This is a genomic window from Synechococcus sp. PCC 7336, from assembly GCF_000332275.1.
Taxonomy (GTDB): domain Bacteria; phylum Cyanobacteriota; class Cyanobacteriia; order Thermostichales; family PCC-7336; genus PCC-7336.
In genome coordinates this window covers 1-56878 of the sequence record NZ_CM001776.1, presented here as the reverse complement: position 1 = coordinate 56878, position 56878 = coordinate 1, and the positions used below count along the sequence as shown (strand labels likewise).

The 56878-nt window shown below is 54.0% G+C and carries 57 protein-coding genes and 1 pseudogene (1 of these 58 cut by a window edge); 28 read left to right on the top strand and 30 right to left on the bottom strand.

Annotation, left to right across the window (positions count from 1 at the left end; genetic code table 11):
• Together SYN7336_RS23765 and SYN7336_RS27560 are read left to right on the top strand one after the other, a co-directional pair.
• Positions 1 to 1805: the 3' portion of a bifunctional diguanylate cyclase/phosphodiesterase gene (locus tag SYN7336_RS23765; protein WP_051039690.1), read on the top strand. The gene continues 352 nt to the left of window position 1, outside the view; 1805 of the gene's 2157 nt are visible here — the last part of the coding sequence; the start codon falls outside the window, past its left edge; it ends in the stop codon at positions 1803 to 1805.
• Positions 1806 to 1941: 136 nt separating this feature from the next.
• Positions 1942 to 4233, top strand: coding sequence for an EAL domain-containing protein (locus SYN7336_RS27560; protein ID WP_017323907.1), 2292 nt, complete (start codon positions 1942 to 1944; stop codon positions 4231 to 4233).
• A 62-nt stretch (positions 4234 to 4295) separates the two neighbouring features.
• Here SYN7336_RS27560 and SYN7336_RS00290 read toward each other — a convergent pair whose 3' ends face one another.
• The 5 genes from SYN7336_RS00290 to SYN7336_RS00270 all read right to left on the bottom strand — a co-directional run bounded on the left by SYN7336_RS00290 (position 4296) and on the right by SYN7336_RS00270 (position 7950).
• Complete coding sequence (locus SYN7336_RS00290; protein ID WP_017323906.1) at positions 4296 to 5009, bottom strand: class I SAM-dependent methyltransferase; 714 nt, start codon at positions 5007 to 5009, stop codon at positions 4296 to 4298.
• Between the two features lie 108 nt (positions 5010 to 5117).
• Complete coding sequence (locus tag SYN7336_RS00285) at positions 5118 to 6242, bottom strand: class I SAM-dependent RNA methyltransferase (RefSeq protein ID WP_017323905.1); 1125 nt, start codon at positions 6240 to 6242, stop codon at positions 5118 to 5120.
• 48 nt (positions 6243 to 6290) lie between these two features.
• On the bottom strand, positions 6291 to 6416 hold the full coding sequence (locus SYN7336_RS32560) for a hypothetical protein (RefSeq protein ID WP_017323904.1): 126 nt from the start codon (positions 6414 to 6416) through the stop codon (positions 6291 to 6293).
• On the bottom strand, positions 6413 to 7147 hold the full coding sequence (locus SYN7336_RS00275) for a Uma2 family endonuclease (RefSeq protein ID WP_017323903.1): 735 nt from the start codon (positions 7145 to 7147) through the stop codon (positions 6413 to 6415). The genes SYN7336_RS32560 and SYN7336_RS00275 overlap by 4 nt, the downstream gene beginning before the upstream one ends.
• A 131-nt stretch (positions 7148 to 7278) precedes the next feature.
• Complete coding sequence (locus tag SYN7336_RS00270; protein ID WP_017323902.1) at positions 7279 to 7950, bottom strand: Uma2 family endonuclease; 672 nt, start codon at positions 7948 to 7950, stop codon at positions 7279 to 7281.
• Positions 7951 to 8043: 93 nt separating this feature from the next.
• On the opposite strand from SYN7336_RS00270, the gene bioB reads away from it, so the two are divergent.
• Positions 8044 to 9018, top strand: coding sequence for a biotin synthase BioB (bioB, locus tag SYN7336_RS00265; RefSeq protein ID WP_017323901.1), 975 nt, complete (start codon positions 8044 to 8046; stop codon positions 9016 to 9018).
• Positions 9019 to 9027: 9 nt separating this feature from the next.
• Here the strand turns inward: bioB and SYN7336_RS00260 are convergent, their stop codons facing one another.
• On the bottom strand, positions 9028 to 9855 hold the full coding sequence (locus SYN7336_RS00260; protein WP_017323900.1) for an alpha/beta fold hydrolase: 828 nt from the start codon (positions 9853 to 9855) through the stop codon (positions 9028 to 9030).
• 188 nt (positions 9856 to 10043) lie between these two features.
• Between SYN7336_RS00260 and SYN7336_RS23755 the strand changes: the two genes are divergently transcribed.
• Together SYN7336_RS23755 and SYN7336_RS00250 are read left to right on the top strand one after the other, a co-directional pair.
• The gene (locus tag SYN7336_RS23755; RefSeq protein ID WP_017323899.1) at positions 10044 to 10523 is read left to right on the top strand and encodes a pentapeptide repeat-containing protein; all 480 of its coding nucleotides are present in this window, start codon (positions 10044 to 10046) and stop codon (positions 10521 to 10523) included.
• Between the two features lie 97 nt (positions 10524 to 10620).
• On the top strand, positions 10621 to 12090 hold the full coding sequence (locus tag SYN7336_RS00250; protein ID WP_017323898.1) for a hypothetical protein: 1470 nt from the start codon (positions 10621 to 10623) through the stop codon (positions 12088 to 12090).
• Positions 12091 to 12115: 25 nt separating this feature from the next.
• Here the strand turns inward: SYN7336_RS00250 and SYN7336_RS23750 are convergent, their stop codons facing one another.
• From SYN7336_RS23750 to SYN7336_RS00230, 4 genes are all read right to left on the bottom strand, one after another.
• The gene (locus SYN7336_RS23750; RefSeq protein WP_017323897.1) at positions 12116 to 12874 is read right to left on the bottom strand and encodes an HAD-IA family hydrolase; all 759 of its coding nucleotides are present in this window, start codon (positions 12872 to 12874) and stop codon (positions 12116 to 12118) included.
• 51 nt (positions 12875 to 12925) lie between these two features.
• Positions 12926 to 13423 carry a GNAT family N-acetyltransferase gene (locus tag SYN7336_RS00240; RefSeq protein ID WP_083885618.1) on the bottom strand — a complete coding sequence of 166 codons (498 nt, stop codon included), beginning with the start codon at positions 13421 to 13423 and terminating at the stop codon, positions 12926 to 12928.
• Between the two features lie 6 nt (positions 13424 to 13429).
• Positions 13430 to 13645 (bottom strand): hypothetical protein, encoded by a 216-nt coding sequence (locus SYN7336_RS23745; protein ID WP_017323895.1) that lies wholly within the window; start codon positions 13643 to 13645, stop codon positions 13430 to 13432.
• Positions 13646 to 13728: 83 nt separating this feature from the next.
• Positions 13729 to 14895 carry a trypsin-like peptidase domain-containing protein gene (locus SYN7336_RS00230; RefSeq protein ID WP_227498571.1) on the bottom strand — a complete coding sequence of 389 codons (1167 nt, stop codon included), beginning with the start codon at positions 14893 to 14895 and terminating at the stop codon, positions 13729 to 13731.
• A gap of 200 nt (positions 14896 to 15095) precedes the next feature.
• Here SYN7336_RS00230 and SYN7336_RS00225 point away from each other — a divergent pair, with 200 nt between their 5' ends.
• The 3 genes from SYN7336_RS00225 to SYN7336_RS00215 all read left to right on the top strand — a co-directional run bounded on the left by SYN7336_RS00225 (position 15096) and on the right by SYN7336_RS00215 (position 16385).
• Positions 15096 to 15617: a photosystem I assembly protein Ycf3 gene (locus SYN7336_RS00225; RefSeq protein WP_017323893.1), complete on the top strand. Its 522-nt coding sequence runs from the start codon at positions 15096 to 15098 to the stop codon at positions 15615 to 15617.
• 45 nt (positions 15618 to 15662) lie between these two features.
• On the top strand, positions 15663 to 15959 hold the full coding sequence (gene gatC, locus SYN7336_RS00220) for an Asp-tRNA(Asn)/Glu-tRNA(Gln) amidotransferase subunit GatC (RefSeq protein ID WP_017323892.1): 297 nt from the start codon (positions 15663 to 15665) through the stop codon (positions 15957 to 15959).
• A 96-nt stretch (positions 15960 to 16055) separates the two neighbouring features.
• A complete protein-coding gene (locus SYN7336_RS00215; RefSeq protein ID WP_017323891.1) occupies positions 16056 to 16385 on the top strand; it encodes a YbjQ family protein in 330 nt (109 codons plus the stop codon).
• Here the strand turns inward: SYN7336_RS00215 and SYN7336_RS00210 are convergent.
• Positions 16382 to 16897: a hypothetical protein gene (locus tag SYN7336_RS00210; protein ID WP_017323890.1), complete on the bottom strand. Its 516-nt coding sequence runs from the start codon at positions 16895 to 16897 to the stop codon at positions 16382 to 16384. The two genes, SYN7336_RS00215 and SYN7336_RS00210, sit on opposite strands and share 4 nt — an antisense overlap.
• Positions 16898 to 17161: 264 nt before the next feature.
• On the bottom strand, positions 17162 to 18736 hold the full coding sequence (locus tag SYN7336_RS00205) for an NAD(P)H-quinone oxidoreductase subunit N (protein ID WP_026100566.1): 1575 nt from the start codon (positions 18734 to 18736) through the stop codon (positions 17162 to 17164).
• Positions 18737 to 19184: 448 nt separating this feature from the next.
• Here SYN7336_RS00205 and SYN7336_RS23740 point away from each other — a divergent pair, with 448 nt between their 5' ends.
• From SYN7336_RS23740 to SYN7336_RS00185, 4 genes are all read left to right on the top strand, one after another.
• Entirely contained in the window at positions 19185 to 20999 is a 1815-nt protein-coding gene (locus SYN7336_RS23740; protein WP_017323888.1) for a TolC family protein, read from the top strand.
• 205 nt (positions 21000 to 21204) lie between these two features.
• The gene (locus tag SYN7336_RS00195) at positions 21205 to 22203 is read left to right on the top strand and encodes a cytochrome c oxidase subunit II (protein WP_017323887.1); all 999 of its coding nucleotides are present in this window, start codon (positions 21205 to 21207) and stop codon (positions 22201 to 22203) included.
• 58 nt (positions 22204 to 22261) lie between these two features.
• Positions 22262 to 23941, top strand: a complete 1680-nt coding sequence (gene ctaD, locus SYN7336_RS00190) for a cytochrome c oxidase subunit I (protein ID WP_017323886.1) — start codon at positions 22262 to 22264, stop codon at positions 23939 to 23941.
• A gap of 80 nt (positions 23942 to 24021) precedes the next feature.
• Positions 24022 to 24654 carry a heme-copper oxidase subunit III gene (locus SYN7336_RS00185; protein WP_026100565.1) on the top strand — a complete coding sequence of 211 codons (633 nt, stop codon included), beginning with the start codon at positions 24022 to 24024 and terminating at the stop codon, positions 24652 to 24654.
• An 85-nt stretch (positions 24655 to 24739) separates the two neighbouring features.
• Here the strand turns inward: SYN7336_RS00185 and hemJ are convergent, their stop codons facing one another.
• The 3 genes from hemJ to hemF form a co-directional block, all read right to left on the bottom strand.
• Positions 24740 to 25303, bottom strand: coding sequence for a protoporphyrinogen oxidase HemJ (gene hemJ, locus SYN7336_RS00180; RefSeq protein ID WP_017323884.1), 564 nt, complete (start codon positions 25301 to 25303; stop codon positions 24740 to 24742).
• A gap of 152 nt (positions 25304 to 25455) precedes the next feature.
• Positions 25456 to 26208 (bottom strand): heme oxygenase (biliverdin-producing), encoded by a 753-nt coding sequence (locus SYN7336_RS00175; protein WP_017323883.1) that lies wholly within the window; start codon positions 26206 to 26208, stop codon positions 25456 to 25458.
• Between the two features lie 83 nt (positions 26209 to 26291).
• Complete coding sequence (gene hemF, locus SYN7336_RS00170; protein WP_017323882.1) at positions 26292 to 27365, bottom strand: oxygen-dependent coproporphyrinogen oxidase; 1074 nt, start codon at positions 27363 to 27365, stop codon at positions 26292 to 26294.
• 321 nt (positions 27366 to 27686) lie between these two features.
• Between hemF and acsF the strand changes: the two genes are divergently transcribed.
• Positions 27687 to 28760, top strand: coding sequence for a magnesium-protoporphyrin IX monomethyl ester (oxidative) cyclase (gene acsF, locus SYN7336_RS00165; protein WP_017323881.1), 1074 nt, complete (start codon positions 27687 to 27689; stop codon positions 28758 to 28760).
• A 5-nt stretch (positions 28761 to 28765) separates the two neighbouring features.
• Here the strand turns inward: acsF and hetL are convergent, their stop codons facing one another.
• Complete coding sequence (gene hetL / locus SYN7336_RS00160) at positions 28766 to 29479, bottom strand: heterocyst differentiation pentapeptide repeat protein HetL (protein WP_017323880.1); 714 nt, start codon at positions 29477 to 29479, stop codon at positions 28766 to 28768.
• Positions 29480 to 29711: 232 nt separating this feature from the next.
• Between hetL and SYN7336_RS30280 the strand changes: the two are divergent.
• Together SYN7336_RS30280 and SYN7336_RS32085 are read left to right on the top strand one after the other, a co-directional pair.
• Positions 29712 to 29831, top strand: a pseudogene (locus tag SYN7336_RS30280) (photosystem II q(b) protein); the annotation flags it as partial.
• Positions 29832 to 30121: 290 nt separating this feature from the next.
• Complete coding sequence (locus tag SYN7336_RS32085) at positions 30122 to 30466, top strand: FAD-dependent oxidoreductase (RefSeq protein WP_026100563.1); 345 nt, start codon at positions 30122 to 30124, stop codon at positions 30464 to 30466.
• A gap of 124 nt (positions 30467 to 30590) precedes the next feature.
• On the opposite strand, the gene SYN7336_RS00140 is transcribed toward SYN7336_RS32085, so the two are convergent.
• From SYN7336_RS00140 to SYN7336_RS30275, 4 genes are all read right to left on the bottom strand, one after another.
• Entirely contained in the window at positions 30591 to 30995 is a 405-nt protein-coding gene (locus tag SYN7336_RS00140) for a helix-turn-helix transcriptional regulator (RefSeq protein ID WP_227498570.1), read from the bottom strand.
• Between the two features lie 232 nt (positions 30996 to 31227).
• Positions 31228 to 31773: a GNAT family N-acetyltransferase gene (locus SYN7336_RS00135; RefSeq protein ID WP_026100562.1), complete on the bottom strand. Its 546-nt coding sequence runs from the start codon at positions 31771 to 31773 to the stop codon at positions 31228 to 31230.
• Between the two features lie 159 nt (positions 31774 to 31932).
• Positions 31933 to 32361, bottom strand: coding sequence for a hypothetical protein (locus tag SYN7336_RS00130; protein ID WP_156819945.1), 429 nt, complete (start codon positions 32359 to 32361; stop codon positions 31933 to 31935).
• A 75-nt stretch (positions 32362 to 32436) separates the two neighbouring features.
• Positions 32437 to 32589, bottom strand: a complete 153-nt coding sequence (locus tag SYN7336_RS30275) for a hypothetical protein (protein WP_017323875.1) — start codon at positions 32587 to 32589, stop codon at positions 32437 to 32439.
• A gap of 788 nt (positions 32590 to 33377) precedes the next feature.
• Here SYN7336_RS30275 and SYN7336_RS00120 point away from each other — a divergent pair.
• The 4 genes from SYN7336_RS00120 to lpdA all read left to right on the top strand — a co-directional run bounded on the left by SYN7336_RS00120 (position 33378) and on the right by lpdA (position 36800).
• Complete coding sequence (locus SYN7336_RS00120; protein ID WP_017323874.1) at positions 33378 to 33599, top strand: DUF2892 domain-containing protein; 222 nt, start codon at positions 33378 to 33380, stop codon at positions 33597 to 33599.
• A gap of 58 nt (positions 33600 to 33657) precedes the next feature.
• Positions 33658 to 34194, top strand: coding sequence for a cytochrome b6-f complex iron-sulfur subunit (gene petC / locus SYN7336_RS00115; protein ID WP_017323873.1), 537 nt, complete (start codon positions 33658 to 33660; stop codon positions 34192 to 34194).
• Positions 34195 to 34693: 499 nt separating this feature from the next.
• Positions 34694 to 35194 carry a hypothetical protein gene (locus SYN7336_RS23725; RefSeq protein ID WP_017323872.1) on the top strand — a complete coding sequence of 167 codons (501 nt, stop codon included), beginning with the start codon at positions 34694 to 34696 and terminating at the stop codon, positions 35192 to 35194.
• A gap of 226 nt (positions 35195 to 35420) precedes the next feature.
• The gene (gene lpdA, locus SYN7336_RS00105; protein ID WP_017323871.1) at positions 35421 to 36800 is read left to right on the top strand and encodes a dihydrolipoyl dehydrogenase; all 1380 of its coding nucleotides are present in this window, start codon (positions 35421 to 35423) and stop codon (positions 36798 to 36800) included.
• Here the strand turns inward: lpdA and argH are convergent.
• The 3 genes from argH to SYN7336_RS00090 all read right to left on the bottom strand — a co-directional run bounded on the left by argH (position 36776) and on the right by SYN7336_RS00090 (position 40408).
• Positions 36776 to 38224 carry an argininosuccinate lyase gene (gene argH, locus SYN7336_RS00100; protein WP_017323870.1) on the bottom strand — a complete coding sequence of 483 codons (1449 nt, stop codon included), beginning with the start codon at positions 38222 to 38224 and terminating at the stop codon, positions 36776 to 36778. The genes lpdA and argH overlap by 25 nt on opposite strands.
• Positions 38225 to 38368: 144 nt before the next feature.
• Complete coding sequence (locus SYN7336_RS00095) at positions 38369 to 38638, bottom strand: hypothetical protein (protein ID WP_202951220.1); 270 nt, start codon at positions 38636 to 38638, stop codon at positions 38369 to 38371.
• A 120-nt stretch (positions 38639 to 38758) separates the two neighbouring features.
• Complete coding sequence (locus tag SYN7336_RS00090) at positions 38759 to 40408, bottom strand: PP2C family protein-serine/threonine phosphatase (RefSeq protein WP_017323868.1); 1650 nt, start codon at positions 40406 to 40408, stop codon at positions 38759 to 38761.
• Between the two features lie 314 nt (positions 40409 to 40722).
• Between SYN7336_RS00090 and tilS the strand changes: the two genes are divergently transcribed.
• Together tilS and SYN7336_RS00080 are read left to right on the top strand one after the other, a co-directional pair.
• Positions 40723 to 41724 carry a tRNA lysidine(34) synthetase TilS gene (gene tilS / locus SYN7336_RS00085; RefSeq protein ID WP_017323867.1) on the top strand — a complete coding sequence of 334 codons (1002 nt, stop codon included), beginning with the start codon at positions 40723 to 40725 and terminating at the stop codon, positions 41722 to 41724.
• An 85-nt stretch (positions 41725 to 41809) separates the two neighbouring features.
• Positions 41810 to 42862, top strand: a complete 1053-nt coding sequence (locus SYN7336_RS00080; RefSeq protein ID WP_026100560.1) for a hypothetical protein — start codon at positions 41810 to 41812, stop codon at positions 42860 to 42862.
• Positions 42863 to 42925: 63 nt separating this feature from the next.
• Here the strand turns inward: SYN7336_RS00080 and SYN7336_RS00075 are convergent, their stop codons facing one another.
• Both SYN7336_RS00075 and cobD read right to left on the bottom strand, forming a co-directional pair.
• Positions 42926 to 43615: a response regulator gene (locus SYN7336_RS00075; RefSeq protein ID WP_051039680.1), complete on the bottom strand. Its 690-nt coding sequence runs from the start codon at positions 43613 to 43615 to the stop codon at positions 42926 to 42928.
• 131 nt (positions 43616 to 43746) lie between these two features.
• Entirely contained in the window at positions 43747 to 44958 is a 1212-nt protein-coding gene (gene cobD, locus SYN7336_RS00070; protein WP_017323863.1) for a threonine-phosphate decarboxylase CobD, read from the bottom strand.
• 105 nt (positions 44959 to 45063) lie between these two features.
• Between cobD and SYN7336_RS27545 the strand changes: the two genes are divergently transcribed.
• On the top strand, positions 45064 to 45621 hold the full coding sequence (locus SYN7336_RS27545; protein ID WP_017323862.1) for an SH3 domain-containing protein: 558 nt from the start codon (positions 45064 to 45066) through the stop codon (positions 45619 to 45621).
• 30 nt (positions 45622 to 45651) lie between these two features.
• On the opposite strand, the gene SYN7336_RS00060 is transcribed toward SYN7336_RS27545, so the two are convergent.
• Positions 45652 to 46947: a folylpolyglutamate synthase/dihydrofolate synthase family protein gene (locus SYN7336_RS00060; RefSeq protein WP_017323861.1), complete on the bottom strand. Its 1296-nt coding sequence runs from the start codon at positions 46945 to 46947 to the stop codon at positions 45652 to 45654.
• Between the two features lie 255 nt (positions 46948 to 47202).
• Between SYN7336_RS00060 and SYN7336_RS00055 the strand changes: the two genes are divergently transcribed.
• The 6 genes from SYN7336_RS00055 to SYN7336_RS00025 all read left to right on the top strand — a co-directional run bounded on the left by SYN7336_RS00055 (position 47203) and on the right by SYN7336_RS00025 (position 53037).
• The gene (locus tag SYN7336_RS00055) at positions 47203 to 47433 is read left to right on the top strand and encodes a hypothetical protein (protein ID WP_017323860.1); all 231 of its coding nucleotides are present in this window, start codon (positions 47203 to 47205) and stop codon (positions 47431 to 47433) included.
• A gap of 353 nt (positions 47434 to 47786) precedes the next feature.
• Positions 47787 to 49400 (top strand): CmpA/NrtA family ABC transporter substrate-binding protein, encoded by a 1614-nt coding sequence (locus SYN7336_RS00050; RefSeq protein WP_017323859.1) that lies wholly within the window; start codon positions 47787 to 47789, stop codon positions 49398 to 49400.
• 60 nt (positions 49401 to 49460) lie between these two features.
• Positions 49461 to 50330: a nitrate ABC transporter permease gene (gene ntrB / locus SYN7336_RS00045; protein WP_083885616.1), complete on the top strand. Its 870-nt coding sequence runs from the start codon at positions 49461 to 49463 to the stop codon at positions 50328 to 50330.
• Positions 50327 to 51214, top strand: a complete 888-nt coding sequence (locus tag SYN7336_RS00040) for an ABC transporter ATP-binding protein (RefSeq protein ID WP_017323857.1) — start codon at positions 50327 to 50329, stop codon at positions 51212 to 51214. The genes ntrB and SYN7336_RS00040 overlap by 4 nt, the downstream gene beginning before the upstream one ends.
• A 160-nt stretch (positions 51215 to 51374) precedes the next feature.
• On the top strand, positions 51375 to 51818 hold the full coding sequence (gene cynS / locus SYN7336_RS00035) for a cyanase (RefSeq protein ID WP_017323856.1): 444 nt from the start codon (positions 51375 to 51377) through the stop codon (positions 51816 to 51818).
• Between the two features lie 289 nt (positions 51819 to 52107).
• Entirely contained in the window at positions 52108 to 53037 is a 930-nt protein-coding gene (locus SYN7336_RS00025) for a pentapeptide repeat-containing protein (protein ID WP_017323854.1), read from the top strand.
• A gap of 50 nt (positions 53038 to 53087) precedes the next feature.
• On the opposite strand, the gene SYN7336_RS00020 is transcribed toward SYN7336_RS00025, so the two are convergent.
• The 4 genes from SYN7336_RS00020 to psbB all read right to left on the bottom strand — a co-directional run bounded on the left by SYN7336_RS00020 (position 53088) and on the right by psbB (position 56481).
• A complete protein-coding gene (locus SYN7336_RS00020) occupies positions 53088 to 53735 on the bottom strand; it encodes a Uma2 family endonuclease (RefSeq protein WP_017323853.1) in 648 nt (215 codons plus the stop codon).
• A 64-nt stretch (positions 53736 to 53799) separates the two neighbouring features.
• A complete protein-coding gene (locus SYN7336_RS23715) occupies positions 53800 to 54567 on the bottom strand; it encodes a phycocyanobilin:ferredoxin oxidoreductase (protein WP_017323852.1) in 768 nt (255 codons plus the stop codon).
• A 174-nt stretch (positions 54568 to 54741) separates the two neighbouring features.
• On the bottom strand, positions 54742 to 54858 hold the full coding sequence (locus tag SYN7336_RS28485; RefSeq protein ID WP_017323851.1) for a photosystem II reaction center protein T: 117 nt from the start codon (positions 54856 to 54858) through the stop codon (positions 54742 to 54744).
• Positions 54859 to 54948: 90 nt separating this feature from the next.
• Entirely contained in the window at positions 54949 to 56481 is a 1533-nt protein-coding gene (psbB, locus tag SYN7336_RS00005) for a photosystem II chlorophyll-binding protein CP47 (protein ID WP_026100556.1), read from the bottom strand.
• Positions 56482 to 56878 lie beyond the last annotated feature (397 nt).

The window sequence follows — 56878 nt, the reverse complement described above, 5'->3', positions numbered from 1 at the left end:
CAGTAGACGCTGTATGTACGCTGTATTACGATCGCCACCTCAACACACAAGAGCTCGCGGAAGCGGTTGTCATTGTTATCCAGCAGCTTGCCCGTAAGAATATTCAACCTCCCAGCAATCCAAATGCGGCTGTTTGCCCATCGCCCAGCTTCTTCGATGGCTTTCTGGGAATTTATCGGACTAGCTCGGGGGGAAAATTTATTTCGGCTAACGCCGTGCTGGCTCGTATGCTCGGCTACAACTCGCCCGAACAATTGCTCGATACCATTACCGAGATAGAGCAGTTGTTCGTTAGCCCCGATCGAAGATGCGAATTTATTCGCACGATTTCCCGAGATGATGTGGTGAGGAGATTCGAAGCCGAGCTGTATTGTCGAGATGGCTCCACGATCTGGGCCTGCGAGAATGCCCGCGCCATTCGCGATGGTAACGGTGCCTTGAAGGGATTTGAAGGGGCTATCGAAGATATCACTGCCCGCAAGCGCGATCGCGAAACGATCGAATATATGGCCTACTACGACGCCCTCACCGGACTGGCCAACCGCGTCCTATTTCAAGATCGCCTCACCCAAGCTATCTCCCGAGCTCATCAAACGCACAGTAAACTGGCTGTCCTATTTATCGATCTCGATCGCTTCAAAACCATTAACGACTCATTAGGGCACGGTACCGGAGACGAGCTCTTGAAAGAAGTCGGAGTCCGACTGACTGATTGTGTCGGTGAAGGCGATATCTTGGCTCGCTGGGGAGGAGATGAATTCACCCTGATGCTGTCCCAAAGTCAAGCCGCCGAGCCAGTGGTTGAAAAGGTACAGAGTATTCTGCGTGCGTTTGAAACCCAGCTCCCCTGCGAAGGGCACGATTTTCACATTACCTGCAGCATCGGTATTGCCCTGTATCCAGAAGACGGTACCTGCACCCAAACCCTGCTGCAGAATGCCGATGCCGCCCTCCATCGAGCCAAGGATCTCGGTCGCAATAATGCCCAGTTTTTTAGCACCACTATGAATGTAAAGGCGTCCAACCGCCTATACCTCGAAAACGATTTGCGGCGAGCAGTACAAAATCGAGAGTTGGAATTGTTTTACCAACCCCAAATTGAACTGCAGACCGGGCGTATCGTTAGCCTCGAAGCGCTATTGCGCTGGCACCACCCCTCAGTAGGACTGCTGTCACCCGGCCAATTTATCCCGATTGCTGAGGAAACCAGCCTGATTACCGAGATGACGGAATGGATTTTACAGACCGCTTGCACTCAATTGCGAGCGTGGCTGAAACAGGGTCTGGAGCTCGATCGTATCGCAGTGAATTTATCTGCTCGGGAATTTCAGCAGGCACAGTTAATTCCACTGGCATCGCAAGTTCTGCAGGAGACTGGCCTGCCCCCCAAATGCCTAGAGTTGGAAATCACAGAAAGTGTCGCGATGCAAGATGCCAGCCGCACCATTCGGACCCTAGCAGAGTTGAGGGCGATGGGGATACAGATCTCGATCGACGATTTTGGCACGGGCTACTCTTCGATCGGCTACCTGCGGCAGTTTCCCTGCGATTCCCTCAAGATCGATCGCTCTTTTATCTGCGATATCGGTACTTGTGAAAGTGCGGACCTCATCGGTCGTTCGGCGATCGATCTAGGTCGAGGACTCGGTTTAAAGGTTGTTGCGGAAGGGGTGGAGACTCAGCAGCAGCTCGATTTTTTAAAAGCTGCCCACTGCGACTTAGGGCAAGGGTTTTGGTTTAGCGAACCGCTGCCCAGTGTGGGGATCGAAGCATTCCTGACAGCTCGAGCTCAGCCTCAGACATAACGAGCTACCAATTTTTATACACCTCTGGTATATTATTCGCAACTCGTGTTGTATTATTTCAGTCCCTTGCGACAGCTTCTAGTTATAAACTCATCAACAGACTGACTGACATTCGCTCAGCTCTTACGGTGTTAAGATGCCCAAAAGTTCCCAAGCTTGGGATGATGACGCCCCGATTGTAGGCAACCCTCCGCAAGCGGAGACTGAGGATGCTCCGGCCTTCGAGGCGACGGAGCTAGTTCGGGCTGCAGGCCAATTTGCGAGGTTATTTCAATACAATCCAGATGGCATTGCTGTAACCACCATCACCGACCGCAAGATCTTGGCCGTCAATCCGGGGTTTTCAAAGCTGACCGGATATTCGCGAGAGGCTCTGGTGGGCCGTTCGATGTCCGCCCTCAATCTCTGGGTCGATGCCCGCAAGCACACCCGCAGCATCCGCAGTCTGAACGCTCGCGGAGCACACGTCTGTCGGGAGATGGAGTTTCTGACCGCTGAGGGGCAGCGTCGTACGGGACTAGTCTCTGTCGAAATTATTGAGGTCAAGGGCAATCCGATGCTGCTGACCATTGTGCGGGATGTCAGCCAATACAAAGAGCAATTCAACTTGCTACACCGCCAGCAGCAACAGCTCAAAGCCTTAAATTCGCTTGCATCTGCGGCTTTTCAGTCGTCCTCGTTTGAGGTTGCCCTCAAAGGTATGGTCAAAAGTCTGAGCGAGGTTGCGGGATTCCCGATGGTGGCGATCGAACAATATATACCCGACCGGCAGATGATGAAGTTCGTGGCTGCAGAGGGGGTGGAATATTCTGACGACACGGCTCTGGAGGTCTCAGCTCGAGATTATCTATCGGGTCGAGCAGCTCTGTCTGGAGAGGTCATGGTCGAAACCTTCTCGGGCGATCGCGCTGACTCGGCCCACGTTTCCCCTCTGTTGAGTCGTGCAGAGATTCAAACGGCAATCTGTTTGCCGATCGAGGTCGATCGCAAATTGTTTGGCACCCTGACGCTAGCTCACCCCGAAGTGATTCAACCCAAGCCTCAATCACTCGATTGGTTGGGTAAGCTCGGCAATGCGATCGCCACTTTTTCGAGGCGCAAGCAGGTGGCCGAACAACTGCGATACAGTGCCTTTCACGATATTTTGACGGGGCTGCCCAACCGCGCCCTGTTTCTCGATCGGCTAGAACATTCGGTACGGCGGGCCAAACGCAATCCGCACTATTTATTCGCCATCTTATTTTTAGATCTCGATGGCTTCAAATTGGTCAACGACAGTTTGGGCCACAATATGGGCGATCGCCTGCTGGTGGAAGCGGCTCGCCGATTTGCCACCTGCCTGCGTCCAGAGGATACGCTCTCGCGGTTTGGGGGAGATGAATTTACCCTACTACTGGAAGATATCCAGTACCCCAAAGATGCCATTCGAGTGGCCAATCGCATTCAGGCCAAGTTAGCAGCCCCCTTTGAGTTGGCGGGCCAAGAGGTTTTTACCAGCACCAGCATTGGGATTGTCCTCTGGTCCTCTATCTACGAGGCTCCCGACGAAATGCTGCGGGACGCCGATATTGCCATGTACCGGGCAAAAGATGCGGGCAAATCTCAGCACATTTTGTTCGATCCCCTCATGCACCAGCAGGCGATCGAACAATTGCAGCTAGAAACCGATTTGCGCAAGGCGATCGCCCAGAGACAATTGCGGGTGTTTTACCAGCCCACGATCTCGTTTCGCACGGGCAAGATTGAAGGTCTGGAAGCATTGGTTCGCTGGCAGCATCCCCAGCGCGGCTTGCTAACGCCGCGAGAGTTTTTGCCGATCGCGGAAGATTCCACATTGGTGACCGAGATCGATAACTGGATGCTGCGGGAAGTCTGCCAGCAATTGCAACAGTGGCAGCAGCAGTTTCCCACAGTTGCATTGCCCCCAATCTCGCTCAATTTTTCGGCGCGACAACTGCAAAACCCCAATTTGCCATCGCAAGTCGATCGGGCCTTGAATCGTTTGGCTATTAGCCCCAGGAACTTGCAGATTGAGTTTACGGAAGGGGCGATCGCGGGCGGGGGAGAACGGATTGCCCAGTCGCTGCAGCAGCTTCAAAAGCTGGGGGTACGCGCCGCAATTGACGATTTTGGTACGGGTTACTTTTCTTTGACCAGCCTGTATGGCTTTCCGGTGGACAGTCTGAAAATCGATCGTTCGTTTGTCAGCAACATTCAACGGGGGGGCAAAAGTCTTTCCATTGTCCGCAGCATTGCTACTTTGGCCCAGCAGTTGGGCCTATCGGTCACAGCAGAAGGGATTGAAACCTCCGAGCAGCTCTCGTTGCTGAGGGCGATTGGCTGCGAATCGGGTCAGGGCTATCTTTTTTCTCAACCTTTGGAGGGCGATCGGATGTGGGATTTAGTCACCTCCAACCCAAAGTGGTGAAGGATTGACGATCTCGGCTTCCCAGAATTCCAAGACATCCCAAGACACTGAATTCTATGGCACTAAGCGGCTGGGGCGATCGCGTAGGTCGCAAACAACTCCCCTCGTGCCTGCTTGCGGACTTTGGCCCCCACCTGCACGAACAGCGCTTCCCACTCCTGGAGCGGCGTTAAGATTGGCTCTAGCCCTTTAGCCAGCTCTACCAGCCCCCATTCGTCGATCCACTCCGACTCGGGGTCGACCACTTCCACCACTGTGACTGCTTTGGGGGCGAGCGCCCGCTGCAGTTGCTGCCACATCAGCGCGAAATAATCGGCAGGATAGTAGTACAAAAATCCAGTGGCGATCGCCAGATCGAACTGGGCCTCGTCGTAGCGACTGAGTTGGTGGGCTACCCCTCGTTCCATTTGCTTGAATAACTTCGAGTTCAGTTGAGGGCCGCGCGATTGAACGAACTGCACGGTTTGAGGACTGAGTTCGTGGCCGTGGAAATAAGCGGACCAATGGTTCCAGGGATAAATCAAGAAGCTGACGCCACAGCCAATATCCAGACAGTGTTCGCGTTTTTTGGGCTGGCGCAATTCGTGAAAGGGAATGCTGAGACGTTCTCCGAGACGATCGTGCTGGCAAGCCTGCCAAAAATCTAGCTCGGTGATTTCCTCAGGTAATTCCCAATTGGATTGCCCCAATTGTACTTGCACTTCGCGATCGAACCGTTTGGCGATTGGCTTGGTATATTCTTCCCAATCAGTACGGACATCGGTGGGGTTTTCCATGCGGGGTCCCGAGTTGAGGTAAGACCCATTATGCAGGCTCTCTGTGGGGGAAGTCGCAACCTTGTCGGCCTTCTACGGTTTGTTTTACGATCGCGAGATTACGATCGCCTAGTAGAGTTCGTATTCGAGCAACTGACAGGCGATCGCCCCATTTGAGATGGGAGTGCGTCGCGACGATTTCAAGCCAATCGATTGAGCGAGGTCTTTATTGCCACTCAAGATATGAGCAGTCCAACCTTTGAAGCGCTGTTTGAGGACGTTGCCCAGCAACTTGTAAAACTCTCCCAATTGACGGCGATCTCCAATTCGCTCCCCGTAAGGAGGATTGCAAACGATAACGCCGCAGTCTGCAGGGGGATCGAGATTGGCTAGATCGGTGCAGGCGAAGTGAATGTAGCGATCTAGCTGGCTGGCGCGGGCGTTCGCACGGGCTCGATCTAAGACATCGCGATCGCGATCGCTGCCTGCTATCGGCGCTTTGAGCCCGGGCAATCGCGAGGCTGCTGCTTCCGCGCAGAGAGCCTTCCACAGAGGGCGATCGAAATCGGGCCAGGATTGAAAGCCGAAGCGATCGCGAAAGCTGCCGGGGGCAATATTGAGCCCTTCGATCGCAGCTTCGAGGGGGAGGGTGCCGGAACCACAGAGGGGATCGAGAAAGGGCAGTTCGGGGGTCCAGTTGGAGAGGTCGAGCAGGGCAGCTGCAAGGGTTTCTTTCAGTGGCGCTTTGCCTATAGCAGGTCGGTAGCCGCGACGGTGCAGGCTGGTGCCAGAGCTATCCAGGCTGAGGGTGCAGCGATCTCGATAAATGTGAACGTTGATGCGCACGTCGGGACGGTCGACATCCACGCTCGATCGATCGCCGAATTGCTGCCGCTGTCGATCCACAATCGCATTCTTTACCTGTAAGGCGGTGTAGTGGCTGTGGTTGAGGGCGCGGCTGCGACCGGTGGCATCGACGGCGAGGGTGCAAGCGGGGGTGAGGTATGCGCTCCAATCCACTGACTGAATGCCGGCGTAGAGGCGATCGGCATCGGGACAGGCAAAGCGATCGATCACCTGCAAAATCCGAAAGGGCAGTCGAGCCCAAAGATTGACCCGATAGAGCAAGCGGCGATCGCCCTCGAATCTCACCCCACAAAAATCGGACTCGATCTTCGCTGCCCCCAGTTGAGAGAGCTCTCGGGCAGCTAGAGATTCCAGTCCTCGGGCAACGGTGGCAAAGAATTCGGACATACGAGCAGAAAGTAAATGAGGTTCAATGCGAGCGGCGATCGCGCAGGTCTAGAAGGCTTCAGACCGATAAGAGGTCGCCAGAGCAGATGCTTCACCGTAGGACTCACTTGAATGCGAGATGCGATCGGTCTCGATTGCAGGCACCTGCGCCAGTCCGAGAAGAGCAATTGTCACTCATCGGGATTCACCTCGATCGATCGTAACTGTTCCTTCAACTGTTCTACCTGCGCTTCCGCCTGCTCCGCCCGCTGCCGTTCTCGCTCCGCTCGCTGCCGTTCTTGCTCCGCCCGCTGCCGTTCTCGCTCCGCCTGCTGCCGTTCTTGCTGTAACGCCTGTGCCAATTCACTCGGAATCAGTAACTTCTCCCCCGTGTCCTCGCGATAAAACCCAATCAATTGACCCTCTATTTGCAAGCGCAACTGCAGCGGTTCGCTGCGATCGTCGGTAATGGGTTCGTAGACATCTCCCCGCAATCGATAGCCCTGAAGCTGTCCTTCAATCCATTCTCCCTTGGGGTCGAACAACCAATATTCCTGCACCCCCAATTGCTCGTACAGCGTGTACTTAAACCCCTCATCCTTTTGTCTCGTTCCCTCAGAGGTCATCTCGAATACCACTGCAGGCACTTGCCCTTCTTCCCAAATCTTGTAGGAATCCCGCCCTCCCGGCTCCACGCCAAAAATCGCCATCACATCGGGAGCCACCCGCAACTTGGGAAATCCCTGAGCGTAGTACATAAACTGATTGCCCAATACCGTCGCCTGCTGGCCTTCTAAATACTGCTTCAACACTTCTAGAGTCACCAGCAGCGCGTATAGGTGAACGTAGGTTTCGGCCACAGGCTCTCCATCGGAGGTGGGATACACCAGCGGTGTTGGGGGTTTCGCAAACGGAGCAGCAACCATCGGTGTAAGAGAAATCGGTAGCTCTATCGTATCGCTGCCCAGGGAGGGTTGGGGGTAAGGTATGCGCTTCAATCCACTGGCTGAATGTCGACGTATAGGCGATCGGTATTGGGGCAGGGAACGCTCGACCGTCACTCCTCAGGATTCACCCCGAGCGATCGCAACTGTTCCTTCAACTGCTCCACCTGCGCTTCTGCCTGCTCCGCCCGCTGTCGTTCCTGCTGTAATGCCTGTGCCAACTCACTCGGAATCAGTAACTTCTCCCCCGTGTCCTCGCGATAAAACCCAATCAATTGACCCTCTATTTGCAAGCGCAACTGCAGCGGTTCGCTGCGATCGTCGGTAATGAGTTCGTAGACATCCCCCCGCAATCGATAGCCCTGAAGCTGTCCTTCAATCCATTCTCCCTTGGGGTCGAACAACCAATATTCTTGCACCCCCAATTGCTCGTACAGCGTGTACTTAAACCCCTCATCCTTTTGTCTCGTTCCCTCAGAGGTCATCTCAAATACCACTGCAGGCACTTGCCCTTCTTCCCAAATCTTGTAGGAATCCCGCCCGCCCGGCTCCACGCCAAAAATCGCCATCACATCGGGAGCCACCCGCAACTTGGGAAATCCCTGAGCGTAGTACATAAACTGATTGCCCAATACTGTCGCCTGCTGGCCTTCTAAATACTGCTTCAACACTTCTAGAGTCACCAGCAGCGCGTATAGGTGAACGTAGGTTTCGGCCACAGGCTCTCCATCGGAGGTGGGATACACCAGCGGTGTTGGGGGTTTCGCAAACGGAGCAGCAACCATCGGTGTAAGAGAAATCGGTAGCTCTATCGTATCGCTGCAGCACGGGTTAGAGGCTAGAGGTACAATAGCCATGCTTTATCGGGAGTAGACCCATTGGTTTCCCTCGCTCGCGTCGAACAGATTTATCGTCAGCCCTTCACTGCCCTCCTGTTTGAGGCCCAAACCGTTCACCGTCAGTCCCACCCGCCGGATGCGGTGCAACTGTGTACGCTGGCGAATATCAAATCCGGTCGCTGCCCCGAAGATTGCAAATACTGTCCCCAAAGCGCTCGCTACGATACGCCAGTCGAAGACTATGCGCTCCTGCCGTTAGAGACCATCATCGAGCAAGCAAAGGTAGCAAAGGCCAATGGTTCTACCCGATTTTGTATGGGGGCGGCTTGGAGGCAAGTTCCAGATGGCCCGGACTTCGATCGCGTACTCGCAATGGTGCGGGCAGTTGTAGACCTAGAGATGGAAGCCTGCGTGACGTTGGGGATGTTGAGAGCAGATCAGGCAAAGCGCTTGGCAGAAGCTGGGTTAACTGCCTACAACCACAACCTCGACACCTCTGCAACCTTCTATCCCGAGATTATTTCGACCCGTACCTATCGCGATCGCCTCGATACTATTGCCGCCGTGTCTGCGGCGGGCATTCAGGTGTGCTGTGGCGGCATTCTCGGTCTGGGGGAAAGCGAGCTCGATCGGATTGAGTTGCTACATACGCTTGCCAATCTCGATCCGCAGCCGGAGTCGGTGCCAGTGAACGCTCTCGTGCCGGTAGAGGGAACTCCGTTCGGCGATCGCCCGCTCGTCAGTGCGATCGATCTGGCCCGCACCATCGCCACTGCCCGCATTCTCATGCCCCGAGCGGTTGTCCGATTGTCTGCCGGCCGCAACCAGATGAGTGCCTCGGACCAAGCCCTGTGCTTTTTGGCTGGAGCCAACTCCATCTTTACGGGCGAAAAACTGCTCACGACCGAGAACCCCGGTTCCGATGCCGATGCGGCTCTATTCCAACAGTTAGGGTTAACCCCTTGGGAGCGGCTGCCACAGCGATCGCTTGCGGCTGCAGAGGCGAGTGGGTAGGGGAGTAGTTCAGTCCACAATGGATTTGATGCGAGCGGCGATCGCATCAGTCTGTTCCAGCATGGCGAGATGGCCGCAGTTGGCCAGCTCGAAAACGATATCCCCTTGTTTGTAGTTTGCGTGGAAGCTAGCTAAATAGTGAACGTATTTGGGCTCCATCACTGTATCTTGCAAGCCGGCGAAGAAATATACCGGTTGTGTCAGGCGCTGCACCACTTGCGGCAATTGATGTACTTCCCGCTCGGTGGTGGAGTCGAGTAGAGAGCCTCGAGCTGCGGCAGCATTGGCCGTACAAAAGTCATACAATCGCTGCTTGCCCCAACAGCGATCTAGAGGGCGGACAACATTATCGCGGCAGAAAAACCACGCCAGACCCGGCAGGCGAGCCAGCCAACTGGGGCGGAGGCGAATCAGTTGCTCTCCAGCGGTACGGAAGCGTTCGAATTCTTCTTTGAGATAAATGCCGCCACCGGCATTCAGACAGATGACACCTGCAATGCGTTCGGGGGCTAGATCGGCGGCCCACAAAGCAATGCTGCCCCCCATGGAGTGACCCACCAGCCAGACGCGATCGAACTGGAGGCGATCGAGCAGTTCCAATAAGTCGCGAGCGTAGCTCGCTAAGTCGAAGGCTCGGGCAGAGCCGAGCTCGGATTGGCCAAAGCCGCGCAGATCGTAGGTGAGGCAGTTGTATTGGGGAAATAGTTGACTGCACAGTGGCTCCCAGTATCGTTGGCTGAGCATCCAACCGTGGACGAACGCTAAGGTGGGCCGCTGGCGATCGCGACTCAGCAGTTGGTAGGCAGGATCGGGGGAATGGGGTGCAGTGGAAGTCACATTTTCATCGTTGCACAATTGGGCTGGTGTTGTGAGGGGGCTGCAAGACTTTTACCCATTGCTTCCTATCGAGAGATGGCGATCGCGCTGGGGTTGCCACAAGATTGGCTGGCTGATGCAAACAGCCTCGCCTTCCCAGAGTTTAGCGGTCATAATAGTTGCGTCGTCCATATTGAGGTGTGTTGGGGATGGCGAGAGAGATTGTCAAACGAGCTTTGAATTTTCGGCAATTGGGATGGCCGATCGCGATCGCCTTAGGAGCCGGAATATTGCCTGCTGCAGCGCTGGAACCCCACGATCTGCGCTACTTGCAGGGGACGGGGCAGTGTGTCGAGTGCCATTTGCAAGATGCCATTCTGGTGAGAGCCCCACTGATGGGGGCACGACTGATGGGGTCGGATTTGAGCCGCTCCGATCTGTCCCGAGCGTCATTGATCGCAGCCGACTTATTTGGCGCGAATCTGACCGAAGTAACGCTGGTGGGAGCCAATTTAGTCGGGGCCGATTTGAGTTATGCCAAACTCAATGAAGCAGATTTGTCAGGGGCAATTCTGTACGATGTGATTTGGAATGGTACTCAGACGGAAGGAGCCTTCTATACCGAAGAGACGGTGTTCGATCCAGAAGTGGATCCAGAAAGTTTGGGTATGATTCTGCTGGAAGAGTAATCGCGCTTTCAACCAGATCTCTATAAAAGCGATCGCCGAGCCGAGCGCCAGTCCACCTAGCTTGGCTACTCTGGAGCAAACGGCTAATCTTTCTGTAATGCCACTAGCGGATATTCTGATCTTGTCAAATGGACCGGGGGAAGTCACCACTTGGGTGCGGCCCGTGGTACTTCAATTGCGGCAAGAGGTGCCCCACGCTCGGCTCTCGCTAGTGTTGTCCCCCTGCAGCCATGCCTCCGGTCGAGAGGCAGAACTAGCGCGCAAGCACCTGCGACTCGATCGCATTCAATCTGCCGAACACTTCTGGCGGTTTTTACTGGCAGGCAAGACTGCGGAGGACTGGGACTGGGCTCCGTTTGGCACGATCTTATTTTTAGGGGGCGATCAGTTTTTTGCCGTTTGGCTGGCGAGACGGCTGCGCTATCGGGTGGTGGTTTATGCCGAATGGGAGGCGCGCTGGCGGCGTTGGGTGGATGCGTTTGCAGTTAGGACAGAGGCGATCGCTCGGACAGCACCCCGGCGATGGCAAGACAAATTCCACGTTGTCGGCGACCTCATGGCAGATGGCGTCGCGGGGAATGCTCTGTCCGTTGCCCCAGAGGCAATCGCGTTCCCGACAGTGCGATCGCTAGAGCTCCAAACCGATACCGCACCGACAGTTCCCGATCCGGGCACAGCCACCGCACCCGATCTTGCGGTTACGGCTCCCGATACCGACTTAGAGCTCTCTCTGCCAGCATCTATCTCGTTGCCTTGGAAGTGGCAGCCCCTCCAAGCCCCCGATCGCCGAGCCTTTCAGATTGGCTTGCTGCCTGGTTCCAAGCCCGCCAAATTATCGTTAGGGGTCCCCCTCGTGCTAGCGGTAGCCGATTGTCTGCGTCAGGCCCTACCCGCCGCCCAATTTGCCATCCCCGTTGCCCCGACACTGGAGGCTCGGGATTTAGCAGCCTACGCCGAGGTCAGCAAAAATCTCGACATTGCAACCATTTACGGCACCTCTGCTCTCTTAGAAGAGGGGGGCAGTACTATGCAACTGGCCACTCCTTTTGGAACTGTGGTGACCTTGTGGCGGGAGTTTCCAGCCTATACGCTACTAGCGAACTGCGATATCTGCGTCACGACGGTAGGGGCCAACACTGCCGAGTTAGCCCGCTTGGGAGTGCCGATGGTGGTGGTTTTGCCCACTAATAAGTTAGAGGCCATGCGGGCTTGGGATGGAGTGTTGGGGTTGCTGGTCAACCTGCCCTTGGCGGGCAAATGGGTGGCCAAATTCATCAATTGGGTGGCTAGCCGAGTGTTGGGCCATCTGGCTTGGCCCAATATCTGGGCGAAAGAACAAGTGGTGCCGGAATTGCGGGGCCGTATTGTCCCCCAAGATGTCGCCGATGCTGTCTGCGAGGTCTTGCTAGACGAGCAGCGCTATCGGGCGATCCGCCAGCGACTGCAGGAGTTTCGAGCCAGTCCCGGTGCGGCTCGGGCGATCGCCGTACTTGTCCGCCAGCAACTGGCCCAAGCAGGAGAGCCCTCGACTGAAGCGGCTGCCGAGCGATCGGAGGAGCGCAGCTAGCGCCATCCCAACCCAATCGAGCACTCTAGATCGACAGCAGTTTTGTCGATGTTTGAGGGGGAGCCAGTCGGGGCAAAATGCCCGAGAGGTCAGAAATTGTCTCTGCAGCAGGAGGCAGCCCCGCCTCGGGGGCAATCATGGGATTGTTGCGACCGAGCCACAGAGCCTGCAAGCCAGCCTGTTTGGCCCCTCGATAGTCTTGGCGCTGACTGTCCCCAACGTGCAGTGCCTGCGAGGCTTCAACGCCTTGCTGCTCGAGAGCGAAGCGAAAGACGCGCGCATCGGGTTTGGCTGCACCCACGGCGGTCGAAACGGCGATCGAACTGAATCGGTCCTGCAGCCCTAACACTTCCAAGACCGCATAGAGGCGAGAGTCGAAATTGGAAATCATGGCGATTTCGACCTCCCGCTCCTGGAGTGCCTCCAACACTGGCATGGTGTCTTCGTAGAGCTCCCAAGCTTCTTGCGTAGCAAAAATATCGAAGACCTCCCGAAAGTAGCCCGAAAAATCCCGAAACTGCTCCAACAGCCCCAGCCCCTGGAAAGTGTGCCGTACAACCGCTTGCCACCAGGCTCGCTCTAGCTTTTGCAATCGGTCTCCCGCGTTGGGAAAGGCCGCCGGAGGAGCGGTTTTAAAAGCTCGATAAAAGGAGCGATTGACCACCTGTGCGTCGGTAATGACACCATAGTCAGCCGCAATCTGACTGTAAATGTGACCGACACTGCCTCGAACCCGGAACAGAGTTCCGACAGCATCGAAGAATACGACGTTAACGTTTAACACAGCACTGTCTCTTGCAATCGAAGGGTCAATTTAAGCGTTTTTCCCCACTCCTCATGGCTGCTTTCCCAGAGAATCTTGCAGCCACAGTCCTCGTACGCAGAATCCCAGCCGTCGATAAAAGGCTTGTGCCTCCAGGTTTTGGCTAAACACCTGTAGCTCTAAAGCGGAACATCCGCTCGCCAGAGCCCATTCCCGCACTGCCGCAATCGAGGCAGTACCCAACCCCCGTCGGCGATATTGAGGGTGAACCCAGAGAGACAACAGATAGGCGACGGGCAATCCAGAAACTTGCGACTCCCCCCGACACGCCCAAACGCACGCAACACTCGATTCTCCACCCTGGCATTCCACCGGATCGATCCACCAAAAGGGGGCCATTTGGGGGTGGAAATATCGTGCCGCAGTCTTGTCTAGATGCTGCCAAGACTGCTGTTGCGGAAATGCTTCTGCAAATGCAGCTCGGAAGCAACGGCAAAGCCGCTCGCGATCGCCCTCAACTCCCACTCTCCAGCAATACCCTGACGGTAGCGCTACCGATGGGGTCGCCATTGCGAGTTAGGGGAATATAGGCGGTTGGACCGCCATCGGGGAGGTAAAGCAAACAACTGTTGCCACAGGTTGCCATATCGCCGATAGGGCTGACTCGTCTGTGGGAGCGGGCTGAGCCATATCTCCCGGCAGAAACGAGCGGGCACTGACGACAAACAGGGTGAATGCAAACACCACAAAGATGAGGGCGGGCACGATGTATTGCCTGAGAAAGTCCTTCATATTTCTTCAACATCCTTACTTTCAGGATATCGGTTTTTGTTCGCAATGGGATGTGGCTGAAGGGATCGCGTCCCGGGCAGCGTCTATTGAGAGACGAGTTCTAGCGGAAACTCTTCGGTTTCGATCGTAAAGGTGCGTTCCCGATTGTTGCGCAGAACCGAGATCTGGAGAATGTCGCCAGCAGCAGCCCGTTCTACCCGCTGTTGCAAGGTTGTGGAATCTGCAATTAGCTCGCCGTCAATGGCTACAATCACATCGCCGCGACGCAACCCTCCCCTGGCTGCCGGACCTTCGGGGGCAACGGCCTGAATCAGCACCCCTGCATCGGCGGACAGTTGAAAGGTGGAGCGGGGACTGGCATTGACGCGATCGCGCAGTTCGGAGGTAACTGTACTCATTTGAATGCCCAAATAAGCACGGCTGACGCGACCGTTGGCCACCAGTTGATTGGCAATGCGTTGGGCGGTGCGGATGGGGACGGCAAAACCAATTCCATTGGCACCGCGAATGATGGCTGTATTCATGCCGATGACCTGCCCGCGTTCGTTGAGCAGGGGACCGCCGGAGTTGCCGGGGTTGATGGCGGCATCGGTTTGAATGAACTCGGCTCGCTGCGTGGGAATTCCCACATCGGCTGCCGATCGCCCCACAGCGCTAATAATGCCGACCGTAACGGTGCTATCTAAGCCGAGGGGGTTGCCAATCGCGATCGCCCATTCTCCAGGCACGAGCAGGCGAGAATCTCCCAAAGTGGCGACCGGCAATTGATTGGCTTCGATGCGAACGACGGCCACATCCGTCAGACTGTCGGCCCCCAACACCTCTCCTGGAAAGCTGCGGCCATCTTGGAGCACCACCTCGACGCGATCGGCCCCCTGCACGACATGGGCATTGGTAAACACCAGGCCATCGTCAGTCACGATAAAGCCCGACCCTTCTCCCCGCTGCTGGAAGGGGCTAGAGCCGCGCAACTGACGGCGATCGCGTACCGTACGGGAGGAATTAATTCTGACCACTGCTGGCCCGACTCGTTCGACTGCATCCGCGACAAAGTTGGGGTCTGCGATCGGAGCAGCTTGGGCCAGAAGGAGGGGAGAACTGTTGCTGTCGGCGGGTAAGGCCAAAGCACTCGTTCTGAGGGGCTGTAGGAAAGGGGGTTGGCTGAGAGATTGAACCAACAGGGAAATAAAGCAGAGACAGACAGTCCAGCTAATCGCTTTACCGAGCGATCGCATTACAGAAAAGGCCATAGTCAATCGAGGGATGTGAGGATTGTTCTATCGTAACCGTCCCGCGACTGCTACTGGTGGAGCGAAGTGAACGGCAAGGTGATTGCAGCGTACGCTATGCCGAGCGATGCCTCCACCCGTTACTTGAACTTTCACGATCGCCCCCAAAAACAGCGGTACAGTGGATAATACTGTCCAACTGTCTTCGGAGAGTCGAACCCATGCCCCGCAGCATGCGCAACGATAATTTTATCGACAAAAGCTTTACGGTTATGGCCGACATGATCCTCAAGATGATGCCGGGTGTCAATCGCGACGAGAAAAAAGCCTTTGTCTATTACCGCGATGGCATGAGCGCCCAAGCTGACGGCGATTACGCAGAAGCCTTGGATAACTACAAAGAAGCCCTAGAGCTGGAAGAAAACCTCATCGATCGCAGCTACATCTACTACAACATGGGGCTGATCGAACAAAGTAACGGCAACATCGACGAAGCCCTGAACTTATATCAGCAGTCTCTCGATCTCAACCCTCGCAACTGCTCTGCCCTCAACAACATTGCAGTTTTGCTGCACTATCGGGGCGATCGGGCGATCGAGGCGGGCAAAGAAGAAGAAGGGGAAGAATTGTTCGATCGCGCTGCCGAATATTGGATCAAAGCCATTCGTATTGCCCCCGGCAACTACATCGAGGCCCAAAACTGGCTCAAGATCACCGGACGTGCCAACATTAACGCTCTCTGAGCCTCGACCGACCCCCCAACCACCCCGTTGCCCCACCGAAATTCCATGAGCATCGATCGCGCCCAAGTCCGCCACGTCGCCCACCTAGCCCGCTTAGAATTGACCGAAGCAGAAGAAACCCAACTGACCCGAGAGTTAGCAGACATCCTCGCTTACGTCGAGCAATTGAGCGAGCTGGACACTGAGGACGTGCCCCCCACCATGCACGCGCTCGACATACCCGCCGCCCTCCGCGCTGACGTTCCCAATCCCTGGGGCGATCGCGAAGCCATGCTCGAAAACGCCCCCGATCGCGAAGACGACTTTTTCAAAGTCCCCCAACTGCTTGCCACAGAAGAGTAGATCTGTTGGCCTAGAGAGACACCTCGTGCTTGCCCAAAAGCTTTGTATACTCTCTCTGCAACATCTCGCACCTCCAGCACATTCGGCTGAACCTCTATGCTTTTGACCACCACTGATGTCCTCCAAGAGACCCACATCCGCGAATATGTCGGCGTCGTGACCGCTGAGGTCGTCTATGGCTCCAATTTCATCCGCGATTGGTTTGCCAACATCCGCGAAGTGATTGGCGGACGCACGGGCAGCTACGAGCGCCTGTTCGAACAGGGGCACGAGAAGGCTATGAAAGAGATGGAAAAACGCGCCCGACGCATGGGGGCTAACGCCGTCATTGGCATTTCCACCAACACCGGCAGTATCAACATCGACGAGAAAGGAGTGTTGTTGCTGATTACGGCGACCGGCACAGCCGTAACAATCGAGGACTAGCGTTCCTCTAGCCCAAAAATTTCCGAGATAATCTCTGTATCGAATTTCTCAAAGGGAAACGGCTTGTCAACGGTCGCCCTTGGGGCCGAACTGTTTTTATTATCGGGGGTTAATTGGTAGCGAATGACCTGCGATCCCCGACGGAGAGTAATGTTAAGGCGATCGCCCCGCCGGTCGATCTGCCATGTACCCGCACTATTTTGAAAGGTTCGGCTGCCTCCGCCAAACGAAGCATCCAGTGCCGGTCCCGAGCGAGTGCGAATTCGACCGGAGCTAGTTTCGACGACTAATTCTAAGCGTCCGCCGTGGCCCTGACCGCTGACAATTTGGCCGTTGCCCCGCCAGACGGTTTGCGCTGCAGCTTGTGCCCAACCACCGATCGCGGGGCCGAGCAAAATAGCGGCTCCGAGACATCCTCCTAGCAACCATTTAGACAGGCGAGCCCCATCACTTCGGTGCGTTTGGCTCGGTCGATTGCAGTTGCTTCGATTGGGGCTGGTTAAACTGTTCATCACGCCAAACACGCGTAGTTTCAAGGTCAGGCTGAGGGGGGAAACGAATGCTGCGGCTGGGCTGTCCGCTTGCCCTCAATTCCCCCAGTGGGTGAAGATTCCACTCAGCTAGTTCTAATCTACGCAGTATTAGTCAAACAGGGTAGGCAGAAGACTGTGCCCTTAGTTACCAGTTCGCGCATATCGAACCCCTAACCTCGCGCAGGCCAGCTTTCTTTAAGGGAGGGTGCAATCCGAGCTAACTGCTGCTGTGTTGGGGGCGCTTTACCGAGAGCGGGCAGCAGGGGTATCGAGGGGAGCGATCGCTACTTCTGGAGAGGCGGCGATCGCCGTTTGCGTCACAACAGGCCATTGCAAGAAGGCACTGCGCGTCACAGATTGAGTGGTGAGATCGAACAGTGGATTGGATAAAATTCCGGCTAAAACCGTTACCGCCAAGGTAATTGCCATACCCAGTTGTAGGGGGCGCATCCCCGGCAGTTGCCAGTCGGGCTCGGGATAGTTCTGCACCGCTTCAGACATTTCCTGCGGCTCCTTCACCACCATCATCTTGATGACGCGCACGTAGTAGTAGATCGAAATCACGCTGGTAAATAGGCCCACCAGCACCAAGGCATAGGCTTCTGCCTGCCAACCGGCCCAGAATAAGTAAATCTTGCCGAAAAAGCCTGCCATGGGAGGAATGCCCCCCAGCGAGAGCAAACAGACTGTCAAGCATAGAGTCAAGAAGGGATCTTTTTGATAGAGACCGCTATATTCCGCGATCTCGTCCGTGCCAGTCTGCAGGGCAAACAGAGTGACGCACAAAAACGCCCCCAAATTCATGAACAGATAAATAATCAGGTAAAACAGAGCTGAAGAATATCCCGCTTCGGTGCCGATCGCCAAACCAATCAGGACAAACCCCGCTTGGGCGATGGAAGAGTAGGCCAACAGGCGCTTCATACTGTTTTGGGCCAGTGCCACCACATTGCCCAAAATCATGGTCAAAATAGCCAGCACTGTCAGAACTGCCTGCCATTCATCGGTCAAGGCTGGAAACACGGTTGTCAAAAAGCGCAGGGCCAGTGCAAAGCCTGCGGCTTTCGAGCCAACGGATAGAAAGGCGACGACCGGTGTGGGAGACCCTTCGTAAACGTCGGGGGTCCATTGGTGAAAGGGAACGACAGCCAACTTAAAGGCAATGCCAGAAATGCAGAAGACCAAGGCCAGCGTACCGGCCAGTCCCGCATTGGCGAGGGCTGGGGCGATGTTTTCCAAGAGCGTTTCGCCCCCAGACAGGCCGTAAAGCAGCGACATGCCATACAGGAAAATGGCGGTACTGCTGGCCCCAACGAGTAGATATTTGAGTGCGGCTTCGTTCGATCGCGGATCTCGCTTGGTATAGCCTGCCATGAGATAGCTGGAAATACTGAGAGTCTCTAGGGCCACAAACAACATCACCATATCGGTGGAACCAGCTAGGAACATGCCGCCTAGGGTGGCAGTCAGCAGCAAAATATAGAACTCTGGGGCCGATGTGCCGGATTGATTGATATAACGCACGGACATCAGCACCACAATGGCCACTGTAATGACCAAGAGGCCGCGAAAGACGATGCTAATGGGGTCGGCGGTGAAGCTACCTAGAAATCCAACGGGATCGGCGCTGCCCCACTGAGCGTAGAGAGCAGCTAAGGCTCCGCCCGCACCGGCAATGGCCAACGCTGGAATCAAGCGGGCTACTGTGGCTCCCCAAATTAGGTCGATCAGCAAAATGCTCAGTAGCGTTACCGTCACAATCGCCTCGGGCAAGATCGTACCTGCGTTGAGAACGATATTGGGTTCGAAGATGTTCATTATCGTGCGGGACCGCTCCGTCAATCGTAAAATAATCAACTTTGAAATATTGGCACCCGAAATGTTGGCACCTTGCGCCACAAGCGCGGCACACCGCCTCTTAGCATACCGCGAAATTTCTGAACCCTAAGCAAGTGCGAGGCTGGCAGCGTGCTGACAGTCCAGCAGGCGATCGCCTTTGTGAGGTCTCACCCTCCGAGCCCGAGTGATGGCTTGAGTGATGTGGAATACCTGTCATGCGGAACTTGGCACGGTTGAGGTGCAATCGCAGTGAGGAGTGGCAGAATAAGTGGGGTCTGCTGCCGAAATTTGCAGCCTGTTAGGGACAAGAACTCTTGCGAATCGCCACAAACTCCTAGATATAGTTATGTTCGAGCCGTTCGGCCTGCGATTAGCCATATCTGTGGGATTTGTGTATGAATCATATATAGAGGAGTGTGAGAAAATCATGCAGTTTAGCCGCTCGGTACCGCAGCGATGGTGCCCCCCTGCATTAGCAGGAGCGATTTGGGTTAGCACTTGGGCGATCGCTTCTCCAGTTGTCTGGGCAAAGCCCGAATCCAGTCAAGAATTGCTGACTCCGCCAACGGAGATTGCCGATGCCGAGTGGGCGATCGCTCAGGCAGGCGAAGGGACTGAAACGTTCAGCCCAATCGACGACATTCAACTCGATCGATTTGAGGAAACAGGGGGATTTAGCCCGATCGACGATATCCCACTGGGGGAGAACGATATCCCCCTCGGCGAGATCGAAAGAGCCTCCGAATTATTGGAAGACGGGGACGAAGCCGCACAGCTTGAAGAAGAGATTAACGAAACCTTCCCCGATCGCGGCTTAGTTGCCCCTCCAGCGATCGTTCCTGATGACCCCCAGGATATCGTGACTCCTGAGGCTCCTCCTCTGCTCGATTTTCCGGCTGATTTACCCCCCGTAGAAGGCATCGACGCTGCTGAAACGTTGCAACTGCCAAACGAACCGTTTCAAGTGCGAGTGGAATCGATTCGGGGGCTGTCACTCGACGAAGCTTTGGCAAGAGCTCTCGAACGCAACTCCACGATTAGACAGGCTGAGCTCGACGTGGAGATTGCCCGCAAAGGGGTTAGGCAAGCGCGGGGAGAATTTTTCCCACAGTTATCAACCAGCGTCAACTATAGTTTCAGCGATCCGGCCAGCCCAGATATTGGCTCCTTTTCCGCATTTCTAATCGGCGATGGCGCTCCTGCAACCGATAGCAACATCACGAACGTCGTGAGCGGACAGATTCGGTTTGACTTTACCGTGATTGATGGGGGCGGTCGAATTGCCCGCAATCTAGCAGCAGATCGAGCATTGGCTGTAGCTGAGTTCAACCTCGCTCAAACAATTCAAGATGTGCTGCTCGATGTTGGGGAATCCTATTACAGCCTGCAACTTGCCGATACGACAGTCTTGGTTGAAGAAGCTGATGTAGAAGAATCGCGAGCTAGTTTGCGAGATGCAGAGGCCCGTCAGCGAGCTGGTGTCGGCACTCGATTTGATGTATTGCAGGCTCAATCTGAGTTAGCAAATAATCAGGTAGAGCTGATTCAGGCGCTCAATAACCAAAGGGTATCCCGATTCGATTTGGCCCGATTGTTGAGCTTTGAAGAGACTGTGGAAGTTGCCGCAACCGACCCCATTGTTCCGACAGAAACTTGGGGCCTCAGTCTGGAGGAAACCTTGGTGCTTGCTTTTGAGAATCGGGCTGAATTTGAGAGCCTTCGAGAGCAAGTCGAGCAACTGCGACAGAATGCTCAAAACGCTCTATCGAATGTCAGGCCAAATGTCAGTATCTTTTCCACCTTTGACTATCAGGCTCAGCTTCAAGATACCTTCTCGCAGACATCATTCATCGAACGAGGTTACTCGGTGGGTGCTACATTTAACTGGACCTTTTTCGATGGCTGGCAATCGCTGTCAGCAGCTCAGCAGTCCGACTTGCAAAGGCAGCAAACCCGCCTTAGTTTTGCAGAGGCGAGAAATAACATCCGCTTTGAGGTAGAAAACGCCTTCTTCTCGCTCAATTCTTTCCGCGAGCAAATTGAGGCAGCTAAGGTCGCTTTAACCAGTTCTCAGGAGGAGCTGCGCTTGGCTCGCCTGAGATTCGAAGCAGGGGTAGGCACCCAAACGGAAGTGCTCGACGCTCAAGGGCGGTTAGCGATCGCGCGCCAAAATCTAGCCGATGCGGTGTCTAACTACAATTTGACCATTGTGCAGCTCAAGCGCGCGGTTAACGGTCTCTAGGCTGACTGACATCCCGAACAACAGCGATCGCCCTGTTTCTTAAGGAAATGGAAACTATGTCATCCCTTCCGAAGGGCGCGGATAGGATCGAACTGCCTGAATTTCGCAGGCGATGGAGCAGATTTGATTCCCGTTCGACTGGCTCATTTGCTGCCCTTGCGAATATCCAGCTTGCAGTTTGAATGCCGAAGAGCAGAGGTGACCCATGAGTCAAATTCCCATTTCACTGCTGACCCTCGTGCTCGGAGTTGCACTCACGCTGTTCGGGCTGTGGCTCGGACAAAACAATGGTTTACTGCCCGAGCAAGCCTCAGTACAGGCTCCCCTCGTCGATAACTTTTTCAACGCCCAGTTGGCGATCGCTGCTGTCCTTTACATTCTGGTGCAGGGGGCGATTATTTGGTTTGCGATTCAATATCGACAGCGCCCGGGAGATGACTCCGACGGAGTGCCGATTGAGGGCAACGTCCCCCTCGAAGCCTTTTGGACGCTGATCCCGGCAGTCATCGTCATGGCATTGGGTATCTACAGCGTGGATATCTTCTCCCAGATGGGAGGCTTTGCTCCGGCAAAGGTCAGTGCTAGCGCAACTGAAGTCACAGAACTGCAGCCTGGCGATCTACAGTTGGTCAGTGATGGAGAGGCAACTGATGCTGAGTCGCTGCTAGAGAATAAACTGCCCACCTTCGGGTTTGGCGCGACTAGAGCTGACGCGGCATCGCAGGTGGAGGTCAACGTGACCGGCCTGCAATACGCTTGGCTGTTTGACTATCCCGGCTACGATATCTTGGCGGGAGAACTCCACATTCCGGTCGATCGCCCCATCCAGCTCAATATCAAAGCTCAAGACGTGATCCACTCATTTTGGGTGCCGCAATTTCGGCTCAAGCAAGATGCCCTCCCCGGCCAACCCACCCAGTTACATTTCACTGCCACCCGCCTCGGTACCTATCCCGTTGTCTGTGCCGAATTGTGCGGTGCTTACCACGGTGGCATGCGCACCACGGTAGTGGTGGAGTCTGAGGAAGACTATGCCGCTTGGCTAGAGGAAAACCAGACATTGGCCCTACAAGGCCAGCAGGATGCACTGGCAATGGCTCCTGCTTTAGATTCAGCCTTTGCGGACGAGCACCTGCACCATATGGGTCTCGATCCGGCACAGATGCCGATGGAGATGCCAATGGAGAGGTTAGCCACTCAATAGACGACCCCTTCTACCGAGCTCACGACCAGTATTCGCGATCGCGAGAGATTTTGCATTTATGGCACAAGCATCCATACCCTTACAGTCCCCTTCCACCCGGCCTGAGGGACAGCACCATCCCCCCCGCCAGTGGAAGTGGTACGACTACTTCACCTTCAATATCGATCACAAAGTTATTGGCATTCAGTACATCGTCACGGGGTTTATCTTCTATCTGATTGGCGGGTTGATGGCGATGGTGATGCGGGCGGAACTCTATACCGCCGATTCCGATTTACTCGATCCCAGTCTCTATAACGCGCTACTGACCAACCACGGCACGATCATGATCTTCATGTGGATCGTGCCTGCTGCCATTGGCGGCTTTGGCAATTACCTCGTTCCCCTCATGATTGGGGCGCGAGATATGGCTTTCCCCCGCTTAAATGCGTTGGCCTTTTGGCTGGTACCGCCTTCGGGAGCACTGCTGTTGGGCAGCTTCCTCTTTGGCGGCGCTCAGGCAGGCTGGACCTCCTATCCCCCCCTCAGCACGATTACGGCGACCACCGCTCAATCCATGTGGATTTTGAGCGTAACGCTGGCGGGAACGTCCTCAATTTTTGGGGCGGTGAACTTTATCATCACCATCTTCAAGTTGCGGGTACCCAGTCTCAAGTGGGACCAGTTACCCCTGTTCTGCTGGGCGATTTTAGCCACCTCGATCTTAGCCTTGGCCTCTACCCCTGTCTTGGCGATCGGCCTTACCTTGCTGCTGTTCGATATTAATTTCGGGACATCATTTTTTAAGCCAGATGCGGGCGGCAATATTGTGATGTACCAGCACCTGTTCTGGTTCTATTCCCACCCCGCCGTTTATCTGATGATCTTGCCAATTTTCGGCATTATGTCAGAAGTAATCTCCCCCCATTCCCGCAAGCCCATCTTTGGCTATAAGGCGATCGCCTATTCCAGTTTGGCCATTTGTGCCGTGGGCCTGTTTGTCTGGGTTCACCACATGTTCACCAGCGGTACCCCCCCCTGGATGCGGATTTTCTTCACCATCTCCACCCTGATTGTGTCGGTGCCGACGGGGGTCAAAATCTTCAGTTGGGTGGCCACGTTGTGGGGGGGCAAGATTCGTCTCAATAGTCCCATGCTATTTGCTCTAGGGCTGCTCTCTATGTTTGTGATTGGCGGTCTCAGCGGTGTGACCCTCGGGACTGCCCCCATCGATATCCACGTTCACGACACCTATTACGTGGTAGCCCACTTCCATTACGTCCTGTTTGGGGGATCGGTCTTCGGTCTGTATGCGGGGCTATACCACTGGTTCCCCAAGATGACGGGCCGCATGTACAACGAGACTTGGGGACGAGTTCACTTCGTCCTCACCTTGATTGGCACCAATCTCACCTTTCTGCCAATGCACTATCTCGGCCTACAGGGGATGCCCCGCCGCGTGGCCATGTACGATCCCCAGTTCGAATCCCTCAACCACCTCTGCACTTTCGGTTCCATCCTGCTCGGGTTCTCGGTGTTTCCCTTCTTCATCAACATGATTTGGAGTTGGATGTACGGTCCTGAAGCCAGCGGCAATCCCTGGCAAGCGCTGACCTTGGAATGGACCACCAACTCGCCCCCCCTCGTGGAGAATTGGGAAGAATTACCCGTGGTGGAATACGGTCCTTACGAATACGGCCAAGGGATCGAGCCACCCGATTTACCCCATCTAGAACCCGAGCCCGTTGCCTCAGCCTAATGCTCGTGGCGGACTTCGACGCACGGAGTCCGCTGATAGATTGCCCCACCTTCCCGTTTTATCGTCGCAGGCTAATGATTATGCAAGGATCTACTGTCGAGTCTTCTGACTCTGTCTCGATTGCTGGAGTTGCCGGTGCTCCTATCGATAGCGCTGTCGCAGCGCACCCCGACTATCGCGTCTTGGGACTGCTCACCTTTTTAGCTTCGGAATCGCTGATGTTTGGGGGCTTGTTTGCCACCTACATCGTCTTTATGCTGACCAAAACCACTTGGCCCCCCGAAGGGACCGAGGTGGAACTGTTTTTGCCCACCATCAACACCATCATTCTGGTGTCGAGCAGCTTTGTGATTCATTACGGCACTAAGGCGGTCAAAGAGAACGACATCAAGGGATTGCGCCTCTGGTTTGCGGCCACTGCAGCGATGGGGGCGGTGTTCTTGGGCGGTCAAATCTACGAGTATGTCAACTTGGGCTATGGCTTGAGTACAAACCTATTCGCCAATTGTTTTTACGTGATGACAGGCTTTCACGGCTTGCACGTGTTCGTGGGCATTTTGCTCATTCTCGGGACGATCTGGCGATCGCGTCGTCCCGGACACTACTCCGCAGACCATCACGTCGGCGTCGAAATGGCCGAGATCTACTGGCACTTCGTCGATATCATCTGGATTATTCTGTTTACCCTGATTTATATCTTGACGACGATCTAATAAATCTGTAATAGAGAATGCGCTGTCACTCCATTGCTTTTTATTTCCACAACTGAAGTAACCACAAACATATTAGTGGAGTAAATTAATTCGCTTCAACGATTAGAACCTCTTGAGAGATCCGGCGTTTCTTTGCATAGAAATAGATGGCTAGTATCATCAGGAGCACTAATCCAATTAGTCCTAGGGCAGCACTATAAATAGGCAAGCCATCCTTGAAGATCGCTAACGATACCACAGCAATCAACAAGACGGTAGGCAGCTCATTTAATAAACGGAGCTGCTGACCAGTCCAACCACACGTTTCGGAAGATAAATTTCTAAAAATCTTTCTACAGTAAAAATGATAGAGGATTAACAACAAAACGAGTCCGAGCTTTAGTTGCAACCATTGTTGATGTATGAGAGTGCGATCGCTCGCCAGCAAGCCCATTGCCATCACAAGCGTCACAATCATTCCAGGAGTCGCAATGATATTCAATAGGCGCTTTTCCATTACGCGATACTGAGATTTTAGCAAGGACTTCGCAGGTTCCGGTCGCCCGCTTGCTTCTACGTCATAGATAAAGAGTCGAACCAGGTAGAATAAGCCCGAGAACCAAACGACAACACCCACAATGTGAAATACTTTAAGCCATAAATAAGCCATCAGATTAGGTCTCCCAACTTTGAGATCGCTCGAGGAAAAATACTCTTTTATTAGAAAATTGTGTTTGAAGGGCGGCACAGAAACCGCCCCCTATTCTCCCCAGGCAGCAATTGAGGACATACTGGCGGGGATAGCTGTAAAAACTGGAGGACTTATTCTACCGCCGCCAATTCTGAAGTGCGATCGCTAGGTTGCCGTTCTGTACTGCCCTTTCTGTCTTGTTTTGTTAGCAGCTCGAATGTATGTTCGCCAATCGCAGCTTTTACGTCAGATTCTAATGCGTGCATGACGTTACAGTTGAGCTGGAATGCAAAGTTCGCCTCTTCCACAATTTTCTCGGCTAGGGTTTCATCCAGAGCTAATGAATTTAGCGCGTCGCGATATTTACCTTTAAAAGCGCATCTAGCCTCTGGGGTAGGAAAGGCATCGAACTCGTAGAATCCAGTACCACGATCGGCTGGTAACTCCATCGCCGATCGCACGATGTTTTTTAGACTCTGCCCTCCCGATAAATCTCCGAGATAGCGGACATAGGCATGAGCCACTAACAACGCTGGATGGGTAGCTGCCACCCAACGGATTCTCGACACATATTGTTTGCCTGCATCGGAGGACCGAATGCGATCGCGCCACTGCTCGCCGTAATAAAATTTAAGGTCTTCCTCCAACTTGGCCTGACGATTGAGCTCTGGGAAGTAAATGGGGCCGACAACTGCATGTTGGCTGTAACTCTGCATTTCCTCTTCTAATGCGGAGTAGAGGAAGTACAAATCTGCAAGCAACTTTTGAAAAGGCCCTTGCTCTACAATTCCTTTGAGAAAACACTTCATAAAGGCGGTGTTTTCTGCCATAGTATGAGACTCGGCTGTGCCCTGTCTGAGTTGTGCAGCTAAGTTTCCAGACATCTTTAATACCTCTTTGATAAGTAGCTTTAGGGTTTCTAGGTTTCTATCGGCTAGAGAAAAACGTCCGAATTGATGCGCTCGAGTTAGACTGCTATAGTTTGTTCGGCGTCTACTAGAGGCCAATTCGCCCAGTCTTGGGGCTTCAAGAATGTCTCGTACAGTTCTGCTTCTGGAGTTCCCGGTTCCGGTTGATAGTTGTACTCCCATCGAGTCAGGGGAGGCAGTGACATGAGGATGGATTCGGTGCGGCCATTGGTTTGCAAGCCAAAGATCGTGCCTCGGTCGTACAAAAGGTTGAATTCTACATAGCGACCTCTGCGGTACAGTTGGAAGTCACGCTGGCGATCGCCATACTCCATCTGTTGTCGACGCTCGGCAATCGGGAGGTAGGCAGGCAAAAAGGAATTACCGCAACTCTGCACGAACGCGAAGATCTCCTCCCAACTTCTAGACGCGGGACCGATGCGATCGCTAGCAGTTGCAGCTAAACCATCGGGATTTGGCCCCGCATACAGAGGGCTGCGATCGCCCTGGTAATCGAAGAAAATCCCGCCAATGCCTCGCGCCTCCTGACGGTGCTTCAAATAGAAATATTCATCGCACCACCGTTTGAATACCGGGTAGTAGTGGGGATTGTGGGCATCGCAGGCTTGTTCGATCGTGCGGTGGAAGTGAACGGCATCTTCCCCATAGGGATAGTAGGGGGTGAGATCGATACCGCCACCAAACCACCAAATGGGACCGGCTTCGAAATAGCGATAGTTGAGATGGACGGTGGGTACAAACGGGTTGCGGGGATGCAATACCATCGAGGTACCCGTAGCATAGAACCCGCGACCGATCGCATCGGGTCGTTGAGTCAAAATCGCCGCAGGGAGGGAATCTCCCCATACTTCCGAAAAATTGACTCCCCCTTGTTCGAACACTCGCCCATCGCGAATCACCCGCGTCCGACCGCCACCCCCTTCTGGTCGCTGCCAGTTGTCTTCCTGGAAGCACGCCTCACCATCGAGCCCCTCCAACCCCTGACAAATCTGGTCCTGTAGGGTTTGGACAAACTGCTTTACGCGCAAGCGAGAATCGGCTGGCGGACGCAGGTTCTCACCTTGAAGCGCTGTTTCAGTCTTTGCTGATTCGACAGATACGTTAGGACTCATATTTAACTACCTAAATGCTGTGAATGATAGAAAGTGCCGCGATCGCCCTAGATGAAGACCGGATGCGTCGCGGCGTGACAACCTTGCTTCTTCTGGACGCACTAATAGCTTCATAGCTATCTAGCAATAAAAGGAAAATATTTTTCAAAACTTTACAAATTCTATAGGAGTTGTGCAGAGGATCTTGGGCTAGCAGGCAGCAATAAGCCTTGCTTAGAGATGGTTTTAGGTACTTTTGGCTCAGGCGGAATGGCTTGCATAGAATCAGAATTGCTATATCATTAGATAGAAATTAAATAAATCAGTTGACCTAAAACACTTATGGTTACTTCAGCGCAAGCCCCAGTTGGCAAGTTGCAGCACGCTTCCCAGCCCCGCATTCGGGAAACAGTGCTCGCACCGCGCTTCTACACAACAGATTTTGACGCAGCTGCCGAGATGGACCTCTCTTCTCAGCGGGCAGAGCTTGAAGCCATGCTGGAAGAAATGCAGACGGACTACAATCGCTACCATTTCGTGCGGGATCGAGAGTTCGAGCAATCTTGGGAACATATCGATGATGAAACGCGAGCAGCATTTGTAGACTTCCTGGAACGCTCCTGTTCCTCAGAGTTTTCGGGCTTCTTACTCTTTAAGGAGATGTCGCGCAAGCTCAAGCAGCGCAATCCGTTGCTGTCTGACATTCTGAATTTGATGGCCCGCGATGAAGCTCGACATGCCGCCTTCCTCAACAAAACGATGGGAGATTTCAATCTCGCCTTCGATTTACCCCACTTGAGCAAATCTCGCAGCTATACCTACTTCCCGCTGCCTTGGGTGCTCTATACGGTCTACCTGTCAGAAAAAATCGGCTACTGGCGTTACATCACCATCTATCGCCATTTGGAGGCCCAGCCGGATCGCCGCTTCCACCCCCTGTTCAAATATTTCAAGAATTGGTGCCAGGACGAAAACCGCCACGGCGATATCTTCAAGGCATTAGTGCGATCTCAGCCCCGCCTCTGGAATAACTGGCGAGCTCGTCTCTGGGTGCGCTTCTTCTTGCTGTCAGTATTTGCCACCCATACGCTGACCGTACACGAGCGTGCGGAATTTTACGAATCCCTCGGTCTAGATCCGACTGAATACGATCGGGAAGTGATTCGTCAGACCAACAATACGGCCAAAGGGGCGTTTCCCGTCGTTCTCGACACCGACCATCCCGAGTTTTTCCAGCGATTGCATCGCTGCTCGAATCTCAATCTCAAGATGCAGCAGATCGATGCCAGCAAGCTGCCGCCAGGGCTGAAAACATTGCGAAAGCTACCTTTGATTGCCTCCAGTCTGTGGCAAATTCTGCGGTTGTACGCGATCGCTCCGATTGATTGCGAGTCTCTTCGCGGTACCGTCTCGTAACACAGTCAGTTGTGTATCCTTCCGTCTGGCATGACAGCCCCGGATAAGTCGACATCTGTGAGGTCAACCCCCGTCAGGTCCGCGCCCCTTAAGTTAGCCTCGCGCAAGATCGCACCTTTCAAGTTGGCGTAGCTGAGATCGGCCGCTTGCAAATTGGCTTGGGTGAGATCGGCTGCTGCAAAGCCCGATTGGAGTGTGCCAGTGAAATCCGCGCGGCAGAGTCTTGCCCCTGTGAGGTTTGCGTCGAATAAGAGAGCCCCCCCCAGCCGGACATAACTCATATCGGCATGGCTGAAGTTGACATGGCCTAAATCGGTTCTGCGATCCGAAGAGGACTGTAGATCGGCCTCAATCAACAACGCCCTAGCAAAATTGGCCGTATTCCCATTGGCCCCATTCAGAATGGCTTTCAGTAGATAGGCCCCAGACAAATTGCATCGAATTAACTTAGCCCCACTGAGATCGGTTTCCCGCAATCGGGCTGCCGATAAATCGGCCTCGCTGAAATCTGTCCCCCACAACAACGCTTCACTCAAGTCAGCCTGCCGAAGATTCGTCTGACTGAAATTGCTTTGTCCCAAGCGAGCTTGCCGAAAATCTACCTGCTGAAAGTTGGCTTCGAGCAGACTGGCATGCAATATCTCCGATTCCTGCAACATTGCCTCGGCAAAGTTGCGATCGCCTAAAGCATACCGTCGCAATACCTCTTCAGCATTCATTGCATTTCTCCATGCATCACTCTCAAACTCTATCGAACTGCACGGGGTGGTGCCCCAGATTTGCAATACCCCCAACACATCGGGCCTGTTCGGAAGGAAAGCGCGCAATAAACGAGGGATCGAAACAGACTCGCAGCAATTGAACAGCAATCAATCAACATATATATATTTATATGGCTATATATTGACTATTGTGGACGGTCACTTGTCTGTCCGCGCTGTAAAATCAATGAGTTCCTTAGCGATCGGACTGCACCGATATCCGATCTGGAAGGCCGCTTCTCTGAATGAGTGGCTCTACAATGGCGGTCCTTACCAGCTAATCGTTTTGCACTTTCTCATTGCCATCTTTTCCTAAATGGGGCGTCGAGGTGCAGGTGGGCTATCTGCTGGGATTTACCTGCAGCGGTACCGACTCCTCTCAGTCATTGTCGATAAAGGCAAAGCCCGATCCTTTTGGATGCAGGAGCTGCATAATTATCTGGGCTTACCACCCGACACTTCCGGCTACGAATTATTAAAACAGGGAAAACATTATTAAAACAGGGAAAACATCATTACACCTCTTTAGGTGGACACCTGCTGAATGGCTATATCGAAGAGGTCACAGACGAAAGAGCGACCTTTGTCATACGGCTAAAAGTGGGACGTCAAAACAGCATCTATCCTGTGATTACGCCCTACATTACGATCTTTACCCACGGTCGTTTTGATGTGACTGCAGAGATGCGGAAGAAGCTGCGATCGTACGGATATCGACTGATTGAAACCCCTATCAAGCAATTTCTCGGTGAAAATCATCAGATGACAGGGGTTGAGTTAATCGATGGCTCGATCGTTGAGTTAGAGACAGGGTTGATATCGTTTGGATCGCGCTATCACAATACTTATCTGAAAGGACTACATCTGGAATTCAATGATGGAAATCTCGTAACAGACAAAATGGGACGAACCTCTCACCCAAGAATTTTTGCTGTTGGGGATTAAAAAGTGGGTCTCAATCAGGTTGTGGTCGCGGCTGGGGATGGTGCATTAGCGGCAACACAAATCTGGCGAGATATTCGCAGCTCTGCGGGAGCCCGACAGTGGGTTGAGAATCTAAACCATCAGCTTATTTAGATTTTTCCAAAGATGAACTTCTAGGAGTACTAAATGCTTTAAATTGCTTAAATGCTTCAGCTTGTTGAATCAAGCGATCGCTAATGCGATCGCAAACCAACTCACACAAGTCGAAAATAGTTGGATCGGCGATGGAATAGTAAGCACTAACGCCCTTTGGCTCTCGTTCGAGGATGCCTGCTTCAGTTAATAATTTGAGATGCTTGGATACGTTGGCTTGTCCGAGCCCTGTAGCCTCCACGAGTGCGTTCACACTCATAGGACCGCTCCGCAAGCAGTTTAAGACCTGAAGTCGGCTGACTTCTGAAAGCAGCTTAAAATAGTTTGCAACTTGGGAGAGGACATCTGGATCGACAACTGACATCTGCGATAAGCCCATACTTTTTGATGACTTCATAATTATATGGTATCACTAGTGGTTAAGGAGCATTCCCTCAGCGCAGCCATCCCATCGCACCATCCTTTATTTCTTTCATAGCTTATTGAGTTACAGAGCTCGCAGGTTGCTGCCCAACCTCTAAAAGACGGCGGCTATCGGTTAAGGTAGGCGACAGTACAGATTTGCCTGGAAGGAGCAAGCGATCGCCTAGCCGTCTGTTGCAGCACCGGGTTAGCAACAATTAGACTCATCATTCACGCCAATACTCAGGCTTGTTTAGTGAATCTGCGCAAATAATTCTTCCATCAATACTACCAATTGCACCTATTCGAAGCTCTCGAACCATCCATGCATTAGCGTGCTCTTCCGGGATTGGATAAGGAGCTTTAAATCCGAGAGTTGCTGCTGGTTTGAAAGCATGCCGTGGATAGTAGCCAGGATGACCGAGTACAAACACAAGCTCAACTCCAGACTTAGACAATACCCTCAAACCCTCCTCAATTAGTTTTCCACCAACACCTTGACTTTGTGCTTCAGGAATAACTGCCAGTGGGGCGAGTATCACAGCTGAGATTGAATCTTCAGATTCCGCAATACGTGCTTTTGTGAATAGTATATGCCCAATCACTCGATCGCGACTAACAGCAAGCAGAGACAGATTTGGCATTGCACTTGGATCGTTTAACAATCCCTTGACTAGATCTGCAATCTCAGGCCCTTCATCCTTACCGAATGCTTGCATTTGAACATGCAGTACATCATTTAAATCTGATTCTGTCGATTTTCTTATATCCAATTTTAGCTCCTTGCACTTTCTAGATTATTAGCTAATGGTTTTGATGCTGGCGAGAAGGCGCAGTTTCAACTGCTCCAACATCCCGCTTCAAGGATGGCATCTTACAACCGCGCCCCGTCCGCCAAGCACTTATTTCTATCAATCAAATCTCCTATCACCCTATGCAACAGAATCGCGCTCGTTTCGACACTCAGCCATCCAGAGGGACGCAGCTAGCCCAAATATCATCAGACCCAGCCCAAAATACATGAATTCAATCGCAGTTGGGCCAGGAGGATCCTGCTTGAGGATCGAGACTTCCACGACGATAAAACCTACCATGATGAGTCCCGCCATCATAGCTGAGATCGCACTCAATTTGTGACCTGCAAAGGCTGTTACAGAGGCCAAAAGCGAACTTCCTCCTACAGCAATAGTTAGTAATAGAGCAGGAATAAAGTAATCCTTGAAAGGTGTATTTTGAAGCCACTCCAGCGGGAATCGATCGCCCTCTGCCCCTACCAACATGGCGATGCCTCCCCCAATTGCCGTCAAGGCGATAAAGCTAGTCAGTACACCGATGGCAATACGTAATTTTTGGTGTTTCATCATCTTTCTCCAATCCAGTTGAATGAAGTTGTGGCAAAATGGTGACGCTGAGCGATAGCTGATAACCCTTTCCAGCTAAATATTAGCCAGCTTTTCGGAGTAGCCACTCTTTCTCCTCAATCTGCGGATTGCCTCTTGGGTAGTAAAAGCGGTGGTAGCCAGCCCGAACACCACCAGAGTGGCGATCGGCAAGATGGTGACTTCGGAGTTGATGGAGTAAGCGACCATCCGTCCCACCTATCCTCCCTAGGGCGGAGGCTGACGGTTGTGAAAGGAAGTTCTTAGCCACAACTTTGGCAAACGAGATTGGCTGCTGTGGCTTCTGCTGTCCTCTGTATTTGCTTTCAAATGGCCTGATTACGTTGATCCTTATAATCCTCGCTCGAAGCAGGAGATCGCGTGCAGAAGCCGAGAACTATCAACCCAGACAAGCATCCCGCATGTCGCAAGGCGTTTGCGAAGAATTGCGTCGAGACCTGTCAGATCTTCAGAGGCTCCTACGAATGCACAAAAGCAACTGCAATCCAATGATTTGACGAGTTTGGAGAAGGCCATAGAACCGAATTGCGCTTTCAACAGTAACAATTACCTTGTTCAGTCATCTGTTGCCTAGTCAGTTTCCAAGTCGTGTAAAGAGGGGAGAAATCTGAACTGCGGAGTGTTAGAGATTAATACGATCTGATGCTGGCCAGTCAATAGATGTCTCAACTCGTAAACCGTGGGTAAGCCCCCCAATCCAGCACCGACAACGACGATTCGAGCCATTTTTCAGAACCTCTAGTACTTTCTTCGACCGAGGGGAGGAGCTCTTCATGGCATCGGCTAAGCCCATATTGTCGTTCACAGGCTTAATAAAGCGCCAATGCCACCACTCTAACATATACAACCAAACAGCGATTAATTGGAAGATCCTTCTGCAAAGACGTTATAAGTTCGATCTTAGGGCCTCGTCTTGACAAAATAAAACTACATAGTTATATTTCAATTAAGAAGTAAAATTTCTGGAGTAAGCTCTCATGATTGCTAATGTGGGTGGTTTAGATCGCGTCTTGCGCCTGATGTTTGCTACCGGAATGGGATATCTCGGGCTGGCAGTCTATAGCGGCACGATGCTGGGTATTGGCTTAGATGCGATCGCTGTCTTAGCGCTATTAACCGCTGTATTTGGCATCTGTCCGCTCTATAGCTTGTTGGGGATTCGTACAAATCCATCCAATCGCTCTCAAGACAATGTCTAAACCAGATCGGTGACTTTTTAGGCAAACCTATTTGCCCGCTTTAATTTGGAGATGGATCGTGGAAAACAGCCTCGAATGCACATCCCCTTCTTTGTCTCGGCGAAAACTACTCAATTTCCTGACTGGAGCAGCTCTAGCAACCACAGCAGGCGCGGCTCTCTATCCAGTTGCAAAGGTGTTTGTCCCACCTGTAGAAAAAACGGGAGTAGGCGGTGCTGTTCGGGCGAAGGACAAATTGGGTAATCCGATTCCTGCTTCGCAAATTCTGATTGAGCCACCCGGCACCCGAGCCCTAGTCGCTGGCATAGCTGCACAGCCAACCTACTTGACGCTGCAAAACGATGGAACATTGAGCGATCGCGGTATCGTCGACGATTGCACCCATCTGGGATGTACGTTTCCCTGGAACGAGCAAGCGCAAGAGTTTCAGTGCCCCTGTCACGGTTCTCGCTATGCGCCAGATGGCACGGTTGTCCGCGGTCCGGCAGGTCTTCCCCTCAAGCTCGTTCGCGTCAAAGTTGAGGGTGACAGGATTTGGATAACCCCTTGGATGGAAACGGACCCGCGCACTGGCGAACGTCCTTGGTGGGTCTAGAACTTTCTTAGAACTTTCTGAAGATTAGCTGAGCTCGCGAAACATTACACTTGTTGTTCCTCCGGCCAGATCTCCATCTTCGTTAGGAGCTTTCCCAGCACGCATACACCTGTCCGAGCAGTCGTTGCCATCGTTCATGACAGAGAGGTGCAAAATTGCCCGCTATTCTGCAGATGGTTTGAGGCGATTTTCAGAAAATCGCCTCAAGCTTAAAATCATCAACTTTTCTCAGGATTCTGTTACATTAATTTACACCAAGGGGGCATTCCATTTGCGGAGCTATGACGGAATGTAGAGGTTGATACGGCTGGGATTAAACGGAATTTCAGGTGTTTTTCATAAAATCCTCAGACCGTCTGACAACCTAACAATCCTTCGCTAAACTGATCTTGTCCTATGCGAGTCCGGTTGAATCCAGCGGCCCAGCCGCCCCACTACCGGTAGTGTTTGGGGCTTTCTTTAAAGCGTTTTTTCATCGTAGATCTACCCGCCTGCATCCATGACTCAGCCTAGCTTGTCTATTTGTGCTCCCTGCATTGTCGGTTCGGGTATTATCGTCAATCGATCCGATATTCATCGGTTGCTCTGCGACTTAGGCCAAGTGCGCTACTTCGATGTCGTCGATGGCGAAGTGCGTGCCCGAGGAACGGGGTATGTGATGGAAGTGCTCGCCGACCCCCAGGCGGCTACGGTAGCGATCGGCCGGACGCTCTATCTCAATGTCTGCAGCTTTGACTATTTGAGACTGAGTACGGATCTCGAACAGCAAGTAACCTTCGATTTAGTTCGAGACGCCCGCACTTTGCGATTGGTTCCCATTAACAGCGATGACGATACAGAGCGAGCGCTCGTACAAGATTTTCAGGCTCTAGAAGCCGCCGTCGCCGATGTCCTAGCTGCCAGCCTCGATGCTCATATGGACAATTGCGCAGATATGGACAATTGCGCAGACTGGCAAGCGCTGGACCGCTTCAATCGCAGTAGAGAGGGACGTGGGTGACTGCGTTCCTTTTGCTTTGGGATGGAGTCTAGCGATCGCGCTTCCCTCTCAGTCAGATTGAAAGACGAACGAGGGATTCAGCCAGAGGCGCGAATCCCTTATTTTGTCGTAGATTGTCGGTTATGGATCGCTGGTTTAGGCCACAGGACAAAGGCCAAAATTTTTCGACTGCCGTGAGTGTATCTACTGAGGTAGTCTATTGTTCTAGACCTCGAAGGCAAGCAGGATGAGTCAGACTTCAGATTACGACTTGATTGTGGTTGGTGCGGGCGTGGGCGGCCATGCGGCAGCGCTGCACGCAGTCGCCTGCGGCCTCGAGACCGCGATTGTCGAGGCGGCGGAGATGGGGGGCACCTGCATCAATCGCGGCTGCATTCCCTCTAAGGCTCTGCTGGCGGCGGCAGGGCGACTGCGGGAGATTCGCGAGGCAGACAAACTGGGAATTTCGGTGGGTCAGGTGTCGTTCGATCGCGCTGCCATTGCCGAGCACGCTAACGCGGTTGTCAGCAAAATTCGCGACGATATGACCCAATCGCTGCAAAAAGCCAAAGTAGACATCATTCGAGGGGTCGGCAAGCTCCTCGCCGCCACAACCGTCGAGGTCACCTCGCCGGAGGGAGAGACCTCTACCTACACGGCCAAAGACGTCATTATCGCCACAGGCTCGACCCCCTTCGTCCCCCCCGGGATCGAAACCGATGGCAAAACCGTCTTCACCAGTGACGAATCAGTCCGCTTGGAAAGTTTGCCTGAAAAATTGGCGATTGTTGGCAGTGGCTATATCGGCCTGGAATTTGCCGATGTGTATACCGCGCTGGGCTGCAAGGTGGTCGTGCTGGAGGCTTTGGATAAGCTCATGCCTGCCTTCGATCCCGATATTGCCCGCTTGGCCCAGCGGGTGCTGATTAAGGGACGCGACATTGAAGCGCTGGCGGGGGTTTTAGCCAAGAAAGTGACGCCGGGTTCTCCGGTCTCGATCGAGCTGTCCACAGGCGACAGTCTGGAGGTAGATGCTTGCCTGGTGGCCACTGGGCGCATTCCGGTTACCCGAGAGTTGGGGCTGGATGCCTTGGGGATCGATACCGGCAAGCGAGGCTTTGTTCCTGTCAACGATCGCCTGCAGACAGATTTACCTCACCTGTGGGCGATTGGAGATGCCACCGGCAAGATGATGCTGGCCCACGTTGCCTCTGCTCAAGGGATTGCAGTCGTCAATACCATTTGCGATCGCCCTTCCGAGGTGGACTATCGCAGTGTTCCGGCGGCAGTGTTCACCCATCCCGAAATGGGGTTTGTGGGGTTGACCGAACCGCAGGCCAAAGAAGCGGGGTACAAGGTGGGTACCGTCAGAACCTACTTTGGCGGCAACTCCAAGGCGATCGCGGCGGGCGAAACCGACGGTATGGTCAAACTGGTCTACGACAAGCCCACTGGCGAGTTACTGGGAACCCACATCTTCGGTCCCCACGCTGCCGACCTGATTCACGAAGCCTCTCAGGCGATCGCCAAGCGAGACACCGTCCAACACCTGGCCACCCTGATTCACACCCACCCTACCCTGGCAGAGACGCTAGGAGAGGCCTACCACCGTGCTGCCGGAGTATGAGGGCTTAGGATCGACGGTATTTGAGCGTGCAGTGCCTTGGCCTTCTGTAGGGCCGAGCGCACGGCTTCGAAGCCCGTGCCCCCCGCACTCGTGCGGGCTGACACCACCTGTTCGGGGGCGATCGCCTCGTAAATATCGATTTCAAATACCGGATCGAAGGCTTGCCAAGCTTCTAAGGACAAGTCTTTGAGTAATTTTCCGTTTCCTAAGCAGGTGCGCACAATCTTGCCCACGAGCTGATAGGCCGTCCGAAACGGAATTCCTTTGCGGACTAAATAGTCCGCCACATCGGTGGCATTCGAAAAATCTTCCATCACTGCCGCTGCCAATCGTTGCTGTCGAAACTCCACCCCCTCCCGCAACAGGATCGTCATGGCCTCCAAACAGGCCAGAACGGTATCCGCAGAATCGAACAGCCCCTCTTTGTCCTCCTGCAAATCTTTGTTGTAGGCCAGCGGCAACCCCTTCAGCGTCACCAGCAACCCCTGTAAATTGCCAAATACGCGCCCCGACTTGCCCCGCACCAACTCCGGTACGTCGGGATTTTTCTTTTGGGGCATGAGGCTGGAGCCGGTGGCACAGGCATCGGTAAGCCGCACAAAACTAAACTCCTGCGACGCCCACAAAACGATTTCTTCGGACAAGCGACTCAGATGCATCACAATCAAACTGGCTGCTGCATGAAATTCGACGACGTAATCGCGATCGCTGACCGCATCCAAGCTATTTGCCGTGACGGACTCAAACCCGAGCAGGTTGGCCGCGAACTCGCGATCGATCGGAAATGTCGTTCCCGCCAATGCCCCAGACCCCAACGGGCAGCGATTGGTGCGCTCGCGCACATCCTGCAGTCTCTCGATGTCCCGTTGGGCCATTTCGAAATAGGCCAATAGGTGATGGGCCAAACTGACCGGCTGTGCCCGCTGTAGGTGGGTGTAGCCAGGAATCAAGGTAGTGACGTGACTGTCCGCCAACTCCAGCAGAGCCGCTTGGAAGGTGTGGAGAAATGCTGCGATGCGATCGATTCGATCGCGCAGGAACAAGCGCAGATCGGTGGCTACCTGGTCGTTACGCGATCGCGCCGTATGCAACTTCTTGCCCGTTTCGCCAATCAGTTCCACCAAGCGGTGTTCCACAGCGTAATGCACGTCTTCATCCTCGACACCGGGATTGAACTGACCCTGCCGAGACTGCTCCCGAATTTGCTCTAACCCCGCCCAAATGCGATCGGCCTCTTCGGCGGAGATAATACCGCAGTGGGCCAACATGCGAGCGTGGGCCTGCGAACCGGTGAGATCGTATTCCAGTAGGCGAATGTCGAACCCGATGCTGGCGTTGAATTGGGCGATCGCCGGATGCAAGCTCCCTTCAAAGCGCTGGCTCCAAGTTTTGGCAGCAGAGGAATCAGAATCAGCCACAAACAATGCTGACCTGAGGCCAGCCAACAGTACAACAGGTTATTGTAAGCGACCCTCGCGAGCTAACCCATCGCGATTCGTCCATTCTGAAAGGGTCTTGGCTGCGATCGCCTTCTACAGCATTGGTTCGGAGTCGCGCCGCTGACAGAGCTACCGCGTCAATCCCCGAATCACGTACCCCACCACCAGCCCGATCAGCAGTGCCCACACTTGCCCTGACTCGATAAAGTTATCGAAGCCAGTCTTAATATCTCCCAACACATCCTGGTCGAAAGTTTGGGCAATTAGATAACTCTCCTGGCGGGACGATCGAGGGAGCGGCAGCTCGGAAGCGGTAGTATCGAAAATGGTCTGCGCAGACGGGGATATGCCTGGAGTCGGTCCTGCCGCTGCAACAGAAATTGTAGAAATCTTGCTCACGATCGCACCTTCCAAACCGTTGATAAAGAGTATTTCACAAATTGTCGGCTCGAATTGCCCCGCCAAGGCACTCACCCTGCTTGAGGAACTCACCCTGCTCTAGGATGCCCGCCCCTCGACTCAATCCTCCTGCGGCAGGACCTTGAGGATGACAAGGGTCATATCGTCCACAAACTTGGTTTCGACAGTGCCCTGGCGAAAGTCTCTCACCTGTTGGAACAAGCTCTCCAAAATATCTTCGGGCTGTGGGTATCGCCGAGCTGCCATTTGAATCGCCTCGATCAGGCCACTTTCCTCGAACCGATCGCCCTGCGGATTGACGGCCTCCGTTACCCCATCGGTATAGTAAACCACCACATCTTCCGGTTCGAGTTGCACCATTCTCTGTGTGTAGTGACTGCCCAACTCCACCCCAATTAACATGCCTTCCGTATCGAGGGGGGTCACCTCGCCAGTCGCTGCATGCCACCACATAGAAGGGTTGTGAGCGGCGTTACTGAAGTGCAATTGGCGGCTGGCAGGACAATATTCCGAGTAAAACAAGCTGACAAAGCGATTGGAGTTTTCCAGATCGCTGAAGGTGACGTGGTTGAGGTGCTGCAGAATTTGAGCGGGCTCGCGATCGTGCAGCACCTCTGCCCGCAATACCCCCCGAGTGGCCATCATCAGCAGTCCGGCAGGCACCCCCTTACCCATGACATCCCCGATCGCAATGCCCCAATATTGGGTGGGCCGCTCGGATGGAGGAATAGACGAATCTTTCGAAGGAAAGGGGACTGGAATGAAGTCATAATAGTCGCCCCCCACCGGACTGGCAGTTTCGCAGCGGGCGGCAAGTGCAATACCTTCAATCTCGGGGCAGCGGGTGGGCTGCAGGCGAGTTTGAATTTCGGAGCCAATTTCCACCTCTCGCGCCAGCTTGGCCCGCTGGCGCAGCTCGGCATGTAAATAGTCGTTTTCGATCGCCACCGCCGTCTGATCTGCCACCAGTCGAATCGCTGTTTGGCGATTGGCATCCCAAACGTAATTCGGTTGACCGCTAAACACGTAAAGCCGGCCGCGCACCACCTGTCTGGACAAGAGAGGGGTGCCAAACATTTGCAGGTTCTCCCCCAGTTGACGGGCCAGTTGAGCATCCAACTGTTTCCCCGAAGCCATTTTGGGAGCCAAGTCGGTCGTGGCGGGCGGGGGCTCCCCGCCCGCGTCCTCGCCGTCGTGGGTCTCGGCAGCACTAGCAGGCAACTCGTTAGTTGTAGCGGCATAGAGCTCAGCCAGAGCCTGCCCCGCCCGCTCTAGAGCCGATCGCACCTGCGGGCAATCACTAGCATCATTCAAATACATGCGAGAAATGCGCATACTGCCATCCGGTTCGAACAGCACCAGCGCCGCCCCATCAGCCTCTGTCAAACGGCTCGCCACCAAGGGAATCAGCTCCAAGATCTGATTGAGATTGGTAAACGAGCGCAGGGCAAATCCCAGCGAACTCATTAACTCCTGTGCCTTGATCCGTTCTCGCGTCAGTTGGACAACTAATTCCTGCAAGGCTTCATTCGAGGCTCGCAAGGCATCGGGACTTTCGGGATGGGCTGGAGCTATTTCGGCGATCGCCTGCACGGGGGGACTGTCCAGTAGGGGAAAAGGGTGAGAGGGTGTCTCGAGCTGCTGCTCGTCCTCGACGGTCTGTCCGGCAAGACATTCCTCTGTCTCGGGGACATCCTCTGGTTCCGGGGAAAAGGGCTGGCGACTGCGATGGCGATCGGAAGGAGACACAATTGGCTGACCGCAAACTTAGAGAGCTAGCATAACAGACAGAATCGTTGAGTGAGTATGACAATCGGTAGAATGGGACTCGGTAAAGAGGACATCAGCGGTTATTATTCCTCACAGTCAGTAGCGTCAGTAGCGATCGCCCTCGTAACAGGTCGCAACATCGGCTGGCCCGACCTAAAGCCTTCACAAACCCCTCCCACTCGTGCTGGCTCTTCTCAAGATAGAAGTGAAATTTCGGTAAATTTACTGAAATTTCACCTCCCTTCAAAGCGCGATCGTATTTTTTTAAGTTGTGGCGGAATACTAGAGCTACTGTGGTTAATCTATCCGAGCTGCACGTGCGGGTACATAAAAGCATTCGGCAACGAAACTCGATTCCCCACGGCGCAAACCTATTGCTGGCCGTGTCGGGCGGGCAAGATTCATTCTGTCTGTTGCATCTGATGCGGGATTTGTCGCAGTTGTGGAACTGGCGTTTATTTGTGCTGCATTGCAACCATCGCTGGGACGAGCGCGAGGCAGATTGTGCCGATTTCGTGCAGCACTATGTGAAGGAGATGGATTTGCCCTGCGAGATTGCCACAACCCCCACGATTACCCGTGACGAAAATCGGGCTCGTCAGTGGCGCTACCGCATGTTGGCAGATTGGGCAACCCAGTGGAACTGCAACACGGTGGTTACTGCCCATACCGGCAGCGATCGGGCAGAAACGTTTCTGTACAATCTCATCCGGGGTAGCGGCTCCGCAGGGCTCTCCAGCTTGAAATGGAGTCGTCCCCTCGCTCTAGACCGACCGAACTCCCCTCAGCTAGTCCGCCCCCTGCTCGAAGTTTGGCGCAGTGAAACGGGAGCCTTTTGCCGAGAACGCCAGATTCCCGTGTGGGACGACCCGTTCAATCGCGATCGCCAGCATCCCCGCAATCGAATCCGCTTGGATGTCATTCCCTACCTCAGAGAATATATCAATCCGCAGGTGGAACGGGCACTCAACCGCACGGCCTCATTGCTGGAAGCAGAGGCCGATCACATCCAGCAGGAGGCATCGCAATTGTGGCCGCAGATCTGCCGAATCGATCCTCCCCGACTGGAGCGGGTATCTTTAGGGCAAGCTTCAATTGCACTCCAGCGACAGATCGTCCGTCGTTGGCTCGCCGAACACATCAAACAGGTCAATTTCGAACAGGTGGAATCCTTGCGATCGCTCATTCGGGCTCCGCGACAGAGCAAGACATCCACGTTGCCGGGCGGGTGGTGGGGGATTGTAGAAGATGATTGGATTGTATTGCGTAGAATTGCGGAGGACTCATTATTGTAACTAGAAAAATGCACCCACAAAACGGTTCGGAGCCGGGAATAAATCTCTATTATGGTGATAGCACTGTACGTGTGCTGCGGTAAGGATGCTAAATCTCAACGACACAACCGCATTAGTCGCGACATCCGCGAACCTGAATAAGGCGCGGGTGCCCATTCTGATTGCAACGTATTTACCCGTGGAGATTTGCGTCTACTACCAAGTGGTTCCGATCGATATCGAGGAGAATCTCCTGTTTTTGGGCATGGTGGATCCCGGCGACTTGGCGGCCCTAGATTATGTCGGCAAGATGCTGGCCTTTTCGCAGTTGCAAATCCACGTCCATCCCATCTCCTTCGACCAGCATCAGGAGTTGATAGCCCACTATTTCAACAATCCTCCCGAGCCCGAGCGAATTGCCGCCTATAAGGCCGAAGTGATGCGGACAGTCGAGGCGAAAGTTCCGCCATCAGACGCCGATCGCGTGGCGGAGGCCGATCGAGTCGATGCAGTACCTGCAGCAGAAGCCAATGGCAGCAAGCCCCCAGAAGCCGTAGAATCGGTCCAGCAATTATTGAACTCGATGTTGCGACGAGCGCTGGACGAAGAAGCCGATCGCATTTTTATCGAGTTTAACGACAACGGTAGCTGCCGGGTGCGCTATCGTCAGAAAGGCATTTTGCGGGATATGTTCAAGGAACTTTCCGATACCATTCGGGCGCAATTGATCCTCAATCTCAAACAGATGGTGGGGATGGACGAGTCGAGCGGCGATCGCCAGTCTGCCGCAGTTGAAAAAGTCTATCGCGGCCAACCCCTGCTATTGCAACTGCGCATTATTACTCAGGAGGAGCGAGAAGCTGCAATTCTCAACATTTTGCAGGGGGGAGCCCTCGCCAAATATCAGAAACAGCAGAATCAGCAACGGGCGATCGACACCGTAGCGGCGATCGGGAGAGCGCAACAAGAATTGAGCGCCTTGAAGGCCAAGCTAGCCGATACAATCCACAAGATCGGTCAGTATTCAGCCAACCAGCAGCCCCAGCCCGAATGGATTCAGGTGAGCTCCTCACTCGATGCGCTGATGCTTCAGGCCCGACAGATACGCCAACTGCAGAAAGAATGGCTCGATCTGCAGCGCTGGGACAAAAAGGTTTGAGGCTTAATAGAGCCTTTCCTCGCGAAGTCTCGTGGGGAGAGTTAGCCCGCGAGGCTTTGCCCCTTACCCAAAGCGATAGCCAAACCCTCGTACAGTAATGAGATATTCGGGGGAACTGGGATCTAGCTCCAATTTCTCCCTCAACCAGCGAATGTGAACGTCTACTGTTTTGCTGTCGCCGATAAAGTCCGGCCCCCAGATCTTGTCTAAAAGCTGTTCGCGAGACCAAACGCGGCGGGGATGGCGCATAAACAGTTCCAGCAGGCGGAACTCTTTGGGGGAGAAGCTGACTTCGTTACCCCGCACCTTAACGCGGCATTCTTGCGGATGCAGCCACATATCGCCAAACTGCAAGACCGTCGCTGCATCCACTGCCTGCAATCGCTGTTGGCGGCGCAAGATAGATCGACAGCGGGCCACTAGCTCCCGCATGCCAAACGGCTTGGTGACATAATCGTCGGCTCCTAATTCCAGGCCGACGACGCGATCGGTCTCGGTATCTTTTGCGGTCAGCATAATAATGGGAACGCCGTTCCCTTCATTGCGCAGCAGTCGGCAAACATCCAACCCATTCAGACTGGGCAGCATCAAATCCAAAATCATTAAATCGAGCTGTTGGGACTGTCGGACCATTTCCATAGCCTGACGGCCGTCACTCGCCTCTAAAACCTCGTATCCTTGTTCGTCTAATGCTAGAGCGACTGTTTCGCGAATAATCGGCTCGTCATCCACGACCATCACAGTTGCGGCCATGCGATTTGTCTCCTCTATGAAGCCGAGGCCATCGTACCACCGCAATTGCACTGAACCGAACGGGGAATTCCCGCAACACTCGGTCTCCCTGTCGACGCGCAGCTATCTTTGCAATGCTGGTGTATTGCAGGTCACACTGTCAGGAGAGTGCAGAGCGATCGCAGAAACTTCAGGTTCTCATCTTCAGAGCGAATGGCAATGCGAAAGTAGCGATCGCCCAAGGGCACAAAACTGAGGCAGTCGCGAATCAAGATGCGATGGCTTTGTAAGAGCTGCTGTTGGAGAGTGGGGACTGCTACTGGAGAGCGGACTAATAAAAAATTGGTGCTGCTGGGGTGAGGCTGCATTCCTGCAATCGCTTGTAGCCCTTCGAACAGTTGCTGGCGAGCCTCGGGCAACCAAGCTCGGGTGTGTTGCTGAAAGCGGCGATCGCCTAATGCCGCCACCGCCGCCACCGTAGCCAAGCTATTCACACTCCAGGGATCGCGCCACTGCTGCCAGCGAGCCAAACGCTCGGGCTGCCCCACTACAAACCCCACTCGCAAGCCCGCGATCGCATAAAACTTCGTCAGCGATCGCACCACCACCAGTTGCGGAAAGCGCTCCACCCAGGGCAAGAGCGAGTACCCGGTTTCGTCGGGCAGGAAGTCCATAAAGGCTTCATCGACGATCGCCAAGTCAAACTGGGGTAACAGCTCCAGCCATGCTTCGACAGGCCATACCTGTCCGGTGGGGTTGTGGGGATTGGTCAGAATGAGACAGGTGGGGGGATGGGGCTGTTGCAGGCGATCGCGGATCTGCTGCACTAGGGACAGGGGCTGACCGGCTTCGGTATCCCAACAGGAGATTGCTTCCCACTTGGCGTTAGCAGTTGAGAGGGCGCGGGCGTAATCGGCGAAAGCGGGAATGGGAATTGCCGTAATCCCTTGTCGAGCACAATCGCGGGCTGCCCAAGTGAACAGTTCAGCTGCTCCGTTACCGGCTAAGATCCAGGCGGGATCGAGCTCGAAAGCTGCTGCTAGGGCCTGCCGCAGTTGGCGGGATTGGGGATCGGGATAGCGGGCGATCGCGGCAGCGCGATCGGGGTGAGTGACTCGAGCGATCGCATCGAGCACCGCTGGGGGGGGGCCGAGGGGATTGAGGCTGGCGGAGAAGTCGAGAATTTCGCTGGGGTCGCATTGGGCGATCGCCGCCGCCGATGCCAGATTGCCTCCATGTCGGTATCCAGCCATCGATGTATTCACCATTTCTTCTCCCGCGACTCCCGATGTCTTGAAGTGCAAGACTTCTCCCCGTGCTTGCAAGGCCAGAGATACGTACAATAGCTGCGAGAGTCGAAACATGCCAATTTTGTATCCCTACTGCAAGCCGCGATCGAGCGTTGCCGAACGCGCTTCTCCCTTCCACCCGCTGCCTCTGTGTCTCTCCGCGCAACAGCCCTTCTCTCTATGAAACACCCCCCCCGCACCAATCCCCTGCCTCCTCACTCTGACGTGCGGCAGCGGCCCCGCCGTCCCGTGCCACAGCCCCCTCGCCGCCATCTGGCGCGTAACTTGCCTTGGGTTGGACTGATCGTTTGGGGAACCATCTTTGGGGCACTGGGGGCAGTGAGCTGGCAGGTGTGGCGCTGGACAGCGCCGATGTTCGATGCACCGCCATTACCCCCCTTTGCGGAGGGAAATCCGCCGCGATTGTCGGCACCGGCTCCGACCGAACCACCGGCTGAGGAGGCCGAAACTCCCGCCATCGCCGAAGCAACGCCGCAACGGCCCGACTCGGTGCCCGGTAGCTTGGAGGAGGGCTCTCGAGGTCGCGTTGTCGAGCCGATTGGGTTGGCGCTGCGGGCGGAGCCGAATGTGGAGGGTGCTTATTTGGGGGGAATTGCATTTGATGAAACGGTAACTATCTTAGAACTGAGTGGGGATGGTCGCTGGCAGCGGGTACGGCGGAATTTGAACGGCCAAGAGGGTTGGGTCAAGGCCGGAAATATTACTGCAGTGCAGTAGGAACTGCTGCTTGCGGCATTGCGGTCGCGGCTAAAGTGAATAGCGTTCCATAATTTGGCCGAGCAAATAAAGTGAACCGCAGATAACCACCGGGGTCGAGGCTGTCGGTTGCGAGGTAATGGCAGATAGTAATGGGTCTAAGCTGGTTAGCGATCGCCCCAGCGATAGATGTGGCTGCACTTGGCGGGCGAGGGTCAGCAGCTCGTCGGGAGACAAGGCCAGATGGTCGGCGATCGGCAAGGTATAGAGGCGATCGCCCGGGCGCAACAAGATCTGCAAAATTCCCTCAGCGTCTTTGGTGGCCAGGATACCAATGCACCAGGCGATCGCTTGTTGGGGGAAGTGGCGATCGACGTATTGGCGCAAGATCTGTGCTGCCGGGACGTTGTGGGAGCCATCCAGCAGGACTTTGCGATCGCCCAGTTGAGACCATTGCAGTCGTCCGGGCCAAGTGGTGTGGGCCAATCCGTCGCGCACGGCAGTTGCAGGAATCCTCCAGCCGCGATCGCGCAATTGTTCCACTGCCGCCAGCACGACGGCCGCATTTTCCAGTTGGGCATCCCCCTGCAGACTGAGGCGATAGCGGCTGCCGTTCCAGGCGATCGTGCTGTCTTCGATCCAGGAGGCGGGCTCGACCTGCTGTAAGGGAACGCCTTTCTGTGCGGCTGTTTGCAGGAGGACTTGGGTGACTTCGGGGACTTGTGGTGCGGCGATCGCCGGAACCCCCGGGCGCATAATCCCCGCTTTTTCTGCGGCAATCTCCGCTAGCGTATTCCCCAAGCGCTGCCAGTGATCGCGACCGATGGAGACAATTAAACTCAGACAGCTATCGATCTCGGCATTCGTAGCATCCAATCGCCCGCCCAAGCCCACCTCTAAAATGGCGCAGTCCACCTGTTGCTGTTGAAAGTAGACCCAGGCTGCTGCCGTCACGATTTCGAATTGGGTGGGGGGTTCGAGCTGGGTGGGGTAGCGATCGAGGAACGATTTCACCTGCCACAAGGCATCTCGCCAATCGCGATCGGAAATAGGATTGCCATTGATACAAATGCGCTCCTGCCAGGTGACTAAGTGAGGCGAGGTATAGCGACCTGTTTTGTAGTGCGATCGCGATAAAATTGCATCCAGCATTGCGCACGCCGACCCCTTTCCATTCGTGCCCGCTACGTGAATGGCAGGAATTCCCCGCTGTGGTTGTCCCGAGACTTTCAGTAATGCTCGCATGCGTTCTAGGCCTAATTGCACCCCAAAACGCCCGAGGGAATTGAGGTAGGCTGCGGGAGAGAAATGCTCTAATTCGGGCGGTAAGTTCGCGGATGCCGTCATCGATCGAGCTCCATTGGTCTCCCTTGGCAGGGAGTAAAAAAAGGCTCTAAGGCTTGAGATCGGATAATCTCAGCTTGAAGAGCCCTAAACCAATTACCCCACTATGCCGAATCGAGCCGAGATTCTCAAGCAGAAATTCCTCAACAGTGTTGGCTTGCCTTTCCAGCAGTTGCTGCCAGCCTCAACCATCAAGCAAGCCCTCGAAGATGAACAGGTGAGCTATCGCGAATCTGTCTACAGCCCAGTCGTGACCCTTTGCACTATCCCAAGGCCAAACTGGCTGAGCTCTATCAACTGCGCTGGCAGGGGGCTGAGGTCAATCTCAAGCCTGTCAAAACCCCCTTGAAGATGGAAATGCTCGCAGCCAAGACGCCAGCAATGGTGCGCAAAGCACTCTGGGTTCACATGATGGCCTACAGCAGACCCAAGAATTATCCCTTGATGCAACAGTCACGCCCCATTCTCAAACGTAAGCCGGCTACATAGTTGAGCTTATTTCAGTGCCATTCGGGCCAGTCCCTTGTCGAACTCACGTCTGTCAATCTGGATTGAAATTCGCGATTTGTAGGTCAGCGTAGCCTTTGTTGCACTTTTATCGGCCAATTCATGAGACTATCAAAAAATTTGAAAAGTTCAATAACCGCCAATTTATTCCGACGACAGAGTGATTGTGCGTTCTATTTTGATGAAAGATCGAACGACAGAGTGGTTGTGCGTTCTATTTTGATGAAAGATCGATTAGATTTTTACATTCCCCGACTAATGTATCTACAGATACAAAATCGGGTAAAAATAAGCGTTCTAATAAGCCCCATTGGTGCAATTGAATAGGATTTCAAATGGCTTTTACCTTTGCTGCTACGACAGGCAAAGACAGATCGGGTTTATCTGGCAAACAGATTGGCTTCAATGACTTTCAATCAACTTGTACAGTCTGTGGAGGGTTTCATCTCAGTCAAGACCACGGGCAATTTTTGCCATCAGATCCCCTTGCAATGATTGACGACTTGGTGGCAATGGGGGTTTACAAGCAAGAGGCGCTTTCACTCGCGAGTACGATCGATCGATCTGAGCTTCGCAAGGCGTTATTTTTGCAAATGGCTGCTCGCGGCAGTGCCAAACGGGAAAAATTGGTGCGAGATTTAGTTACCGTTGCAGGCGGTCTGGACAATGCTTTTGCGGCAGCTTTCGGCCCTAGAGCGGGGGAATTTTTCGGCGATGCCAAGCGATTCAGCCGCACCACCCGCCGTCACTTTATGCGCAGCGTCGCCGTTGGAGCGGCGTTAATCACCTTAGCCAACTGCGCGCCCAATAACGAGGATCCTGCCTCTATTGCGGAAGATCCTGACGACTCGCCCGTCGGTTCCCTCGAAAAAACAGACTTGCAAATCGGGTTTATTCCCATCACCTGTGCCACACCCATTATTATGTCAGAGCCGTTAGGGTTCTATCGGCGCTATGGCTTGAATGCCCGCGTGATCAAAATGCCTAGCTGGGCTGCCGTCCGAGATTCGGCGATCGCCGGAGAACTCGATGCCTATCACATGCTGGCCCCCATGCCGATCGCCATGACGTTGGGGTTGGGCTCGGCCACCTTCCCCGTCAAACTAGCCAGCATTGAAAACATTAACGGGCAAGCCATCACGGTCGCCAATCAATATAAAGACACCGTTAAAGGCCCTGCTGACTTCAAAGGGTTTACCATTGGCGTGCCCTTCCCCTATTCCATGCACAACTTGCTGCTGCGGTACTACTTGGCCACGGGCGGAATCGATCCCGATAAAGATGTCAAGATCGAACCGGTGCCGCCCCCCGATAGCGTGGCCAAGATGACAGTGGGGGACATCGATGCCTACCTCATGCCCGACCCCTTCAACCAACGGGCAGTCTTCGAGGGTGTGGGCTTTATCCACCTCATCACCAAAGACCTGTGGCCGGGACACCCCTGTTGTGCCTTTGCCGCCAGCGATGCCTGGATTGGCGACCATCCCAATACTTTCCGGGCTCTCAATAAAGCCATCATCGACGGGGCCGGATATGCCCACGACCTTGCCAACCGCAAAGAAATTGCAGCGGCTATTTCCGATCGCCAGTTCCTCAACCAACCGGAAGAAGTGGTGGCGGCCGTCCTGACGGGAGAATTCGAGGATGGCCTGGGCAATACCCACTCCATTCCCGATCGAATCGATTTCGATCCCTATCCGTGGCAGAGTTTCTCCTATTGGATTTCCACTCAACTCGTGCGCTGGGATTTCTTGCCCAAAGAACGAGCGGATTACGAATCGATCGGTGAAGGTGTTTTCTTGACTGATTTGGCGCGGGAGCTAGCCCTTGAAGTGGGACAAACCCCGCCAACCGCAGCAGTCCGACCTGAAACGTTGCAATTTGATTCCTTCGACCCAGCCGATCCCAGCGCCTATGTCGAAGCTCAAATCGAACAATTCGGCGTTTAATTCTACATCTAGCATCTTCTTCTCTAGCTTAAATTTACGCTTCACCCCTTGGATTTTACAATGGCAAATTTTGTCTACAGAGCAAAGTTCTACGAGCTTAAAAGCTCGTTGAGGCGCTCGTGGCGGGGCTTCGTTAGGGCTTGGCCCGCAGATCCCAACCTTCAAGCCCTATGCCTATTTCTCATCTCGCTGAGCGGTCTTCTGATTGTTTGGGAGCTGGGGGCGAGATTGGGGTTATTCTCTCAATTAATGCCTTCAGCCTCTACAACTATTACAGAGTTTTGGGGCTGGATTACCGATCCGTTTTACGACTTCGGTCCTAACGATAAAGGGATTGGCTGGCACCTTTTAGTCAGCCTGCGCCGGGTGGCGATTGGGTTTGCGGTGGGATCGGCGATCGCCATTCCGGTGGGGATCTTAGTGGGGCTATCCGAAGTGGCCTCCAAAGCGATCGACCCCTACGTACAATTGCTCAAGCCCGTGTCTCCTCTCGCTTGGTTGCCGATCGGTTTGGGAGTACTGAAAAACTCCGAAGCGACAGCCATATTTGTGATTGCCATTACCAGTATTTGGCCCACCTTAATCGCCACCAAGTTTGGCGTCAGTGGTGTCTCCGCCGAATATTTGGATGTGTCTCGCACCTTGGGAGCCTCGAAATGGCGCACCATCTCGAAAGTCATCTTGCCCGCTGCTGCCCCCAACATCGTCTCGGGATTGCGCATTAGCATCGGGATTTCTTGGCTGGTGATTGTGGCTGCCGAGATTTTGGTGGGGGGCACCGGTCTGGGCTATTTTGTCTGGAATGAATGGAATAACCTCAGCATTACCAGCATCATCACAGCCATTGTGGTTATCGGTCTGGTAGGCATTATTTTGGATCGCATCTTTGGGATCTTGCAAAGTTTGGTTTCGTTCGGACGGCAATCATGACAGTCACTTCTCACACTCAGCTCAACTCCTCTGCAATCGCCCTTGCTAAAACCACTCAGCTTTCCCTCCGTAATGTCTCTAAGATGTTTCCAGGCAAGCAAAGTTGGGCGGATAAACTGCTAAAGCGATCGAAACCGGATTTTGTGGCGATCGATGACATCAGCTTGGACATCGAGCCCAACACCTTCGTGTCAATTATTGGTCCGTCGGGATGTGGCAAGTCCACCCTACTGTCGATAATTGCGGGGCTGTCGGCAGCTTCCGGCGGCTCAGTCCAAATGAACGGCCAAGATATTACCGGTCCCGGACCCGATCGCGGCATGGTGTTTCAAACCTATGCCCTCATGCCTTGGATGACGGTGGAGCAAAATATTCGTTTTGCCGTCGAGACGGTACATCCGCACATGCCTGTGGACCAGCAGAAGGCGATCGTGCAGGAGCACATCGAACTGGTGGGGTTAGCCGGAGCCGAGCAGCGCCATCCCCACGAGCTATCGGGGGGGATGCGCCAGCGGGTGGGAATTGCCCGAGCGCTGGCGATCGATCCTCAAATTCTGCTGATGGACGAACCCTTTGGGGCTTTAGATGCCCTGACGCGCGGCTTTTTACAGGACGAGGTGGAGCGGATTTGGGAGCAGCGGCGCAAAACGGTCATTATGATTACCCACAGTATTGAGGAAGCTTTGCTGCTCTCCGATCGCATTGTGATGATGACGCGCGGACCGGCTGCTCGCATTGACGAGATTTTGGACGTGCCCTTCCCCCGTCCCCGCAACCGCGAGACGATCGATCGCGAACCGGCTTACCACGATCTGAAGGTGGAAATGGAGCAGCATTTATACAGAGAAACGCGGGCGGTGGAGGCTTCGAGAGTCAAGACTTAGACTCGAGCAAGTGGAAGGGGCGTTCAGCTCGACCTCCATCAGTTGGCGCTCCATCGACACGGTCTACCCCCTTTGTCGATATTGCGATAGACTTGCTCGGAATTGCTAGCGGTGAAAGGTTCAACGTACTGTTTTTCAATCATTTTCTGGAGGAGTATTTATGGCTATTCCACCCATTGTGGAAGAACTTTTGGCAGCAAAGAAGAAAAAGGGACTCTCCTTTGCCGATCTCGAAGCAGTTGTCGGTCGGGATGAAGTTTGGGTTGCGGCTGTAGTCTACCGTCAAGCCAGCGCATCTGAAGAAGAGGCGAAGAAAATTATCGGGGCTCTCGGGCTCGACTCCAGCTATGTCGAAGCCCTGATGGAATGCCCCCTCAAAGGGGCGCTCGATCCGTTAGTGCCCACCGATCCGCTCATCTACCGCTTTTACGAGATTATGCAAGTGTATGGTTTGCCCGTGAAGTCAGTCGTACACGAGAAGTTTGGAGATGGCATTATGAGTGCGATCGACTTTTCGATCGAGGTGGAAAAGGAGGAGGACCCGAAAGGCGATCGGGTCAAAGTGATTATGTGCGGCAAGTTCCTACCCTACAAAAAGTGGTAGCCAAACCGCAACAACTGGATTGATGAATGAAGCCTATTCCCACCAACTGTTGCTGGGGATAGGCTTTATTTTTGGACTCTACTTCAGAAAATTCCCCACACTGGTATCCCTTCTCGCAGTCTACTCGTCGCCAGAACTGCATTTGCTCTATTGAAATTTGGCATGATGGCGATCGCCGATGGCGGAGAAGTTGCCTACAGTAGTGGCAACGCTACTGTTTTGCTTGAAGATCTCGACTGCCTAGATCCATTTTCCGCCAACTTTCCGCCAACTTTTTAAGCTACCACCCATGAGCGTTTATACCCCCGATCGAGTTCTCGATCTCATTCGACGAGGACTGCCGCTGGCCAAAGCAGAGCTGGCTCACATCGAACTCCAAGGGTTGTGTTTGGATGGGGCCGATTTTTCCCGTGCTTACATGCGAGTAGCCAATCTCGCCAATGCCTCCTGCCAAAAAGCTAATTTCTCTGGAACAGTGCTAATTCGAGGCTGGTTGGTGGGGGCGATCTTGGCTGGAGCCGATCTGAGCCGCGCTCAACTCACCGCTGCGCGACTCGAACGGGCCAATCTGCGCGAGGTCGAGGCTGTGGGGGCTCGCCTGCACGGAGCAATTTTGGATGGGGCAGATGCCTCGCTCGCCCAATTGGAAGGGGCCAACCTAGAAGATTGCAGCGGTCGGCGGGCAGTGATGCAAGCCGCCAATTTAGTGAAAGCCAATCTGAGTTTCAGCGATTGGAGCGAGGCGGATTTTTCCAGTGCCAAGCTGGTGGGGGCCAATCTAGATGGGGCCAATCTCACCCGTGCCAAGCTGGCGGGCGCTCAACTCGATCGCGCTCGGCTCACCCGCGTCCGCCTAGCTGCTGCCGATTTAACGTCTGCCGATGCCTTAGGCAGTAACTTAACCGAAGCTTATTTGGCAGATGCCAACTTCACTGCAGCCGAACTGGATACGGCGATCGCCCATTTAGCCTATGCCCATAACGCTAACTTCACCCAGGCTTCCTTATTTGGCAGCAGTTGGGACGGGGCCATCTTATCCGATGCGAATTTCACCCAAGCCAATTTGGTCGATGCCAGTTTTGAAGGGGCTGACCTATCGGGAGCTGTCTTTGAGGGAACTGACGTTCGCGGCGCTACTCTGACTGATGCAATCGGTTTGAGCGAAGCACAGCGACGGGGCCTGCGCGATCTCGGCGCATTAAATGTCCCGACTGCATAAAACTCGATGTCGGCGATCGCTACAGGCTCGGGTCGTCAGAACAGCTACCGTCACTGCGCTAATCGTGCCCTCACCCACAGGCGAAATGCCCGCATGGCTCGATTCCGCCCTTCCGTTTGGCTTTGCTCTACATACTTTGGAATTTCCGCCTGCAACGGCCAGCCTAAAAATGTCGGGCTCTCATTCACCTCAAAATACTCTCCATCCCGAAGCTGATAAATGCTCACTTCCCGGCCTGCCCGCCGCCATAGCTCCGGCACTCCCAACGCGGCATAGGTTTCAGGATGGGTACGGGAAATGATATCCACCTCTAGAGCTAAATCGGGCGGCGGGTCTACAGTTAAATCCAACCGCTTTTTACCCCTGACTTTTGCCTCGTGCTGAATGTAGAAACACTGGTCTGGCTCAATGCCCTTCAGCATTTTCGAGTTCTTAAATGTTGTCGAGCCGAGAGTGAGAAATTCAATCTCGAGTTCTTCCAGCAATGCTTTCAACAGGTCGCCGATCGTTTCCTTAACCGATTCGTGCTCTGGTAACGGAGCCATAATTTCTAATAGACCATTGTCGTAAGCAATGCGAGTGCCTCGGTGTTCCCCCAGTTCTGCCAAGATGGCCTCAAATTCAGGCCAACTCACATCCTGGAGCAGCAATCGCTGTCCCGGCGGGACGCTTAACTGTCGCAGCTGAATCGTTACCATTTGGGGCACTGTACGGAATTGCTGACACACGAGCGCGCGGAATTGCCAGCCGCTGCTGATGAAATTACGGGGTGGACCGAGGACTGGATTGCGATTGAGGAGCGGGGTCGGGCGAGTCGAACAGGACCGTGCTGATGTAGCGGTCTGTCCACTGCTTGCCAAACGCCTTTTCCAAGACGCGACGAGTTTTGTCATTTTGCTGCTGGCGATCGCAATAGCGCTGCTGCCCCGCCACAATATTCGCCTGCTGCTCGCGGTCTACAGGCTGAGAAGCACTCGCCCGCCCGCAGTGAAACTCTAGATAGGCAGTCGTGGCGTCCAAAAAGAGCTGCTCTTCACCCGGCCCAATCGGACGCACAAACAGGCAGTAAGGGGAAAAAATATTGCCCCACTGCGGCAACTGCCGCTGTTGACTGAATGCTGCTTGCCGCTTCAGCCAAGGGTTTAACTGACTTTGGTATTCGGCGGGCAATTGGGCTTCTACCGGCGACAAATCGGCGATCGCCGCACTAATCTGTCCCCGTCCCCCCACCAAATCGCAGCCAAACACGGGCAAATCGTAACTGGGCTTCGGGAACATGACACAGTGGAGAATCTCTAACGACTCCCCTACCCGAGCCAACTCTAGGTGCAACTTGCGAAATTGAGGGGTCTGGAAACAGCGATTTTCAATCGTCAGCCGCTCCCCTTCGAGTTTCCCCTCGATATATCCGAGATCTTCTGGCAACCGGTAGGGGGATAACTCCAGATGAGCCTCCCAGATCTCTAAAATACGGTTCGCCAGCCTGCCGATGAGGGGATGTTGCCGATCTTGTATCGAGATTGCACTCATTTGGAGGTTGAACTCAGGTGGATCGAATAAGGCGAGTCGTCTTACTGTAGCGCAGAGCGACGGTTACAGTCTAAGCCATGCCATTTGCCACGACTCGCACAAAAGCCGCTGCAGAATAGGACTGCAGCGGCTTCAAAAACCAACTCCACTCAGCAGTTGCCGTCAAAACAACTACTAGTCTTTGTCAGTCGAAGGAGGCACGTCAACCTTCGGAGTCTCCCGGAAGGCGATCGCGAAGAACAACAGACCCAATGTTAGAAACAGAATGAAAACGTAGGCCAAAGCTTCCATGACTAGCTCTTACTGTAAACGACACCGAAAAGCGGGTGGAACCCAGATTGAAAGGCAGTTTCCCGTTGAGGGAAATTGCCTTTATTCTAACTAGGCTTCGACCTTCTTACGGGTGGAGGTATCTGCCAATTTCTCGAAGACACCCCATTCGACCATTTCTTCATCTAGGTCGGGATCGATACCGGCGAAGACATCGCGGTAGAGGGTCCGAGAACCGTGCCAGATATGGCCAAAGAAAAACAGCAGCGCAAAACAGGCATGACCGAAGGTAAACCAACCGCGCGGGCTGGTGCGGAACACACCATCAGCGCCGGTCGCTTCGCGATCGAACTCGAACACCTGGCCCAATTGGGCATTACGGGCAAAGCGCTTCACGGATGGGGCATCGGTAAACTGCTGACCGTCCAACTTGCCACCGAAAAACTCAACCGCTATGCCCGCCTGCTCGAAGCTGTACTTGGACTCAGCTCGACGGAACGGAATATCGGCCCGAATGACGCCATCCGCATCCCTCAGAATCACAGGGAAGGATTCGAAGAAGTTCGGCATCCGCTCGACCGACAACTCGCGACCTTCTGCATCGCTAAAGACAGGATGTCCGAGCCAATCCACAGCTAAGCCGTCGCCATCATTCATCGGGCCAGGTCGGAAGAGACCGCCCTTCGCAGGGTTGTTACCGACATAGTCGTAAAACAATAGTTCGCGAGGCAGAGTTTCCCAGGCTTCGCTTTGGCTCGCGCCGTCAGCCATGCTGACTTCAACGCGGCGGTTAATTTCCTGCTGGAAATAACCGGAGTCCCACTGATAGCGAGTGGGGCCAAACAAACTGATGGGTGTTGTAGCATTGCCATACCACATGGTTCCAGCCACGACAAAGGCAGCAAAGAACACCGCCGCAATCGAGCTGGATAGCACCGTTTCGATATTCCCCATGCGGAGGGCGCGATACAAGCGCTGAGGCGGACGCACCGTCAGGTGAAATAAACCGGCAATGATACCCACAATCCCTGCGGCAATATGGTGTGCCACCACTCCACCCGCATTAAAGGGATTGAATCCGGCAGGCCCCCATTCGGGCGCAACAGGCTGAACGTGACCTCCCAAACCATAGGCATCAGTCACCCACATACCGGGACCGAACACCCCCGTCAAATGGAAAGCACCAAAACCAAAGCAAAGCAAACCAGACAAGAACAGATGGATGCCGAACATCTTCGGCAGATCCAAGGCAGGCTCGCCAGTTCGAGGATCGCGGAACAGCTCTAGATCCCAATAAACCCAGTGCCAAACTGCAGCCAAGAACAGCATGCCAGCCAAAATAATGTGGGCCGTAGCCACACCTTCAAAACTCCAAAAGCCAGCGTTTTCAACGAATTCGCCAGCTAGATTCCAGCCACTCCAAGAGTTTTCAACTCCCAAGCGGGCCATAAACGGCATCACAAACATGCCTTGCCGCCACATTGGGTTGAGTATGGGGTCGCTAGGGTCATAAATAGCGGCCTCGTACAACGCCATCGATCCTGCCCAACCGGCCACGAGTGCAGTATGCATCAAGTGAACTGAAATTAGGCGTCCCGGATCGTTCAATACGACAGTATGGACCCGGTACCACGGTAGTCCCATAAAGCGCGATCCTCCACTTGCGATTACACAGCCTAGATTTTATCTATCGAACGTTTAGTACACAGCCTTTCCTGCTAGCCGTAGTTGACAGCGACTGCTCTCGAACGCAATAACGAAAGCGCTATGCTCGAGAGGGATGGCAATATCAACCACAGACCTCGGTATACCCGTACGTCTCACAGAGCAATTCTTGAAAGCTTTCCAACGTCGCGGTCCACTTTGTCAGCATAGACTTGGCCGAGGTAGGCCCATCCAGCTAGCCCCATGAAGAACAGTATGCAGTAAGGCACAAACTTACTTCGCAGTATAACGGAATGTAACAGTATGCCTTCGTGTTTCGCAAGCTTTCTCAGAGAGAACCCGACTCAGACCCCATATTCAGCCGAAATCGGACGAA

Coding starts and splice junctions, on each gene's coding strand:
- cobD (WP_017323863.1), bottom strand. CDS start 44,958: ATGTTTCGACTCTCGCAGCTATTGTACGTATCTCTGGCCTTGCAAGCA.
- SYN7336_RS00195 (WP_017323887.1), top strand. CDS start 21,205: ATGAGTCAAATTCCCATTTCACTGCTGACCCTCGTGCTCGGAGTTGCA.
- SYN7336_RS00240 (WP_083885618.1), bottom strand. CDS start 13,423: ATGGCGACCCCATCGGTAGCGCTACCGTCAGGGTATTGCTGGAGAGTG.
- SYN7336_RS00250 (WP_017323898.1), top strand. CDS start 10,621: ATGCCACTAGCGGATATTCTGATCTTGTCAAATGGACCGGGGGAAGTC.
- SYN7336_RS00050 (WP_017323859.1), top strand. CDS start 47,787: ATGGCTTTTACCTTTGCTGCTACGACAGGCAAAGACAGATCGGGTTTA.
- SYN7336_RS00075 (WP_051039680.1), bottom strand. CDS start 43,615: ATGGCCGCAACTGTGATGGTCGTGGATGACGAGCCGATTATTCGCGAA.
- SYN7336_RS00230 (WP_227498571.1), bottom strand. CDS start 14,895: ATGGCCTTTTCTGTAATGCGATCGCTCGGTAAAGCGATTAGCTGGACT.
- SYN7336_RS23725 (WP_017323872.1), top strand. CDS start 34,694: ATGACTCAGCCTAGCTTGTCTATTTGTGCTCCCTGCATTGTCGGTTCG.
- SYN7336_RS00040 (WP_017323857.1), top strand. CDS start 50,327: ATGACAGTCACTTCTCACACTCAGCTCAACTCCTCTGCAATCGCCCTT.
- SYN7336_RS00285 (WP_017323905.1), bottom strand. CDS start 6,242: ATGTCCGAATTCTTTGCCACCGTTGCCCGAGGACTGGAATCTCTAGCT.
- SYN7336_RS00025 (WP_017323854.1), top strand. CDS start 52,108: ATGAGCGTTTATACCCCCGATCGAGTTCTCGATCTCATTCGACGAGGA.
- SYN7336_RS00210 (WP_017323890.1), bottom strand. CDS start 16,897: ATGAACAGTTTAACCAGCCCCAATCGAAGCAACTGCAATCGACCGAGC.
- SYN7336_RS00215 (WP_017323891.1), top strand. CDS start 16,056: ATGCTTTTGACCACCACTGATGTCCTCCAAGAGACCCACATCCGCGAA.
- SYN7336_RS28485 (WP_017323851.1), bottom strand. CDS start 54,858: ATGGAAGCTTTGGCCTACGTTTTCATTCTGTTTCTAACATTGGGTCTG.
- SYN7336_RS00205 (WP_026100566.1), bottom strand. CDS start 18,736: ATGAACATCTTCGAACCCAATATCGTTCTCAACGCAGGTACGATCTTG.
- SYN7336_RS23715 (WP_017323852.1), bottom strand. CDS start 54,567: ATGAGTGCAATCTCGATACAAGATCGGCAACATCCCCTCATCGGCAGG.
- ntrB (WP_083885616.1), top strand. CDS start 49,461: ATGGCAAATTTTGTCTACAGAGCAAAGTTCTACGAGCTTAAAAGCTCG.
- psbB (WP_026100556.1), bottom strand. CDS start 56,481: ATGGGACTACCGTGGTACCGGGTCCATACTGTCGTATTGAACGATCCG.
- hemF (WP_017323882.1), bottom strand. CDS start 27,365: ATGAGTCCTAACGTATCTGTCGAATCAGCAAAGACTGAAACAGCGCTT.
- SYN7336_RS30275 (WP_017323875.1), bottom strand. CDS start 32,589: ATGGTCGCTTACTCCATCAACTCCGAAGTCACCATCTTGCCGATCGCC.
- SYN7336_RS00185 (WP_026100565.1), top strand. CDS start 24,022: ATGCAAGGATCTACTGTCGAGTCTTCTGACTCTGTCTCGATTGCTGGA.
- SYN7336_RS00020 (WP_017323853.1), bottom strand. CDS start 53,735: ATGGTAACGATTCAGCTGCGACAGTTAAGCGTCCCGCCGGGACAGCGA.
- SYN7336_RS00130 (WP_156819945.1), bottom strand. CDS start 32,361: ATGAAACACCAAAAATTACGTATTGCCATCGGTGTACTGACTAGCTTT.
- SYN7336_RS23755 (WP_017323899.1), top strand. CDS start 10,044: ATGGCGAGAGAGATTGTCAAACGAGCTTTGAATTTTCGGCAATTGGGA.
- SYN7336_RS27545 (WP_017323862.1), top strand. CDS start 45,064: ATGAAACACCCCCCCCGCACCAATCCCCTGCCTCCTCACTCTGACGTG.
- SYN7336_RS00175 (WP_017323883.1), bottom strand. CDS start 26,208: ATGTCTGGAAACTTAGCTGCACAACTCAGACAGGGCACAGCCGAGTCT.
- SYN7336_RS00080 (WP_026100560.1), top strand. CDS start 41,810: ATGCTAAATCTCAACGACACAACCGCATTAGTCGCGACATCCGCGAAC.
- SYN7336_RS00060 (WP_017323861.1), bottom strand. CDS start 46,947: ATGACGGCATCCGCGAACTTACCGCCCGAATTAGAGCATTTCTCTCCC.
- lpdA (WP_017323871.1), top strand. CDS start 35,421: ATGAGTCAGACTTCAGATTACGACTTGATTGTGGTTGGTGCGGGCGTG.
- cynS (WP_017323856.1), top strand. CDS start 51,375: ATGGCTATTCCACCCATTGTGGAAGAACTTTTGGCAGCAAAGAAGAAA.
- SYN7336_RS27560 (WP_017323907.1), top strand. CDS start 1,942: ATGCCCAAAAGTTCCCAAGCTTGGGATGATGACGCCCCGATTGTAGGC.
- acsF (WP_017323881.1), top strand. CDS start 27,687: ATGGTTACTTCAGCGCAAGCCCCAGTTGGCAAGTTGCAGCACGCTTCC.
- hemJ (WP_017323884.1), bottom strand. CDS start 25,303: ATGGCTTATTTATGGCTTAAAGTATTTCACATTGTGGGTGTTGTCGTT.
- SYN7336_RS00290 (WP_017323906.1), bottom strand. CDS start 5,009: ATGGAAAACCCCACCGATGTCCGTACTGATTGGGAAGAATATACCAAG.
- SYN7336_RS23745 (WP_017323895.1), bottom strand. CDS start 13,645: ATGAAGGACTTTCTCAGGCAATACATCGTGCCCGCCCTCATCTTTGTG.
- ctaD (WP_017323886.1), top strand. CDS start 22,262: ATGGCACAAGCATCCATACCCTTACAGTCCCCTTCCACCCGGCCTGAG.
- SYN7336_RS00270 (WP_017323902.1), bottom strand. CDS start 7,950: ATGGTTGCTGCTCCGTTTGCGAAACCCCCAACACCGCTGGTGTATCCC.
- SYN7336_RS00120 (WP_017323874.1), top strand. CDS start 33,378: ATGATTGCTAATGTGGGTGGTTTAGATCGCGTCTTGCGCCTGATGTTT.
- SYN7336_RS23740 (WP_017323888.1), top strand. CDS start 19,185: ATGCAGTTTAGCCGCTCGGTACCGCAGCGATGGTGCCCCCCTGCATTA.
- SYN7336_RS00225 (WP_017323893.1), top strand. CDS start 15,096: ATGCCCCGCAGCATGCGCAACGATAATTTTATCGACAAAAGCTTTACG.
- SYN7336_RS00275 (WP_017323903.1), bottom strand. CDS start 7,147: ATGGTTGCTGCTCCGTTTGCGAAACCCCCAACACCGCTGGTGTATCCC.
- SYN7336_RS00140 (WP_227498570.1), bottom strand. CDS start 30,995: ATGAAGTCATCAAAAAGTATGGGCTTATCGCAGATGTCAGTTGTCGAT.
- hetL (WP_017323880.1), bottom strand. CDS start 29,479: ATGAATGCTGAAGAGGTATTGCGACGGTATGCTTTAGGCGATCGCAAC.
- gatC (WP_017323892.1), top strand. CDS start 15,663: ATGAGCATCGATCGCGCCCAAGTCCGCCACGTCGCCCACCTAGCCCGC.